This window comes from Pseudomarimonas arenosa, from assembly GCF_014841215.1.
Classification (GTDB): domain Bacteria; phylum Pseudomonadota; class Gammaproteobacteria; order Xanthomonadales; family Xanthomonadaceae; genus Pseudomarimonas; species Pseudomarimonas arenosa.
On the sequence record NZ_JACYTR010000005.1, the window covers coordinates 57,672 to 115,342 of the forward strand.

At 60.8% G+C, this 57,671-nt stretch carries 40 protein-coding genes (2 of these 40 cut by a window edge); 12 read left to right on the plus strand and 28 right to left on the minus strand.

Features of this window, described 5'->3' with window-relative positions; translation table 11 throughout:
- Together IFO71_RS03790 and galE are read left to right on the plus strand one after the other, a co-directional pair.
- On the plus strand, window positions 1–256 hold the end of the coding sequence (locus IFO71_RS03790; protein WP_192028207.1) for a non-ribosomal peptide synthetase/type I polyketide synthase. It extends 11,921 nt beyond the left edge of the window; only the last 256 of its 12,177 coding nucleotides appear in the window; the start codon falls outside the window, past its left edge; it ends in the stop codon at window positions 254–256.
- Window position 257: 1 nt separating this feature from the next.
- Window positions 258–1,262 carry a UDP-glucose 4-epimerase GalE gene (gene galE, locus IFO71_RS03795; RefSeq protein WP_192028208.1) on the plus strand — a complete coding sequence of 335 codons (1,005 nt, stop codon included), beginning with the start codon at window positions 258–260 and terminating at the stop codon, window positions 1,260–1,262.
- Window positions 1,263–1,574: 312 nt separating this feature from the next.
- Here galE and nagA read toward each other — a convergent pair whose 3' ends face one another.
- From nagA to IFO71_RS03810, 3 genes are read right to left on the minus strand one after another with little or no spacing between them, the layout of a single operon-like run.
- Complete coding sequence (nagA, locus tag IFO71_RS03800) at window positions 1,575–2,714, minus strand: N-acetylglucosamine-6-phosphate deacetylase (RefSeq protein ID WP_192028209.1); 1,140 nt, start codon at window positions 2,712–2,714, stop codon at window positions 1,575–1,577.
- Window positions 2,714–3,748, minus strand: a complete 1,035-nt coding sequence (locus IFO71_RS03805; RefSeq protein ID WP_192028210.1) for an SIS domain-containing protein — start codon at window positions 3,746–3,748, stop codon at window positions 2,714–2,716. Before IFO71_RS03805 ends, nagA begins: the two co-directional genes overlap by 1 nt.
- Window positions 3,741–4,487 carry a GntR family transcriptional regulator gene (locus IFO71_RS03810; protein WP_192028211.1) on the minus strand — a complete coding sequence of 249 codons (747 nt, stop codon included), beginning with the start codon at window positions 4,485–4,487 and terminating at the stop codon, window positions 3,741–3,743. The genes IFO71_RS03805 and IFO71_RS03810 overlap by 8 nt, the downstream gene beginning before the upstream one ends.
- 289 nt (window positions 4,488–4,776) lie before the next feature.
- Here IFO71_RS03810 and IFO71_RS03815 point away from each other — a divergent pair, with 289 nt between their 5' ends.
- The 4 genes from IFO71_RS03815 (at window position 4,777) to nagE (ending at window position 13,959) form a co-directional block, all read left to right on the plus strand.
- The gene (locus IFO71_RS03815; protein ID WP_192028212.1) at window positions 4,777–7,491 is read left to right on the plus strand and encodes a TonB-dependent receptor; all 2,715 of its coding nucleotides are present in this window, start codon (window positions 4,777–4,779) and stop codon (window positions 7,489–7,491) included.
- Between the two features lie 317 nt (window positions 7,492–7,808).
- The gene (locus tag IFO71_RS03820) at window positions 7,809–9,815 is read left to right on the plus strand and encodes a beta-N-acetylhexosaminidase (protein WP_192028213.1); all 2,007 of its coding nucleotides are present in this window, start codon (window positions 7,809–7,811) and stop codon (window positions 9,813–9,815) included.
- The gene (ptsP, locus tag IFO71_RS03825; RefSeq protein ID WP_192028214.1) at window positions 9,812–12,319 is read left to right on the plus strand and encodes a phosphoenolpyruvate--protein phosphotransferase; all 2,508 of its coding nucleotides are present in this window, start codon (window positions 9,812–9,814) and stop codon (window positions 12,317–12,319) included. Before IFO71_RS03820 ends, ptsP begins: the two co-directional genes overlap by 4 nt.
- Entirely contained in the window at window positions 12,316–13,959 is a 1,644-nt protein-coding gene (nagE, locus tag IFO71_RS03830) for an N-acetylglucosamine-specific PTS transporter subunit IIBC (protein WP_192028215.1), read from the plus strand. The genes ptsP and nagE overlap by 4 nt, the downstream gene beginning before the upstream one ends.
- 82 nt (window positions 13,960–14,041) lie before the next feature.
- Here the strand turns inward: nagE and IFO71_RS03835 are convergent, their stop codons facing one another.
- From IFO71_RS03835 to IFO71_RS03855, 5 genes are all read right to left on the minus strand, one after another.
- Window positions 14,042–14,503 (minus strand): OsmC family protein, encoded by a 462-nt coding sequence (locus IFO71_RS03835; RefSeq protein ID WP_192028216.1) that lies wholly within the window; start codon window positions 14,501–14,503, stop codon window positions 14,042–14,044.
- Window positions 14,504–14,681: 178 nt separating this feature from the next.
- Window positions 14,682–15,137 carry a thioredoxin TrxC gene (gene trxC, locus IFO71_RS03840; RefSeq protein ID WP_192028217.1) on the minus strand — a complete coding sequence of 152 codons (456 nt, stop codon included), beginning with the start codon at window positions 15,135–15,137 and terminating at the stop codon, window positions 14,682–14,684.
- Window positions 15,137–18,358 (minus strand): efflux RND transporter permease subunit, encoded by a 3,222-nt coding sequence (locus IFO71_RS03845; protein ID WP_192028218.1) that lies wholly within the window; start codon window positions 18,356–18,358, stop codon window positions 15,137–15,139. The genes trxC and IFO71_RS03845 overlap by 1 nt, the downstream gene beginning before the upstream one ends.
- Entirely contained in the window at window positions 18,351–19,427 is a 1,077-nt protein-coding gene (locus tag IFO71_RS03850; protein ID WP_192028219.1) for an efflux RND transporter periplasmic adaptor subunit, read from the minus strand. Before IFO71_RS03850 ends, IFO71_RS03845 begins: the two co-directional genes overlap by 8 nt.
- Window positions 19,428–19,441: 14 nt before the next feature.
- Window positions 19,442–19,654, minus strand: coding sequence for a YgaP family membrane protein (locus IFO71_RS03855; RefSeq protein ID WP_192028220.1), 213 nt, complete (start codon window positions 19,652–19,654; stop codon window positions 19,442–19,444).
- 165 nt (window positions 19,655–19,819) lie between these two features.
- Here IFO71_RS03855 and IFO71_RS03860 point away from each other — a divergent pair, with 165 nt between their 5' ends.
- On the plus strand, window positions 19,820–20,152 hold the full coding sequence (locus IFO71_RS03860) for an ArsR/SmtB family transcription factor (RefSeq protein ID WP_192028221.1): 333 nt from the start codon (window positions 19,820–19,822) through the stop codon (window positions 20,150–20,152).
- A 198-nt stretch (window positions 20,153–20,350) separates the two neighbouring features.
- Here IFO71_RS03860 and IFO71_RS03865 read toward each other — a convergent pair whose 3' ends face one another.
- The 4 genes from IFO71_RS03865 to IFO71_RS03880 form a co-directional block, all read right to left on the minus strand.
- Window positions 20,351–20,635: a GIY-YIG nuclease family protein gene (locus IFO71_RS03865; protein WP_232371292.1), complete on the minus strand. Its 285-nt coding sequence runs from the start codon at window positions 20,633–20,635 to the stop codon at window positions 20,351–20,353.
- A 747-nt stretch (window positions 20,636–21,382) separates the two neighbouring features.
- Window positions 21,383–22,009, minus strand: a complete 627-nt coding sequence (locus IFO71_RS03870; RefSeq protein ID WP_192028223.1) for a CoA transferase subunit B — start codon at window positions 22,007–22,009, stop codon at window positions 21,383–21,385.
- Between the two features lie 198 nt (window positions 22,010–22,207).
- Entirely contained in the window at window positions 22,208–22,936 is a 729-nt protein-coding gene (locus IFO71_RS03875; RefSeq protein ID WP_192028224.1) for a CoA transferase subunit A, read from the minus strand.
- Between the two features lie 464 nt (window positions 22,937–23,400).
- On the minus strand, window positions 23,401–28,674 hold the full coding sequence (locus IFO71_RS03880; RefSeq protein WP_192028225.1) for a beta strand repeat-containing protein: 5,274 nt from the start codon (window positions 28,672–28,674) through the stop codon (window positions 23,401–23,403).
- A 275-nt stretch (window positions 28,675–28,949) separates the two neighbouring features.
- Between IFO71_RS03880 and IFO71_RS03885 the strand changes: the two genes are divergently transcribed.
- The 4 genes from IFO71_RS03885 to IFO71_RS03900 all read left to right on the plus strand — a co-directional run bounded on the left by IFO71_RS03885 (window position 28,950) and on the right by IFO71_RS03900 (window position 35,346).
- Window positions 28,950–30,710, plus strand: coding sequence for a hypothetical protein (locus tag IFO71_RS03885; protein ID WP_192028226.1), 1,761 nt, complete (start codon window positions 28,950–28,952; stop codon window positions 30,708–30,710).
- 112 nt (window positions 30,711–30,822) lie between these two features.
- Window positions 30,823–32,469 (plus strand): sulfotransferase, encoded by a 1,647-nt coding sequence (locus IFO71_RS03890; RefSeq protein WP_192028227.1) that lies wholly within the window; start codon window positions 30,823–30,825, stop codon window positions 32,467–32,469.
- A 26-nt stretch (window positions 32,470–32,495) separates the two neighbouring features.
- On the plus strand, window positions 32,496–33,518 hold the full coding sequence (locus IFO71_RS03895) for a nucleotide disphospho-sugar-binding domain-containing protein (protein ID WP_192028228.1): 1,023 nt from the start codon (window positions 32,496–32,498) through the stop codon (window positions 33,516–33,518).
- Window positions 33,519–33,861: 343 nt separating this feature from the next.
- Entirely contained in the window at window positions 33,862–35,346 is a 1,485-nt protein-coding gene (locus IFO71_RS03900) for a sulfotransferase family protein (protein ID WP_225444371.1), read from the plus strand.
- Window positions 35,347–35,371: 25 nt separating this feature from the next.
- Here the strand turns inward: IFO71_RS03900 and IFO71_RS03905 are convergent, their stop codons facing one another.
- The 10 genes from IFO71_RS03905 to IFO71_RS03950 form a co-directional block, all read right to left on the minus strand.
- A complete protein-coding gene (locus IFO71_RS03905) occupies window positions 35,372–37,045 on the minus strand; it encodes a tetratricopeptide repeat protein (protein WP_192028230.1) in 1,674 nt (557 codons plus the stop codon).
- Window positions 37,035–38,024: a Gfo/Idh/MocA family protein gene (locus IFO71_RS03910; RefSeq protein ID WP_332309308.1), complete on the minus strand. Its 990-nt coding sequence runs from the start codon at window positions 38,022–38,024 to the stop codon at window positions 37,035–37,037. The genes IFO71_RS03905 and IFO71_RS03910 overlap by 11 nt, the downstream gene beginning before the upstream one ends.
- Window positions 37,982–38,536, minus strand: a complete 555-nt coding sequence (locus IFO71_RS03915) for a dTDP-4-dehydrorhamnose 3,5-epimerase family protein (protein ID WP_225444362.1) — start codon at window positions 38,534–38,536, stop codon at window positions 37,982–37,984. The genes IFO71_RS03910 and IFO71_RS03915 overlap by 43 nt, the downstream gene beginning before the upstream one ends.
- Window positions 38,512–39,057 (minus strand): dTDP-4-dehydrorhamnose 3,5-epimerase family protein, encoded by a 546-nt coding sequence (locus IFO71_RS03920; RefSeq protein WP_192028233.1) that lies wholly within the window; start codon window positions 39,055–39,057, stop codon window positions 38,512–38,514. The genes IFO71_RS03915 and IFO71_RS03920 overlap by 25 nt, the downstream gene beginning before the upstream one ends.
- Window positions 39,058–39,081: 24 nt before the next feature.
- Window positions 39,082–40,914, minus strand: coding sequence for a hypothetical protein (locus IFO71_RS03925; RefSeq protein ID WP_192028234.1), 1,833 nt, complete (start codon window positions 40,912–40,914; stop codon window positions 39,082–39,084).
- 95 nt (window positions 40,915–41,009) lie between these two features.
- Window positions 41,010–41,843, minus strand: coding sequence for a glycosyltransferase family 2 protein (locus tag IFO71_RS03930; RefSeq protein ID WP_332309309.1), 834 nt, complete (start codon window positions 41,841–41,843; stop codon window positions 41,010–41,012).
- Between the two features lie 64 nt (window positions 41,844–41,907).
- On the minus strand, window positions 41,908–42,720 hold the full coding sequence (locus IFO71_RS03935) for a sugar phosphate isomerase/epimerase family protein (protein WP_192028235.1): 813 nt from the start codon (window positions 42,718–42,720) through the stop codon (window positions 41,908–41,910).
- Window positions 42,721–43,488 carry an NAD-dependent epimerase/dehydratase family protein gene (locus IFO71_RS03940; RefSeq protein WP_192028236.1) on the minus strand — a complete coding sequence of 256 codons (768 nt, stop codon included), beginning with the start codon at window positions 43,486–43,488 and terminating at the stop codon, window positions 42,721–42,723.
- Window positions 43,476–44,621, minus strand: coding sequence for an FAD-dependent oxidoreductase (locus IFO71_RS03945; RefSeq protein WP_192028237.1), 1,146 nt, complete (start codon window positions 44,619–44,621; stop codon window positions 43,476–43,478). The genes IFO71_RS03940 and IFO71_RS03945 overlap by 13 nt, the downstream gene beginning before the upstream one ends.
- Before the next feature lie 10 nt (window positions 44,622–44,631).
- Window positions 44,632–45,630, minus strand: coding sequence for a glycosyltransferase (locus tag IFO71_RS03950; protein ID WP_192028238.1), 999 nt, complete (start codon window positions 45,628–45,630; stop codon window positions 44,632–44,634).
- A 112-nt stretch (window positions 45,631–45,742) separates the two neighbouring features.
- On the opposite strand from IFO71_RS03950, the gene IFO71_RS03955 reads away from it, so the two are divergent.
- Window positions 45,743–47,275 (plus strand): hypothetical protein, encoded by a 1,533-nt coding sequence (locus IFO71_RS03955; protein WP_192028239.1) that lies wholly within the window; start codon window positions 45,743–45,745, stop codon window positions 47,273–47,275.
- A 51-nt stretch (window positions 47,276–47,326) separates the two neighbouring features.
- Here the strand turns inward: IFO71_RS03955 and IFO71_RS03960 are convergent, their stop codons facing one another.
- The 6 genes from IFO71_RS03960 to IFO71_RS03985 all read right to left on the minus strand — a co-directional run.
- Window positions 47,327–48,127 (minus strand): class I SAM-dependent methyltransferase, encoded by an 801-nt coding sequence (locus tag IFO71_RS03960; RefSeq protein ID WP_192028240.1) that lies wholly within the window; start codon window positions 48,125–48,127, stop codon window positions 47,327–47,329.
- Window positions 48,124–48,816, minus strand: a complete 693-nt coding sequence (locus tag IFO71_RS03965) for a class I SAM-dependent methyltransferase (RefSeq protein WP_225444363.1) — start codon at window positions 48,814–48,816, stop codon at window positions 48,124–48,126. Before IFO71_RS03965 ends, IFO71_RS03960 begins: the two co-directional genes overlap by 4 nt.
- Window positions 48,817–48,946: 130 nt before the next feature.
- Window positions 48,947–53,821, minus strand: coding sequence for a glycosyltransferase (locus IFO71_RS03970; protein WP_332309310.1), 4,875 nt, complete (start codon window positions 53,819–53,821; stop codon window positions 48,947–48,949).
- A gap of 41 nt (window positions 53,822–53,862) precedes the next feature.
- Entirely contained in the window at window positions 53,863–54,855 is a 993-nt protein-coding gene (locus tag IFO71_RS03975; protein WP_192028243.1) for a glycosyltransferase family 2 protein, read from the minus strand.
- 29 nt (window positions 54,856–54,884) lie between these two features.
- Window positions 54,885–56,591, minus strand: a complete 1,707-nt coding sequence (locus tag IFO71_RS03980; protein ID WP_192028244.1) for a glycosyltransferase family 2 protein — start codon at window positions 56,589–56,591, stop codon at window positions 54,885–54,887.
- A 412-nt stretch (window positions 56,592–57,003) separates the two neighbouring features.
- Window positions 57,004–57,671: the 3' portion of an ABC transporter ATP-binding protein gene (locus tag IFO71_RS03985; RefSeq protein ID WP_192028245.1), read on the minus strand. It continues 76 nt past the right edge of the window; the window shows 668 of its 744 coding nt (coding positions 77–744); the start codon falls outside the window, past its right edge; it ends in the stop codon at window positions 57,004–57,006.

The window sequence follows — 57,671 nt, forward strand, 5'->3', positions numbered from 1 at the left end:
GTATCGTGCCGAGCCCTGTTCGGTCAGTGCCTGCCTGTTCCGCACCCTGCACAGCCATCGCCAAGACCGCCGCGACGACAGTCTGGGCTGGTCTGCACTGGCGACGGGCGGCGTGCAGGTCATACGTCTGCAGGGTGAGCATGCCAGCTTTGTCGAAGAGCCGGCCCTGGCGAGCACCTTCGCCGAATTCATCAGGTCGCGGCAACCGGCCGAGGTGATCGACCTCGCCGACGCACGACTGCGCAAGGAGATTTAGGATGTCAGCAATTTTGGTCACCGGCGGCGCCGGTTACATCGGCAGCCACGTAGTGATGCAACTGCGTGCTCAGAATGAACAGGTCGTCGTGTTGGATAACCTCAGCACCGGCTTTGCCGATGCCGTGCAGGATGCGGAGCTGGTGGTAGGTGAAGTCGGCGACCAAGCCCTGGTGGCTGAGCTTCTGGCCAAGCATCAGATCGACACGGTGATGCATTTCGCTGCCCGCACCATCGTGCCGGAATCGGTGGCCGATCCGCTGCGCTACTACGGCAACAACACCTGTGCAACGCGCAATCTACTGGCCTGCTGCCGCGACGCTGGAGTGAAGCACGTGGTGTTTTCGTCCACTGCGGCGGTCTATGGCATTCCCGCCGGAGGACGCTGCCGCGAAGACTCGCCCACGGCTCCGATCAATCCCTACGGCAGCTCCAAGTTGATGAGCGAATGGATGCTGCGTGATCTGGCCGCTTCCAGCGATCTGCGCTACGTCGCCCTGCGCTACTTCAATGTCGCCGGCTGTGATCGCCAGGGGCGAATCGGTCAGTCGACTGAGAAGGCCACCTTGCTGGTGAAAGTAGCGGCCGAGGCTGCTCTGGGTCGGCGATCGCAGTTGCTGGTATTCGGCTCGGACTATGACACCGTCGACGGCACTGGCGTGCGCGACTATATCCATGTCGAGGATCTCGCCCGCGCCCATCTCGATGCCCTGACCTACCTGCGCCGCGGCGGGTCCTCGGAAACCCTGAATGTCGGCTATGGCCATGGCTACAGCGTGCGTCAGGTGATCCAGGCCATGGAACGCGCCCTCGGCGCCAGCATTCCGGTTTCCGACCAACCGCGCCGCGCTGGCGACCCGCCGGAACTGGTCGCTGAGTGCGCGCGGATCAAGGACGTACTCGGCTGGCAGCCCGAGCTCGACGACCTCGACCTGATCTGCGCCACATCGCTGGCCTGGGAGCGCAAGCTGATGGAACGTGATGTTCTGCAACCCAGCATCGTCTGACTATCGGCACGCACGCTGGGCTTTGCAGCCCAGCCTACGAGGGCTCGATCGCAGGGCTTGGCACGCTTCGACAGGCTCAGCGTGCGTGGTCGAGTACCGCTACCTGTAGGTATGCGAGCCAACGCGCCTCGTTGACACAGCCCACGCTGGCTGAGCATGTCGAAGCCAGCCGAACGAGGCGTGACAAGTCTCGATCACATCGAGCCGGTTCAAGTGCCACTTGGCTCCGCCCACGGCGGCGATTCTGACTTGCTGAGCTGGGTCAACGGTTGACTGCCTGCATTGAGCTCAGCTTGCGCGTGCACTTCGACCCTACCCTTCCCTACCCCCGATCCAGGTCCGCAGCACCTGAACCTGCTGATCCACCAACACCAGGTCGGCGCGCAGACCGGGGCGGATGCTGCCGGTGGACTCTGACAGGCCGAGAAACTCGGCCGGTGCTGCGCTGGCCATATGCACCGCCTGCTGCAAGGGCAGATCCAGCCAGCGATGAGCGTTGCGCACCGCGCTGGCCATATCCAGCGATGAGCCGGACAACACGCCATCAGGGTCGAGCAGCCGACCGTTGGTCTGTTCGATCCTTCGCCCTTGCAGCAGAAAGTACGGTTGATCACTGCCGACATTGGGCATGGCATCGCTGATCAGGATGAAGCGCTGCTGCTGTCTGGCGGCCAGCGCGATGCGCAGCACCACCGGATCGACGTGCACGCCATCGACGATGATGCTGCACCAGCAGGTCGGATCATCCAGGGCAGCGCCAACCACGCCGGGTTCGCGACTGGTCAAGGGCGACATGGCATTGAACAGGTGGGTTACCGCGCTAACCCCATGATCCAGCGCACGACGCATGTCGGCGTAGCTGGCATTGCTGTGGCCAGCGCTGACGATCACCCCGGTCTCGCGCAAGCGGGCGATGGTCGACACCCGAGTCATTTCCGGCGCCAGGGTCAGCAGGATGCAGCCGCCGCGCAGGCTGCCCAGGACGGCGATGTCCTGATCGTCGAGGTCGCGGAACTTGGCCGCGTCATGGGTGCCCTTGCGCTGCCGATTGAGGCAGGGGCCTTCGATATGCACGCCAAGCACTCCCGGCACGCCCGCGGCAATCGCTGCGCTGACGGCGTCGACCGCGCGTTGGATGGTCTCGCGGTCATCACTGATCAGGGTCGGCAGAAATCCGGTGGTACCAAAGCGCCGGTGTGCTGCGCCGATCCTGCGGATGGTGTCGACGCTGGGCTCGTCATTGAACAAGGCGCCGCCGCCACCATTGACCTGGATATCGATAAAGCCAGGCAGCAGACGCTGCCGCCGGAGATCAATCAACTCGGCCTGCGCGCAACGCGGATCGTCCTCCACGACCAGCGCTTCGATCCGTTCGTCGTCGATCAATAGCACGCGGTCCTCAACCCAGCCGGTGGGCGTCAGGATCGACCCGTTGTGCAGTGCCAATCTCATCAATGCGTCTCGGTCACCTTGCGCAGATGCGGCGGTCGGTCCGGGTCATGACCACGCGCCAGTGATACCGAGTTGATCAGTCGGTAGTAGCTCTGGATCAGCAACAAGGGCTGCAACGCCGGATCCGCCGCCAGACTGGGCAAGTTGATCGCCCCCTCCAGCTGTACGCCGGCAAGTACCAGGGGAACCCCACGTTCAAGCAGTTCGCGTGCCAGCTGTTCGGAACCGGCGCGGGTAGAGTCATCCTGGGCCAATAGCAGAGCAGGAAAGTGCTGCCCCAGCAGAGCTTGCGGCCCATGGCGTACTTCGGCGGCGCTGAACGCCTCGGCATGCAGACCACTGGTTTCCTTGCCCTTGAGAGCGGCTTCCTGGGCAATCGCCAAGCCCAGTCCTCGGCCGATCACATACAGGTGACTGGCTTCGATCAACAACGCCTCGGCAGCGCCCCAGTCGAGCTCCCAGGCCTTGCTCAGCGCGTCCTCCGCACCGGCCACGGCATAACGCAGGGCTTCATCCTGATGCCATTCGCTGACCAGATGCAGGGTGGCAAACAGGGCGGCGATAAAAGACTTCGAGGCCGCCACGCTGCGCTCGGCGCCAGCGCACAGCGCCAGCACATGATCGGCAGCCGCGGCCAACGGCGAATCCTCGACATTGACCATCGCCAGCACCCGCGCGCCGGCTTGCCGTGCGGCGATCGCCGCGGCGATCAGGTCCGGGCTCTGACCGGATTGCGAAATGGCGATGAACAGGCAGTCGCGCAGATCCTGCGGCCGCCCGTAGACCGAACTCACCGAGGGAGCTGCCGAAGCCGTGATCAGACCGAGGCGAGTTTCGATCAGGTATTTGGCATAGGTCGCCGCGTGGTCCGAACTGCCGCGGGCACAGGTCACCACCGCGCGTGGCGGTCGGGCGCGCAACTCGGCAGCCAGATCGGCCACTGCCAGCCGGTTGTGCTGGAACTGTGTGCTAATGACGGAGGCAGCGCTGGCCGCCTCGCTGAACAGCAAGGTCGCGCGGGCGGCCTCAATCATTCGAAGCGCTGAGTTCGGCGACGAAATCATAGGTATCCCCTCGATAGTAAGACTGGCAGAACTCCACAGCCCGACCATCGGGCAGGAAGCCGACGCGCTCAACCAGCAGACCGGCATCGCCCTCGCGCGCTTCCAGCAGTCGCGCCTGTTCGGCACGCAGCAGCAGCGCCCGCAGACGCTGCAGGGCACGCACCGGCCGATTGCCGGCGCGCTCCAGGGCCTCGTACAAGCTGTTCTGTACCGCCTCCAGGGACGGCAGGCAGGCGGCGACGACGGTGGCAAATTCAACCGACATCGGCGCGTTGTCGGCATAGCGCAAACGGTGGAAGCGGAACACCGGTGTTCCCGGGCTGAGGCGCAGGGTCATCGCCTCTTCCGGCGTCACCGTGCCCTCCGATTTTCGGATCCATTCGCTGCTCGGCACACGACCGCGGGCGCGCATGTCTTCCGAGAACGAGGTCAGCTTGGCGAAATTCTTCTCGACCCGCGCCGAGACAAAATTGCCGGCGCCCTGCCGGCGCACCAGCAATCCTTCGTCGACCAGTCCTTCAATCGCCTTGCGCACCGTGATCCGCGATACCTGCAGCTCTTCGGCCAGATGGCGCTCGGCCGGCAAGGCCTCATCCACCGAGATCAAGCGCTTCTCGATCGCCTCGCGCAGGGCGCGCTGCAACTGTTGGTACAAGGGCTGCGGGCTGTCGGGGTCGAGGCGCCGCAGGGCGTCAGCAAGAGAGCTCATAGATGATTCCGGTGGGATACCAGTCGAATTTCAACACTGAACCAGCAGCGCGAGTGTGGTCAATAAATCATTGAGTTACAAAGCCAAGCCGCACTTATCTAAGACCACTTTGAGACCAATATAGCGAGTACGGCGAAAAATTGGTAGCTTTTTCTCGCCCACTGGTATTACAGTGGCATTGCATTGGTAGAGTAGCGTTCATCGTTCCGTACCGGCGCCAACCCTGGCGCGTCGTGTACGGGGTAAACAGCGTCGCCGCCTCAAAGCGGCTATAGCATCGGGGGCAACAATGATCTGCAAGCACAGCGCCATCGCGTCCGCCATCGCCATGGTTCTCTCTGGGGCCAGCTTCAACGTCAACGCGCAATCCAACCAGGAAGCTGAGGACGCCACACCAACCTTGGACTCTGTGGAAGTCCGGGGCATTCGCTCATCGCTGGAGAAGTCGATCGCCGGCAAGCGCGACAGCGACAACCTGGTCGAAGTGATTACCGCCGAAGACGTCGGCAAGATGCCGGACAAGAACGTTGCCGATTCGCTGCAGCGCGTACCGGGCGTGACCACGCAATCGCAATCCGGTGGATCGGGTGGTTTCGACGAGAACGATCGGGTCAGCCTGCGCGGCACCAATCCGAGCCTTACCCAGACCTTGATCAATGGACACTCGGTGGCTTCTGGCGACTGGTTCGTACTCGATCAGGTCGGCCTGGTCGGCCGCAGTGTCAGCTACGCCATGCTGCCGTCGGAAATCGTCGGCCAGGTGGTGGTACGCAAGTCGGCGACCGCCGATCTGACCGAAGGCGGCGTGGCCGGCTCGGTCGACATCATCACCCGCAAGCCGCTGGATTTCGGCGCTCAACTCACGGTTGAGGGCTCGGTGCAGGCGGTGTATGCCGACTTGCCGGACGAAATCGACCCGCAGATCAGTGCCCTGTTCAACTGGAAGAACGATAACAACACGTTTGGTGTGCTGTTGCAGGCCTTTTCGGAGAAGCGTCACCTGCGCCGCGACGGCCAGGAAATCCTCGGCTACGCGCAGATCTCCCCGACCAGCGCCCTGGCCCAGGCCGAACCGGCCCTGGCCAACGTCTATTATCCGACCTTGATCGGCTCGGCCCTGTTCGAGCAGGAACGTCACCGCAAGGGCGGTTTGCTGGAGCTGCAGCTGCGCCCGAACGACGATGTCGACATCAACCTCAGCCTGTTCAATTCCAAGCTCGACGCCACCAACTACAATCGCAACTGGATGTTTTGGGGCAGCCGGGTGATCGGCAGCGACAATCGCGTGCCGGACAGCTACACGGTACGCAATGGCACCCTGACCTCGGCCACCTGGGCCAATGTCGGCACGCCCGATGCGCCAGCGCAATACGCCATCGTCGACAACATCTACCGCCCCGGCGCCAATTCGCGCACCCGCTATGCCGACCTCGATGTCAGCTGGCGCGCCACCGACACCTTGGAACTGCATGCCAAGGCCGGCACCACCAAGGGCAACGGCGACACGCCAAAGCAGGCGGTGTTCGAGGGCGATGTGTTCAACACCGGTGCCAGCTATGCCTTCAACGGTATCTCCGGCCCCGCCGATGTGGCTTTCCCCAACGGCAACGTCGCGGACTTCACCGGCACGCGACTGGACTGGATCTTCGGCGCCAGTCCGGCACGCACCGTCGACAAGGAAGACTACGCCCAGTTCGATGGCGACCTGATGCTGAACAGCGATACCCTGCATAGCCTGGCGTTTGGTCTTCGCTGGGCCGAACACGAGCGCAGCACGCAACAGGTGGCGCAAGGCCCGCTGTTCTCGGCCGACCCGTTCAACCCGGATAATCTGCCCAACTGGAATGGCCAGACCTATCCTGGCGACTTCGGTGATCGACTGGGCGGCAACTTCCCACGCAATGTCTGGCAAATCCCCGCCTCTGAGTTGGAACGCTGGGGCGATATCTACAGCAATCGCGACCCGGTCACGCGCCAGTTCTGGCCCGGCGAATTCGCCCTGGAGGAAACCAGCAAGGCCGCCTATGCCATGCTCAACTTTGGCGGTGAACGCTGGAGCGGCAACGCCGGCCTGCGCTTCGTCCGCACTGAAGAGCGCGTAAGAGTCAATGTAGCGATTCCGGGTGATGTCTGCGCCGCCCTGGCGCCCTGCCCCGATGTACCGGGCGCCATCACCACCTCGGCCTTTGGTTCGTTCTATCAGTCGGTGATCGCCAACGACTACAACGACGTGTTGCCCAGCGCCAACTTCCGCTTCGATGTCAACGAGGACGTAGTGGCACGTCTGGCCGTCTCACGCACCTTGTCGCGCCCGGACTTCAGCGCCCTCGGCGGCGCCCTGACCGCCGACGACACCACCAACACCGGCAATGGCGGCAACCCGAACCTGAGCCCGATTACCTCCGACAACTTCGATGCCGCCATCGAGTGGTACTACTCACCACGCTCACTGGTCTCGGCGACGCTGTTCTATATGGATCTGCATGACTACGTCAGCTTCGGCACCTATCAGACCGACCTGCTGAATATCCGCACCGGGCAATTCGAAACCTACACCATCTCCGCTCCGGTGAATGCCGATGGCAAGGTGCAGGGCCTGGAGCTGAACTGGCAGACACCGATCGGTGAGTACTTCGGCCTGTGGGCCAACTACACCTACGCCGATGCCGAGGAAGACAGCGGCGATGATCTGGTCGGCGCCTCGAAGAACACCTACAACCTGGGTGCCTACTTCGAGAACGACCGCTTCAACGCCCGCGTCGCCTACACCTATCGTTCCGACTTCTTTGTCGGCCTGGATCGCAGCTCACCGCAGTATCAGGACGAAACCGACACTCTGTCGGCCTCGCTTAGCTATCGGATCAATGATCGCCTCAGCCTGCACCTGGAAGGTCTGAACCTCAATGACCCGATCCTGAAGTACTACGGCCAGAACGAAGACCAACCACGCGCCTTCTACAGCAATGGTCGACAGTACTACTTCGGTTTCCGCTTCAAGTTGTGAGCCGGGGCGGGCGGTGGCAAACGGAATTGCCCCGCCCGCGGCGGGTGATTTGGCCGGCTGAAGCTTGAGCGCAGGCCGGTTTGTCTCCCCTTGCAAGCATCGCTCGGAGGGGAAGGTTGAAGCAGCAGCCCCTCACCCCAATCCCTCTCCCTCCAGGGGAGAGGGGCTCTAGAGCAAGAGCTACACTCACGCACACCATGCAACGAATCCCTTCCCCCGCAGCAGTGCCCCCAGGTCGACGCGGACGTCGCGGTCTGGGATTTGCCCTGCTACTGGCGGCACATACAGCTCCTGCCGCCAGCCTCGAGCCGCCCCTGGTGCCGCGACCAGCGGCGCTCACCTGGTTGCAGGGAGAGCTGCCGGCAACCGCGGTCAATACGGTGGCCGCCGGCCAGCATGCCGAGGCCGCGCACGTGTTGATGCGCTTTGCCGACCGCTTGTGCGGCCAACGCCTGCAGCTCGCTGAAACTGGCAGTTCGGCGGACATCGCTCTGCTTCAAGCGGAGCTCGGCGCCGACGCCGGCGAAGCCTACCGCCTGCGCATCGATTCGCAGGGTATTCAGCTGCAAGCCGCCAACTCGGCGGGCATGCGCTACGCCGCGCTGACCGCAGCACAGCTGCTGTGCTGGAAGCAAAACGCATCGCTGCCGGCCATGCTGATCGAGGATGCACCGCAGTTCGCTTGGCGCGGCGCCATGCTGGATTCAGCCCGGCATTTTCAGAGCATCGGCTATATCAAGCGCTTTCTCGATGCCATGGCCCTGCACAAGCTCAACGTCTTCCACTGGCATCTGACCGATGACCAGGCCTGGCGGCTGGAGATCAAGCGCTACCCGAAACTGACCGAGGTCGGCGCCTGGCGCGTACCGGCCGGGGCCGGCCAACAGGATATCGACCCGGCCACCGGTGAAGCTCGACGTTATGGGGGTTTCTATACCCAGGCCGACGTGGCTGAGCTGATCGCTTACGCCGCCGACCTGGGCATCCAGGTGGTGCCGGAAATCGATATGCCCGGGCACGCCAGCGCAGCGATCGCCGCCTATCCCGAATTGGCGGCCGTGCCCGGCAGTGTGACCGAGGTGCCGGCCGACTGGGGCATTTACCAGAACCTGTTCACCTTGGAAGAGCACGGCTTCGTCTTCCTCCAGCAGGTACTGGACGAAGTCGCCGCCCTGTTTCCCTCGCCCTATCTGCATGTCGGCGGCGATGAAGTGCAGCCCGACCAATGGCTGGCCAGTGCCCGCGGCAAGCAGCTGCTAGAGACCTTGCCCGGCGATGATCCCCACCGTCTGCAGGCCTGGTTCACCGAGCGCATCGCCCGTCATGTCGAATCACGTGGCAAGCGACTGATCGGTTGGGATGAAATCCTCACACCCGGACTGGCGCCGAACGCGGTAGTGATGAGCTGGCGCGGGATCGAGGGTGGCATCGCCGCCGCCAAGCAAGGGCACGACGCCGTGTTGTCACCCTGGCCCACCCTGTACTTCGACAACCAGCAATCCAGCGCGATTGACGAGCCACCGGGTCGCTTGCGCAGCATCGATCTGGCCACGGTCTATGGCTTTCAAGCATTGCCGCCAGCCCTCAACGCAGAGCAACGCAAGCGACTGCTGGGCATTCAGGGCAACCTATGGACTGAACATATCCGCACTGAACGGCGCGTTTCCCATATGGGTTTTCCGCGCCTTGCGGCGGTCGCCGAACTGGGCTGGAGCGCGGCCGAGCGGCGCGACTTCGCGCAGTTCCGAAAGCGCCTCAAGGGCTTCTTTGCCCACTATGCCGCCGTGGGTATCGGTGCAGCCAATCCGTTCGCTGCCGCTGAGCCATCCGCCACACCGACCGCCGCGCCAGCACCGACACCAAGCCTGCAACGCCACAGTCGCGAGTTGACGCTTTGCACCGAGAACATCGCTCTGGGTCTGGAAGATGATGCGCCGATTCACGGCCCACGGGCGGTGTTTGCCGTCGATATCCAGAATCCCTGCTGGCGCTGGCCGGGAATCGATCTTAGCCAGCCGATGCGTTTGCGTGCGCGGGTTGGCCAGGTGCCATTCAATTTCCAGATCGGCGCGGCGAAGGACGCCATACGATTGGCTCAGCCGCACTACCAGGGCGGCGAACTGCTGGTCCTTGCCGAGCACTGCGAGGGCGAGCCCTTGGCCCGCCTGCCGCTGGGCAGCGCGGCGCGCAACGATGGCGTGAGCACCCTGGCCTCGATCAATCTGCCTGTTCTGGGGCGCGATGCCGATCTTTGTTTCCGCTTTGCCCAACCCACGCTCGATCCCTTGTGGGTGATCGAGCAGGTGCAACTGGAGCCTCGATGATCCGACTGCAAATCAAAGCACCGCTGGCCGGCTGGGCCATGGCCCTGAGCGACGTACCCGACCCGGTGTTCGCCGATGGCATGGCCGGCGATGGCGTGGCCATCGATCCGACCAGCGAACTGCTCTGTGCGCCCTGCGCGGGCGAAGTCCTGCCGCTCAGTGCCGCCGCCCAGCACGCGATCAGCCTGCGCATCGCCCCCGGAGCCGACCTGTTGATGCACGTTGGCATCGATACCGTGGCGCTGAACGGACAAGGCTTCGAGTGTCTGGTGCAGGTCGGGCAACGGGTAGAAGTCGGCCAGGCCCTGCTGCGCTTTGATCTGCAGGCCCTGGTCGAACGCGCACCGAGCGCGGTCACTCCGATCATCCTGGCCGCGGCCGGCAAGGTGGTCAGTCGCCAGATCAAGCGCGCCGTTGCCGTCGGCGATGAGCTGATGGAACTGCTGGTGGAGTCTTCGGCGACTACCCAGGATCAGGCCTGCGGCCCGCGCCTGACGCGGCAATTCAACGTGCCGTTCGAACACGGGCTGCACGCCCGCCCGGCGGCACAGATCGTAGCGGCGATGCGCGGCTTCCACGCCCAGCTCAGCCTACGGGCGCACGGGCGCACCGCCGCCCTCAACAGCACCGTCGCCCTGATGGCACTCGGACTGCGCTGCGGCGAGACGGTCGAGGTGGATGCCAGCGGCGAGCAAGCCAGCGCCGCGCTTGATGCGCTGGCCGGCCTGCTGGCGCCGGCGACGCTGCTGGCGCCGCCGAGCGCCAGGCCCGGCAAGCCCGCCACACTGCCAAGCAACGCTTCGATATCGGCGGTCACTGCCGTGCACGGCAAGGCACTGGGCGTGGCCATGCCGCTGCTGGCGGAAGAGCAGGACATCGTCGAACAGGCGAGCGCCGAGGAAGATTCCGCAACCCTGTTGCAGTCGGCGAAACGATCTGTATTGGATCACCTGCAACACATGCTGGCAGGCGCGCACGGTGAGCAGGCCGATATCCTCGCCGCTCACCTCGAACTGCTGCAGGATCCGCAACTGCAGGACGAGGCCGAGCGTCGCATCACTGAGGGCAAGTCCGCCGCCTTTGCCTGGCGTGCAGCCACCCGCGCGGTCTGTGCCGAGCTGAATGCCCTGGCCGATCCGCATCTGCGCGCCCGCGCCGCCGATCTGCGTGACCTCGAGCGACAGGTGCTGCGGGTGCTGGCCGGCGAGGCGGTGGATGCCAAGCGCGAGCTGCCGGCGCAATCGATCGTCATTGCCGATGAGCTGTTGCCGTCGGAATTCATGCGTCTGGAATTGAGTCAGCTCGCCGGCATCGTCATGGCCCGTGGCGGCTCGACCTCGCATGTCGCCATCATGGCCGCCTCACGCGGCATCCCGACCCTGGTCGCAGCCGGACGCGCCGTGCTGGCGATCGAAACCGGCACGCCCTTGATCCTCGATGGCGACACCTGCACCCTGCACATCGATCCACCCAGCGCCAAACGCGATGCCGTCAGCCGCAGTCTCAAGCAGCAGGCCGAACGCGAACGCGCCGAGCTGGCTGCTGCCCGCGCCCCCTGCCTGAGCCTGGACGGTGTCGCCATCCGCGTGCTGGCCAATATCAGCTCGCTGGAGGAAGCCGAGCGTGCCGCCGCGCGCGGCGCGGAAGGCTGTGGACTGCTGCGCAGCGAGTTCCTCTATCTGGACCGCCGTCAGGCACCGGACGAATCGACCCAGAAGCGCGAGTACCTGGCCTTTGCCAAGGCCCTCGGCGAGTTGCCGCTGACCATTCGCACCCTGGATGCCGGCGGCGACAAGCCGATCGCCTACCTGCCGCTGCCAGCCGAAGACAATCCGGCACTGGGCCTGCGCGGCGTGCGCACCGGGCTGCGCCATCCCGATATTCTGAACACGCAGTTACGCGCACTGCTGGAACTGAAGCGCGCCGAGCAGATTCGCATCCTGATTCCAATGGTCAATGACCCTGACGAGTTGAGCCAGATTCGCGATCGCCTCGATGCCCTGGCCGGTGAAATCGGCCTGGAGCAACAACCGGCCCTGGGCGTGATGATCGAAACCCCGGCCTCGGCCCTGCTGGCAGCAGAGCTTCTGCGCGAAGCTGATTTCCTCAGCATCGGCAGCAATGATCTGTCGCAGTATGTGCTGGCCATGGATCGCGGCCACGCCGAACTCGCCGCCCGACTCGACGGCCTGCACCCAGCGGTGCTGCGACTGATGGCCGAGGTGGCGCGGGCCGGCGCCGAGGCCGGCAAGAAGGTATCGCTGTGCGGCGGTCTGGCCGCTGATCCGCAGGCACTGCCGATTTTGCTGGGCCTTGGTCTGCGGGAACTATCGGTGGTGGTCAGCGCGGTGCCGCGACTGAAAGCACAGGTGCGGCGATTGGCCTTGGCCGACTGTGAAGCCCTGGCACGGCAGGCATTGGCTAAGTCCAGCGCCCATCAGGTGCGTGAGCTGCTCCGCCACTGGCAACCCAGCACACTCGCCACTCTGGAGAATGTCGGATGAAGAAGCTGATCGACGCCAGCCAGCAGCTGGGCCGGGCCCTGATGCTGCCGATCGCCGTACTACCGGTGGCCGGCCTGCTCTTGCGCTTCGGCCAACCCGACCTCCTTAACATGCCCTTTGTTGCAGCGGCCGGCGATGCCATCTTCGCCCACCTAGGTCTGCTGTTTGCCATCGGCGTGGCGGTGGGCCTGGCCAAGGAAAACCACGGCGCCAGCGGCCTGGCCGGCGTGGTCGGCTTCCTGGTCGCCAGCGAAGGCGCCCGAGCGATCCTGCAGGTGCCGGCCGCCGACATGGCCAAGCTTGGCGTGCCCCTGGGCATCGTCAGCGGCCTGATCGCCGGCCTGTTGTACAACCGCTACGGCGAGATTCGCCTGCCCAGCTATCTGGCCTTCTTCGGCGGTCGTCGCTTTGTGCCGATTGCCTCCGGCCTCTGCGCCCTGGGTGTCGCTGCGGTGGTCGGTTTCGCCTGGCCGGCCTTAACCAGCGGTATGGATGCCCTGAGCCAGGCCGTGGTGTCCTCCGGCGAAATCGGATTGTTTGCCTATGGCGTGCTGAACCGAGTCCTGATCGTCACCGGCCTGCACCATATCCTCAACAACCTGGCCTGGTTTGTGATCGGCGATTTCGGCGGCGCCAGTGGTGACCTGAAACGCTTCTTCGCTGGCGATCCGGCCGCCGGCGCGTTCATGTCAGGCTTTTTCCCGGTGATGATGTTCGGCCTACCCGCTGCCTGTCTGGCGATGTATCGCAGTGCCAAGCCCCAACGCCGCCCGGCGGTGGCCGGCCTGTTCGTGTCCATGGCACTGACCAGCTTTCTCACTGGCGTTACCGAGCCGATCGAGTTCAGCTTCATGTTTCTGGCACCGGCCCTGTATGCCGTGCATGCGGTGCTGACCGGCGCCTCGATGGTGACCATGGATCTGCTCGGCGCCAAGCTCGGTTTCAGCTTTTCCGCCGGCGCCTTCGACTACCTCCTCAACTTCAATCGCGCCACCCGGCCCTGGCTGCTGCTGCCGGTGGGAGCGGTGTATTTCGGCCTGTACTACGGCCTGTTCCGCTGGTGCATCGTCCGCTTCAATCTGCGTACACCGGGCCGCGAACCCGACAATCTCGACTCGACACCAATCACCACCCAAGCGGCAGGTTCAGCCGGCGACGACTTCGTGCGGGCACTGGGTGGCGCGGCGAACCTGCGCTCAGTGGATGCCTGCACCACCCGTTTGCGCCTGCTGCTGAATGATCGCGAGGCGGTCAGCGCCGAACAACTCAACGCGCTGGGCGCGCGCGGCATGATCAAGGTCGGCAGCGATGGTCTTCAAGTCGTGCTCGGCCCGATCGCCGATCAGGTCGCCACCGACATACGGCGCGCGATGGCTACGTCCGCTCAGCGCACACCGACGCCGGTGGCATCATCGAAGGCAGCGGACATCGCAGCGACCACGTCCGACAGCGCCGCGCGCTGTGCCTCAGGTCGCCTGATGGTGCGCGATGCCGAGTTCGCTCACGTCGACAGCGACAAGCTGAGCGACCTCGGCGTACGCGCCATCGCCCGCCTGCCGAACGGCTGGGTGCACCTTCTGCATCCCGAGCCCGAGCAGCTGCTTGCCAAACTTGGCGGATCCGCAGCGCGGAGCCATTGAGCACCTTCATTCCGCTACAGCCGCGACGCTCGGAATTGGTGGGCGACAGCCCACCCTTGTGGCTACAAGGCCGGCAACGGAATCAGGTGACGCCATGCAGCAGCTTACCGTCGGCATCTGCAACGCTAACATTCACTTCCACCCCATGCCGCACCGATTCGGTTACCACGCAGAACTGCTCAAACTGGGCCAGGATCCGATCTAGATTGGCATAGCTGTCGGCCGACTCCGGCAGACGAATCTCGGCATCGATCTTCTCCACTCGCAGTCGCCCGGCCTCGTTACGCCCCAGAGTGGCCTTGGCCCGGGTGTGCAGTTTTCCCGGCTGATTCTTGAACTTGCGCAACGCGAACAGCAGGCTGGCGCTCATGCAGTTGGCTACTGCGGCAGTAAGCAGACGCGAGGGATTGGGCCCCTGACCGCCGCCCAAGGGTTCAGGCTCGTCGCTGAACAGATCCGGCGCGGCGGTATCGTCGAACTGGATGCGAAATACGTAGTCCTGCTCCTGTTCAACGGTGATGGTGAATTCCTGGGTTTCCGACATGTGCTGATCGCCCTTTTCGCGCTGCGTTGAAAACGCACCAAACAGTTAATGAACGTCTGAACAAGTCCATCCTGGACCTTTCAGACGCGAGCTTCGCTCGAATCCGCTGATCAGCCACTTGTGATCGCAGCGGTGCATCCGTGCACCGCGGGAATCTCTGAACGTGTTCACAGATTCCTCAAGAAAAATGCTCGTGCAATGCGCGTTGAGCGAACTGTACGATCTGGCCCGCCGGCATCGCTCCGGACTGTCGTGCCAGTTCCTGACCTTGATGAAAAAGGATCATGGTGGGAATGCTGCGAATGCCGAACTGTGCGCCCAGCTGCGGCACCGCCTGGGTGTCGACCTTGGCCAGATGCACCCAGGGCTCAAGCGTTTGCGCGGCCTGGGCAAAGGCCGGCGCCATCGCCAGACAGGGCCCGCACCAGGGCGCCCAGAAATCGACCAGCAAGGGTAGATCCGAGCGCTGCGCATGGGCGTCGAAGTTGTCCGCATCAAGGGCAAAGGGCTCACCGGCAAACATCGCCTTGTGGCAGCGGCCGCAGCTCGGATGCTGCTCAAGCTTGGCCTGCGGAAAGCGGTTCAGGGTATGGCAGTGCGGACAGGCCAGCAGCAGCAGTTCGTCGTCGCTCATCAGTGCGCCTCGCGCCGTCGTAGATAAACGTAATACAGCAGGGGAATCACCACCAAGGTTAACAAGGTGGAGACCAGAATGCCGAAGATCAAGGCAATGGCCAGTCCGTTGAAGATCGGGTCGTCCAGGATGAACATCGCGCCGGCCATGGCCGCCACGGCGGTCAGTGCAATCGGCTGCGCCCGCACGATGCAGGCATCGATCACCGCCTGCTCCAGCTCCTGCCCACGCTGCAACGCCTGGTTAATGAAGTCGACCAGAAGAATGGAATTGCGCACGATGATGCCAGCCAGAGCGATCATGCCGATCATGCTGGTGGCGGTGAACTGCGCACCCAGCAAGGCGTGCCCCGGCATCACTCCGATCACAGTCAGCGGAATCGGCGCCATGATAATCAGCGGTACGGCATAGCTTCTGAACTGTGCCACCACCAGCAGATAGATCAGCAGCATGCCAGCGGCGTAGGCGATGCCCATGTCACGGAAGGTTTCATAGGTGATCTGCCATTCGCCATCCCACTTGATGGCGAAGCTGTCCTGACTGGGCTGGGCAAAGAAGTGCTGCTCGATGGACTGGCCGTCGATACCGCTATCGGCAATCTGCGCCACCAGATCGAACATGCCGTACAAGGGGCTGTCCAGATCGCCGGCCTCATCACCGGTGACATACACCACCGGCTGCAGATCCTTGTGGTGGATGGCCGGCTCCCACTGCAAGCGCTCTACCACCACCAGTTCCGACAAGGGCACCAGTCGGCCGCTGATCGAACTCACTCGCAAGGCCAACAATTGATCCAACGAAGCCTGGTCACCAGCCGGCACGCGCAGACGCACCGGCACCGGATACTTGGAGGCACCGTCACGCAGATAGGTGGCGTCGATGCCGCTGACTGCCGCGCGCAGGGTATCGGCGATCGCTGCCTGGGTTACACCGAGCCGGGCGGCGCGCTGGCGATCGACCACCAGGCGCTCACGCGCAGCGGCGCGCTCCACCGTGGTATCGACATCCACCACGCCTGCGGTGTCGGCGAACCTGGCCTGCAAGGCCAGCGCCAACTCGCGAGCCCGCGCGGTGTCAGGACCGTAGATCTCAGCCACCAGCGGCGCCATCACCGGCGGCCCCGGCGGCACCTCCACAACCTTCAGCGATGCACCATAGCCAGCAGCGATCTCGGCCAGGGCCGGACGCAGGGCGCGAGCGATTTCATGACTCTTGCGCGAGCGTTCCGACTTGTCGACCAGATTGACCTGAAGATCACCGACATTCGCCCCTTCGCGCAGATAGTACTGCCGCACCAAACCATTGAAATTGACCGGCGCCGAGGTGCCGGCATAGCCCTGGTAACTGGTCACTTCGGGCTCACGCTGAATCACCGTCAGCAGATCCAGCAGCAGAGCATTGGTCTGTTCCAGGGTGCTGCCTTCGGGCATATCCACCACCACCTGGAACTCCGACTTGTTGTCGAACGGCAGCATCTTCAACACTACCAGTTTGGCCGCCGCCAGTGCCACCGACAGCCCCAGCGCCAGCAGGATGGCAATCAGCAGGCCCCAGCGTCGGCGCGCGCCACGCTGAGGATGCAGGAATGGCCCCATCACCCGATGGAACAACACGTGCAATCTGCTATTAAGGCCCTCTCCCGCCAGGGGAGAGGGGTGCAAGACATGCGCACGCAACAACTTCAACGCCAGGTACGGAGTAATCGTCAACGCCACCCCCAAGGACAACAGCATTCCAGCCGAGGCATTGATCGGAATCGGTCGCATGTACGGCCCCATCAGCCCGCTGACAAAGGCCATGGGCAAGAGCGCGGCAATCACGGTGAAAGTAGCGAGGATGGTCGGGCTGCCGACCTCATCGACCGCCAGCGGAATCGCTTCGAGCAGCGGCTTGCCGCCGTCCTGCATGTGCCGATGAATGTTCTCGACGATCACGATGGCGTCGTCCACCAGGATGCCGATCGAAAAGATCAAGGCAAACAGGGACACCCGATTGATGGTGAAGCCCATCGCCCAACTGGCGAACAGGGTCAGGGCCAAGGTGATGATCACCGCGGCTCCAACCACCAGGGCCTCACGCCAGCCCAGCGCCAGCAGCACCAGCAGCACCACCGCAGCCGTGGCAAAGATCAGCTTCTCGATCAGCTTCAGGGCTTTGTCATTGGCGGTCTGACCATAGTCGCGAGTGACCTCGACCTGCACGCCGCTTGGAATCAAGGTGCCCTGCAACGCTTGCAGACGATGGCGAATCACCGAAGTGATATCGGCCGCGTTGGCACCCGGCTGCTTGGCGATCGCGATCGTTACGGCCGGCGCCAGACCGGTGGCCGGCGCAGCGCTGGATGACGCGCGCGGCACGCCGTGCCAGACATAGGCGACGGGCAGATCGGCGCCGGCGCGTACTTCAGCCACATCAGATAGCAGCAAGGGCCTGCCCTCCTGCAATCCCACCACCAGTTCCGCCACTTGCTGGGCATCAGCGAGATAGGTGCCGACGGTTAGTGGCCGTTGACCTTCGGCGCTGACCCGTTCTCCGGCTTGCTGCACCAGGTTTGCCGCCTGCAGTGCGGCGGCCAGATCGTGCAGGGCGATGCCGTAGCTGGCCAGCTTCGTAGCATCAAGTTCCACCACCACAGCGCGCTGTGGGTCGCCGATGGTGTAGACATCGCGAGTGCCGGCCACTCGCTTGAGCTCGGTTTCCAGGCTGTGTGCCACTTCGCCCAGCTCGGTGGCCCCGCGTGCAGGATCATCGGTCCACAGGGTCAGGCTCATCACCGGCACGTCATCAATGCCCATCGGTCGCACCAGGGGCTGCCCGACGCCCAGACCCGGCGCGGCCCAGTCGGCATTGGAGAACACCTGATTGTACAACCGCACAATGGCGTCGGCGCGCTTGATGCCGACGCTGAACTCCACAGTCAGCACGGCCATGCCCGGCCGCGACAGCGAGTACACGTGCTTGACGCCCTCGATTTCCGACAGCACCTGCTCCAGCGGATAGCTGACCAGATTTTCAACATCCTCCGCGGGTGCCCCGGGAAAGGGAACAAACACGTTGGCCATGGTGACGTCGATCTGCGGCTCTTCCTCGCGCGGCGTGATCAGCACCGCGATCAGACCAAGCAACAGGGCAGCCAGCGCCAGGATCGGCGTCAGTGGATTGGCCTGAAAGGCGCTGGCCAGGCGACCAGACACCCCCATTCTTGGCGTGATGTCAGTCATGATCGGCTCCGCGTCGTCGATCAGCCGCGAACTGCAAGGCGGCCAGCGGATCCAGGGCAATGCGCTCGCCTTCGCTCAGACCCGACAGCACTTCCACCTGATCCTCGAATCGATGACCGAGGCGCAGTTGCCGCAGCTTTACCGCGGCCTCGCCCACCACATACACCGCAGACACTTCACTGCGCTGCAGCAGGGCGCTGGCGGGAATCAGCATGCGCGACTCGGTGCCCAGTGCGAAGGCCACCTTGACCGTCATGCCCGGGGTAAGACCGGTCTCGGCCTCGGGCAATTCGACTCGTACGCTGAAACTGTGGGTGCTGGGATCGGCGTACGGAAACACCGTCACCTTGCTCGCCTCAACCCGACGACCCTGCGGCAGCAGCAACGCGGCCTTGCCATGCTGGCGAATCGCGGTTACGTCCGACTGCGGAATCTGCACGTTAAGCCGAAGCTGATTGAGCGACAGCCCAGAGATCAATGGTTGACCTGGCCGAACGGTTTCGCCCACCTCCACATGGCGGGCGGTGACGATGCCCGAGTACGGCGCCTTGACTACCGTGTAATCAAGCTGTTCCTCAGCGGCCTTGCGCGCCGCCTGCGTCGCTTGCAACTGCGCCTGCGCAGCGGCGCGACGTGCGGTGGCCTGATCGAACTGGGCGCGCGACACCAGCTTGCGGCCGTAGACTTCTTCGATGCGACGAAACTCAGCATCGGCCTCGGCAAAGCCGGCCTCCGCCGCACGCAGAGCCGCCTCGGCCTGGCGCTGTGCGGCGGCCTGCTCGACATCAGTAAAGCGCACCACTACCTCGCCGGCATTGACGTAGTCGTTGACGTCGAATGGCAGCTCCAGCACTCGTCCCGCTGTCTGCGCCGACAGCGTGGCCTGATTGACCGCCTCGACCACACCATCCCAGACCCGCTCGCGCTGTGCCGCGGTCGAGGACACGGTAGCGGTTGCAAACGGCACATCTGCCAATGGCGTGCTGGGTGGCACGGCCTGTTCGTGCGAGCAGGCACTCAGGGCCAACAGTGCCGGCAGCAGATAAAGGAAGACTCGCGGCAGGGACATGTCGATGCTCTCGCTCAGGTTTGCGGACAGAAGGCACAACCCGGCTTGATACCGAGTCGGGCGAATACGATGGCCGCCGGACAGAAGCCGCTGAAGGCCGATTGCAGCAGATTGAGACCGACGAAAGCGGTCAGCAACAGCCACCAGGGCGACCACCATTGCGCCAGCAAGAGACTGAGCAGCACCATGGCGCCGGCCAGGGCGAATACCGCGCGATCGATGTTCATGGCATACCCCGTTAGTTTAGACAATGCTAATGTAATGGATTCGAATATTAGATTCAACTAAACTAACGAAGCGGATTCAGGTGCGGTTGGCCCGACGCCAGGCGGGTGTCGTGCATACACCGGCGCGACACGCCTGACTCCCCGAACCCTCAGCAGTGAAATCTCATGACCAAGAAGCAGGCAGGCAACTCGATCCAATCCGCGGCGGCCGAGATGCGCGCCCATGCCGGCGACGCCGCACGGCTGCTGAAGGCCCTGGCCAATGATCGCCGCCTGCTGGTGTTGTGCATGCTGGCCGAAGGCGAACGCGCGGTGGGCGAGTTGAACGCCATGTTGGATCTGTCGCAATCAGCGCTATCGCAGCATCTTGCCGTGCTGCGCGAAGAGGGCCTGGTCAACACCCGACGAGAAGCGCAGACGATCTACTATTCGCTGACCGAAGGGCCAGTACGCGACATTATCGGCGTGCTGCACAAGACCTATTGTCAGGTGCCGTAGGTGTTCAGACATGTTCAGCTGGCTTCGACAAGCTCAGCCAGCGCATCCTCCAGCCTCAGCGCGTCAGACGCTTGCTCGTCGAAGCCAGCCGAACCACCGGCCCGGTGCACCAGACGCTGGCTGAGCTTGTCGAAGTCAGCTGAACGTAGCCAGCAAGGTAGAACCTCACAGGAATCACATCGATAGCATCGATTCGCCTCAATCGTGCCCTGGTGCGCTACGAAACTTCGCCAGTGTCGGCAATTGATCATGCTGCCCGTCGATCAATGCAAGTTTTTTCCTGCGGCTCCATCCTTGAATCTGCTTCTCTCGCAGAAACGCTTCTTCAATGCTGTCGGTCTCCTCGACGTAGACCAACTCAAACGGCCTTCGCTTGGCGACAAATCGCGCACCGCCCTCGTGTTCGTGACGCCACAGGCGCTGCTCGAGATTCCACGTGCTGCCGGTATAGAAGCTGCCGTCCGCGCAACGGAGGATGTACATGAATGGCATCAGCGCTTGCAGGCTGCAGGAGTCGCCAGAGCATAGCGAAACACGGCGTGCCGCGCTCGGGTACCCAAGGCATGCGCAAAGGTTCGGCTGGCTTCGACAAGCTCAGCCAGCGCAAGCACGAGCCTCAACGCGTCAGACGCTGGCTGAGCTCGTCGACGCCAGCCAAACCACCAGCCCGGTGCGTCAGACGCTGGCTGAGCGTGTCGAAGCCAGCTGAACGTAGCCAGCAAGGTTGAACCTCACAGGGAACACCCGCACAGCGTCGATTCCCCTTGATTCATCTCGCTGCACGATGACGCTTCGCTAACTAATAGCAGGCCAACGATGCTGCGTAGGCGAGTACCCGAGGTGGTCGCAGTGTTCGGCTGGCTTCGACAAGCTCAGCCAGCGCAAGCACGACCCTCAACGCGCCAGACGCTGGCTGAGCTCGTCGAAGCCAGCTGAACGTAGCCAGCAAGGTTGAACGTCACAGAAATCACATCGATAGCATCAATTCGTCCTGCTTCGTCTCGCTGGCCTTTGTCACCTTGCTGACTGACAGCGGCCCAATGGTACAGCGTTAGCGAAAACCCCAAAGTGTTCGCAATTGCTCGGCTGGCTTCGACAAGCTCAGCCAGCGCATCCTCCAGCCTCGGCGCGTCAGACGCTTGCTCGTCGAAGCCAGGCAAACCACCGGCCCGGTGCACCAGACGCTGGCTGAGCGTGTCGAAGCCAGCTGAGTCATGCCAAGCACTTCGATCAATGCACCTGGCAACCCGTCTTCTCGGCGATTTCTTCCTTGCTTACGCCCGGCGCCAGCTCCACCAGTTTCAGTCCGTTGTCGGTGACATCCAACACACCGAGTTCGGTGATGATCCGATCGACCACACCCACACCGGTCAACGGCAGGGTGCACTCCGGCAGGATCTTGTGGTCGCCAACCTTGGCGGTGTGCTCCATCAACACCACTACACGTTTCACCCCAGCTACCAGGTCCATCGCGCCGCCCATGCCCTTGACCATCTTGCCGGGGATCATCCAATTGGCCAGATCGCCTTTCTCGGTGACCTGCATGGCGCCCAAAATGGCGAGATCGATATGCCCGCCACGAATCATGGCAAAGCTGTCGTGCGAGCCAAAATAGCTGGCACCGGCGCGCGCGGTGACGGTTTGCTTGCCGGCATTGATCAGATCGGCATCGACTTCCGCGTCGGTGGGAAACGGCCCGATACCGAGCAAACCATTCTCCGACTGCAACCAAACGTCCATGCCCTCAGGGATAAAGTTGGCCACCAGGGTGGGTAGGCCAATACCGAGATTGACGTAAGCGCCGTCGGTGAGCTCCTTAGCGGCGCGCTGCGCCATTTCATCGCGATTCCAAGCCATGTTGTTCTCCGTAGGGCGGGCCCTGGCCCGCCGAATTGCGTCGTCGCTGGCGACCACGCTTATCAATGTGTTGGGTTCTCGTCAGCTTCATTGGCGGGCCTGGGCCCGCCCTACGACTACGTCGCTTATCAATGTGTTGAGTGACTTTCAGCTAGCGCGGCGAAACCGGCCCGCTCCATCGGCGGGTCAAGATCCGCCCTACGCCGCTCGCGTGGTGCGCTGTTCGATGCGCTTCTCTGGCGCAGCATTCAACACGATGCGATCGACGTAGATGCCGGGCAGGTGGACCTGATCTGGATCGATCTCGCCCACTTCAACGATCTGTTCAACCTCGGCGACGCAGATCCTGCCAGCCATCGCGCAGGCGGGGTTGAAATTGCGTGCAGTCTTGCGGAACAACAGGTTGCCGGCCTTGTCGGCCTTCCATGCCTTGACCAAAGAAACATCGGCCTGCAGCGCAGTTTCCATCACATACCAGTGCTCGCCGAACTGCCGCGTCTCCTTGCCTTCGGCTACCACGGTACCGTAGCCGGTACGGGTGAAGAAGGCCGGGATGCCAGCGCCGCCGGCGCGCAGACGCTCGGCCAAGGTGCCCTGCGGATTGAACTCCAGCTCCAGCTCACCGGCCAGGAACTGCCGCTCAAACTCCTTGTTCTCGCCGACGTAGGATGAAATCATCTTCTTGATCTGCCGCGTGCTCAGCAGCTGACCCAGACCAAAGCCGTCGACCCCAGCGTTGTTCGAAATCACCGTCAGCCCCTTGACCGCCGAATCACGCAGCGCGGCGATCAGCGCTTCGGGAATTCCGCACAGACCAAAGCCACCTACAGCCAAGGTCTGGCCATCGGCCACCAGGCCCTTCAAGGCTTCGTCGGCGCTCGGAAACACCTTGTTCTTGCCGCCCGCAGCGGCCGCTTGCTGAGTCATTCCATTCCCTCCAGGAAAAGCTGCGCCGATTCTAACCGCTTGTGCGCTGCAGCATAGTGTCCGAAAGGGCAGTCGCAGGTGGCCGGGCCGGGGTTGCTTGCGCCTGGTGTGTGTCTGTCCAGCCTCATACGTAGCTTCGCCCGACCCTCTCCCCCGCCCCCTCTCCCGGTGGGAGAGGGGAGCAGAGCGGCGGCGCCCCAATCGCTCTCTGTGGTGGGGGAGAGTTGGGGAGCGGGGATGGCAGCCCTTGATACAAGCAGACGGGAACTCCTTGCGAACAAGTGAGAAGCGCGACGCGAACCGTGGGAATCGACATAGATTCGTCGAGTCCCGTTGCCCCTCTCCCCAACCCCTCCCCCGCCAGGGGGGAGGGGCTTACCAGAGATTCCCTCGTTCAACTTGCACAACGCCCCGCGCTCAACTTGTATGCGCAGCCCACACTTTCCAGCCGAGGCGCTGCCCGGTTAGCCGCGCCGCATCACCGCCCATCCCAACAAACCAAAGCTCAGCATCAGCCCCAGCAGCCATAGCGGCTGCAGGGTGGGAATGAATTCCGGGCCGAGCACGCCAAAGGTGATGCCGGCACTGCTGCTGTTGCCACTGAGGGAGGTAGCACCGAACGAACCTTGCAGTGGGCTGGTGGTGTTGGTGTAGGTGCCGCCCACACCAACGATCGGAATCTGCACGTTGATACTGAAGCTGCAGCTCGCTCCCGGGGCCAGCGAACCGCCACTGAAGCTCACCACCGAGGTGCCGGTGAGGCTTGAGCCAAGGCCGCAGACATCCGATTGCGGCAGGCCCACAGCCACCGCACCCACCAGGAAGGCGTTCAGATCATCAGTGAAGTTGAGGCCGGTGACTGCTTGATTGCCGGCAGGGTTGCTGATGGTGAAGCCGACGCTGATCAAATCACCGGCCGTTGCGCTGGTCGGCATGGTCTTGCTCAGGGTTGGCACCGACACTACATCGAGATCCGCTGTGGCAGCGGTGCCGCTGGCCGGCAAACCGCTGGACATGCCACTCGGCGCCGATGTGGTGAAGGTGTAGGTACCCAGCGCGGCGCCGACCGGCACCTGCAGGGTGACGCTGAAACTGCAGGTTGCGGAAGCCGGCAACTGGCCACCACTGAGGCTGATCACACCGCCGCTGGCGCTCAGGGTGGATCCCGTGCCGCAGACATCGGCTTGCGGCAGCCCCTGGATCACCAGGCCAGGCAACACGGCAGCGACGTCATCGCTGAAGGCAATGCTGTCGAGACTGAGACTGGCGGAAATATTCTGCAGCGTGAACTCAAAGTCGGTGCTATCGCCGGGCTGCAGCAAATTGGGCGTGATGGACCGGCTGAGAATGATGCCGACATTGGCCACCGTGAGGGTGGCATCAGCCGTGGTGGCATTGCCCAGCGAAGTACTCAGCACACCCGGATTGTTGACGTAGCTGCCGGTGGCGGCGGCGAATACATTCACCTGCACCGTGCAACTCGACGATGCCGCCACGCTGCCGCCGCTGTAGCTGATCACGCCCGAGCCCACCGCAGCGGTGAGCGTACCGCCAGTGCAGGTGGTGCTTGCGTTGGCCGGGCTGGCGACCAGCAAGCCTGCCGGCAGATTGTCGGTAAACGCAAGGCCGGTGGCCGCCAGACTCGAACCGCTGTTGTCGATAGTGAAACTCAACGTTGAGGGGCTGCCCGGGGTGACCAGGGTCGGGGCAAAAGCCTGCACGAATGCCGGCACCGGCACTACGCTGAGGGTGGCGGTGGCGGTCGGGCCGTCGGCAAAGCCGGTGCTCAGCACGCTGCTGGTGTTGACATAGCTACCGGCCGCCGCCGCGCTGACGTCGACTTGCACCGTGCAGCTGCTCATCGCAGCGACGCTGCCACCGCTGTAGCTGATCACACCGGACCCGGCCGTTGCTGTCAGGGTGCCACCGGTGCAGGTGGTCGATGCGTTCGGGATAGCGGCCACCAGCAGTCCCGCTGGTAGATTGTCGGTAAACGCCAGTGCCGGCAAGGCCTGGGTCGACGCGCTGTTGTCGATGGTGAACGTCAGTGTTGAGGCGACATTGACCGGCACGGTGGCCGGGGCAAAGGCCTTACTGAACCCTGCCGTCGGCGAAACACCGAGCGTGGCGGTTGCCGACGGCCGATTGCCGATGCTGAGGCCCAGCTGGCTGGTCACGTTGACCTTGCTGCCCGGCGTGGTCGCCTGCACATCGACCGACACCGTACAGCTGCTGTTCGCCGCCAGCGCACCGCCGCTGTAGCTAAATGCGCTGGCCCCCGGCGTGGCGGTGAGCGTGCCACCGGTGCAGGTGGTGCTGGCATTGCTGGGGTTGGCCACCTGCAGGCCGGGCGGCAGCGCATCGCTCACCGCGATGCCGCTCAAGGCGACTGCAAAGGCGCTGTTGTCGATGCTCAGGGTGACCGTGCTGACACCGCCGACCACGGTGGCGATCGGCGCAAAGGCCTTGCTCAGGGTTGGCGCAATCACACTCAGGGTGCCGCTGGCAACGCCGCTCGCCGGCAAGCCCGACTGGCTGACTTGCGAACTTAACGGATAACTGCCGCTGAGGAAGCCACCAGGCAGGGTCATACTGACGCTGAAGCTACAGGACGCACCGCCGGCCAGACTGGCGGACTGCAGCAGAACCGTTCCCGAGCCGGACAATGTCGAGCCGACGCCGCAGACATCTGCCTGCGGCAGCCCGTTCAACACCACGCCAGGCAAGGCCGTCGAGATCGGCAAGGGCATGCTGAGATTGCTGAGCGCCGCAACGCCGTCGTTCTGCAATTGCACCTGCAGTACCGCTGCACCACCCGGCAGGGCCGCGTCGACAAACTGCAAGCTAAGGGTGACCGGCAGAACCTGCAGCACATCGCTGGCCGCTGGCGCCGTTTGCGCCACACCGTTGACGATGCCGCTGAGGCCCGAGCTGGTACTTGGATAGCTGCCACCTGACGCCGCCGGTACCGCCAGGGTCACATCGATGGTGCAGTTGGCGCCGGCCGCCAGTGAGCCGCCGCTGAAACTGAGGGTGGAGGTGCCGGACACCGTGCCGCCGCAAGCAGCAGCCGGCAAACCGGTGGCGACCAAGCCACTCAGAGCGGCATCGAGATCGTCGGTAAAGGCCAAGGCACTGGCAGCGTTCAGGCCATCGGCATTCTCCAGCGTATAGCGCAGATTGACGCTGCCGCCCGCCTGCGCCGGATCGTCGGTGAATGCCTTGCTGAAGTTGAAGGCGTCGATGACCTGCAGGTCATCGACCATCGGCGCGGCGGTGAACGGCGAGCCGTTCTGGGTGGCACTGATGGTGCCGGTGGCCGAGCCATACACGCCGGTCGGCGCAGCGGCCGGCACCTGCAGAATGACATCAAAGGTACAGGTAGCGAGCGCGGGGATAACCAGATTGGTCGCACTCAGGGTGGTGGTGCCGGTGAACACCGAGCCTCCACCACACACCGTTCCACTGGCCGGCAGGGATGTGGCCGACAGGCTGGGAAGCGCTGCGCTGTAGGGGTCGGTGAAGGAGCTGATGGTGATGGAATCCGTCGTGCTCTGATTGACCAGGGTGTAACGGAGGGTGACCGCGGTGTCGCGGAAAGCTGGGTCGTCGACGAATTCCTTGCTCGCCGCCAGGCCATGAATCGACAAGGTGTCGGTTGCCCCGAGGCTGGAGGCGGACACACCCAGCACGGTGGCGGACACGTTGGACGTGGTATTGGGGTAGCTGCCTGCCGTGGCCCCTGCCGGCACCTGCAAGGTAACGGTGAAGTCGCAGCTCTCTCCCGGCATCAGACTGCCGCCAGCCAGGGTCAGCAGGCTGGTTCCGCTCAGGGTGGAACCTGCGCCGCAGACATTGCTCAGCGGCAGGCCGGTGGCGACCAGGCCAGTTAGCGCAGCATCCAGGTCGTCAGTGAAACTGATAGCGGTGGCGGCACCGGGCGACAGCTCATCGAGGGAGAGACTGAACTGCAGGTCGACCGTCGCGCCGGCCAACACCGGATTGCTGAGGAATTCCTTGCCAAGGCGCGGCGCCTCGACCACCGCCAGCGTATCGCTGGCAGCCGGGCCAATCACCGGACCCGAGGCAGTGGCGGTGACATCGCTGGTGGTGCTGAGGTAGTTACCCGCCGCGGCGCCGGTGGCCACATTCAAGGTGAGCGAGAAGGTGCAGCTGGCGCCCGGAGCCAAGGTGATGCTGTTTACCGAGAACACCGCAGGAACCGAATCCAATCCCACCGGATTGGTCAGCGGTTGAAAGCCGGCGTTGCCCGTTCCGCTGCAGAAGTTCGCCGCAGGCGCGCCGCTGGGCGAGGTCGGCAGTATGGTCGGCAGGGTGTCGGAGAACGCCACACTAGTCAGCGTCTCGGTGCCCGAGGGGTTGCTCAGACTGTATTCCAGGGTGACCACGCCACCGGCGCCGACCGGGTCATCGGTGAAACTCTTGGATAAGAGAGGAATGGTCTGCACCACCAGGGTGTCGCTGGCCTGGGTGCCAGTCACCGGGCTGCCGCCGACATTGGCCGTCACTGCAGTACTGGTGCTGGGATAGCTCGCCGCTGTTGCGCCCGCGGGCACCGACAGGCTGACATTGATCTGGCACCCCGCTTCCGCCGCCAGCGATGCGCCGCTCAAACTCAAGGCGGTGGTGCCGACACCATTCACCGTACCGCCGCAGCTATTGCTGTTCAGCGTGGCAAAGGTCAGGCCGCTGAGCGCTGCGCCGAAGTTGTCGCTGAAGGCCAGGCTGCTGGCGGCGTTGTTGCGATCGAAATTGAACAGCTGATAGGTCAGGCTGACCGTGCCGCCGGGCGGAGTCGGGTCGTTATCAAAAGTTTTCGACAGGTTCAGTGGCTGCGCCGGCACATCGAGCAAGGCGTTGGCAAAGCCGACCGCGAAGTTCGAGAACCCGACCGTGGCATTCACCGTATTCGACTGGTTGATGAAGGCACCAAAACTCGAGGTAGTGACATTGAAGCCAATCGTGCACGAGGCCCCCGCCGCCACCGCCGGAAACATGGCGCTACCGTTGTAGAAATAGGTGAATGAGGTCGCACCCGGCGTGGCGGAGACAGTGATGGGCGTTACCGGCGCGGTGACGCAGTCAAAGCTCAAGTCAGCTGGCGATGCGATGCGCATACCGGCAGGCAGCGGATCGCTGAAATTCAGCACGTTCACCGGCGCGGCATTGGCCGTGTTATCGATGGTGAAGGTGAGCCGACTCGCTTGCCCCAGCCCGATGCTGCTGGGCGCGAACGCCTTGCTGACACCCGGCCGACCGGCGTCTACGGTCAGATCATCGGTGGCCGGCCCGGAGTTGCCCAGGTTGGAGGTGAGATCGCCGCTGACATTCGTGTGCGTACCAACGACAGCGCTGGTGACCGGCACGCGAATGGTGCAGCTGGCGCCCAGACCCAGCGTGCCATCGCTCAATTCGATGGTGCTGCCGCCTGCTGGCGCGCTCAACGTGCCGCCGCAATTGTTGGTTAAGGAGGCAGGTGTGGCAATGGTGACGCCGGCCGGCAGAATATCGACAAACGCCAGGCCGCTGGCCGACGCGATGCCGCCGCTATTGTCGATGGTGAACTGCAGCACCGTGGTGCTCCCCGGCCCGATGGTATCGGGGCTGAAGCTCTTGCTGAAGGTAGGCATCCCACCGCCTGCCAGGGCCGGCGTCGACGCGGTCGCCAACACCATCAAGGCGGCCCACTCGCCGCCACTCATCCTGCGCTTCTGCATGTCGCCCCCAACCTGGTCGCCTGCCCTTGGACGAAGGCGCTGCAGCGACACTCGTCGCCTCGCCATCGTCTACCTGAACTTCGAGCGCGAGCTGCTCGGGCCGGCCCGGCCAGCGATTCGCGACGCCCGACAGTGTGCGGGCAAAGTAACCCTTGGCGGCGGGCCTGTCCACACGCTGGGCGGGCGAGCGAAAATCACGACTGTCTTGATGCCACGCTGCGCCGCCATCGTCGCCGAGGTGGCCAGAGAACGGTGCGCGGGCGGGCAAGGGCCCAGTGCCGGCGTTTGACCGGGACAGTGGCCAAATCCCGCAACGCAGAGCGTGGTCACTCGCCGCTTCGTCAAGTCAAGGGCGCGGACAAAAACGGGCGTTGCTCAGGCCGGGCCTGCGACCTCAAAGGATTCGGCTCCAGGCCCGATCACGCCGCCTTCACCGAAGGTTGGCTTCAGCATCGATTAAGCGCAAAATCGAACGGTCAGGAACACGAAATACGGTTCGATGCGTCCGCTGCGCGGGGTCGAGACGTACTGTTCCTATCGCTTTCGACGGGAGACCTCTGATGACCCTGCTCAACACCTTGCGCCTCGCTCCGCTGGCCCTTGGACTCGCACTGGCCTCGACTGCGCACGCAGCGGCCCCGGAACTCGATGTTAAGGGCGGCAGCCCGGTGCTGCGGATTGGCGATCAGGCTCCCGCCTACACCGTGAAGGTGGGCTACCCCGACGGACGCATCTCGCAAACCGAGCTGCTGGCCGGAGAATCCCTGGCGATCGCACCGGATGCCGGCAAGGCCCTGGCCGACGGCTACTACCGCATCGAGATGACCCCCATCCTCGGCGTAACCCAGCGTGGCGACGCCGCCAACCTGCTCAGCGCCGACCAAGAGAAGTCGCGCCCGCAAGGCAACACCATCAGCACCGGGTTTCGCGTAGCCAACGGCCAGCTGATCAGCGCCGAAGCCAAGGAACCAATGCTGGCTCAGGCCGGCAAGTCAGATCAGGACAACGGGTTGATGAAAGATCAGGTGATCATCGATGACCTGATCGTCGACGGCAGCGCCTGCATCGGCACCGACTGCGCCAATGGCGAAAACTTCGGCTTCGACACCCTGCGCTTGAAAGAGAACAACACCCGCATCAAGTTCGACGACACCTCCAACTCCGGCAGCTTCCCCTTCGTCGACTGGCAACTCACCGCCAACGAATCAGATAACGGCGGCTTGAACAAGTTCTCCATCGACGACGTCACCAACGCCAAGATCCCGTTCACCATCGAAGCCAACGCCCGCAGCAACAGCCTCTACGTGAAAAACAGCGGCCGCATCGGCATCGGCACCAACCTGCCCGCGGTGCAGGTGCATCAGAAAGACGGCAACACCCCCACCTACCGCCTGGAACAAGACGGCAGCTCCGGCTTCAGCGCCCAAACCTGGGACGTGGCGGGTAATGAGACCAACTTCTTTATTCGCGATGTGACCAATGGGTCGAAGCTGCCGTTCAAGATCATTCCGAATGCGCCGAATAATGCGCTGTATGTGGCGGCTTCGGGGAATGTGGGGCTGTCGACGGCCAGTCCGGCCTCACTGCTACACCTTCGTGGCGCGGGCTCAGTGCTGCCACGAATTACCCTTGAGAACGCGGATGCCACTGGCGACAACTGGCTCTTTGATGTGTCAGACAACCACGATTTTCGGATCAGCGTGAACGGAACCGGCGTGCAAGAGTTCCTGCTAGATGACGCGGGAAACCTGACCATCACTGGCACCTTGACCACGGCGATGGGCAACACCTGCGCGGCGGGCTGTGACCGAGTTTTCTCCGAGGACTACGCGCTTGAGGGCATCGACGAGCACGCGTCAATGATGTGGCAGAACCGATACCTGCCAGCAGTTGGCCCAACCGACGAGAATGCTCGATCGATCAACATTACCGCGAAGATCGGCGGCATGTTGAACGAACTGGAGAAGGCTCATATTTACATCGAGCAGCTGCATCGTAGGCTGAATGAGCTTGAGGCTAAGTTGAACGACAAATAACGACCCTCAACGGCAACGCCATTGAACTCAGCGCGCTGCGGAAGTAGCGCGCTGGTGCATTCAGCATGGCGATTCGCCACCCTCGGATGACACTTTAGGTGAAAGCGAAAGGATGACTCAGCTCAACCGACTCACCTTGGTGGTGGTGACCGGCTGTCAGCGAAGCGGCACAACATTGCTGGGGCAAATGATTGGAGCCCACCCGAGCGCCTTTCTCGTTGACGAGCCTGATGTGTACCCGCTGCTGGACTCTATCTTGCAGCAGAGCGCTGATTCAGAACAGCTGCTTCGCGAAACAGTTCAGTCGGTTTGCAAGCAGTACCGCAACAAGGACAGATGCGACATAGACGGCGTGTTGCTGCCTACGGTGACCCACCTGGTCTTCAAGGCCCCCAACGCGGTTTTCGAGTACGCCACGTTTCGCGAATTGTCCGCGAGTCAATTCAAGTTCGTTTTTGCGGTGAGGGATGCGCGAGATGTGGTTGCATCGATGGCGCGCCTCTCGCACATCAAGATGGTGGAGAATCAAACTCGTTGGTTTGGCAAAAGTTCTGCGAAGACTCAGGCCCGGCACGAGCAACAATTTGCCCTGACGCAGGACTCCAGCTTGTCGTTGCCGGTAAGGCGAGCGCACATGTGGGCGGTCAAGACTGGCTTGTTCAAAGAGTTCTGCGCCCCGCCACTCAACGGGATTCGTGTTGACTACCACGCACTGGTCGCGTCGCCCTCAGTGATTCGCGCTGAAGTTCTGCAATACTGCGGGCTAGTCGCCGAAGACGCAAGGGATCACGAAACCGAGTTTCTGGGCTTAGGCCCCGGCTTTACCGCGCGTCAGCGACCGGTGGACAGCAGCTCAGTCGCCCGCTGGAAACACAGTCTATCGGCCGTTGACGAAGAGCAGGTGTGGAACATCGCTGCCCCACTCATGCAAGAGCTTGGATATTCCCGCGGACTCATGCCGAGCATCGAAATTCGCGAGAACGACAGCAAACTACTAGGGCCAGTGATAGTGCTCGGACGAGGTGGCAGCGGTACCAGGCTACTCTCCAAGCTGATCCAGGAACTAGGCGTCCATTTGGGCTCCGAACTCAATGGAGCGGAAGACTCCATGGAGTGGGTGGACATCGTTTACGAGCTGGCGCTTAGGAAGCTGCGCGGGGACTCTTATTCCAACTCCTACGCCAGGGAGACTTTGCTCAAGCGAGCCGAGGTTGTAGTGGCGAGGGCACCCAATGAAGGCGCGCCTTGGGGCATGAAGCTGCCAGAGGCCATGCTCGTAATACCGGAACTGCGCCTCGCATTTCCCAACGCCAAATTCATTCATCTTGTGCGAGACCCGGTCGACACGTGCATGCGCCGCACGCACAAGACCTCGCGACTGGACAACCCGGTTGGAGCGGCCGTGCTGAGATGCGCTTACGCTAAGCTAGGATTCAAACATCACCCAGCGTCGGACCCTGATCACGTCAAGAATGCAATCAGCTGGGAGTATCAGGTATCTCAAGCACTGGATCAGTGTGCAGACCTGTCGGATCAACAGCACATGCTCGTTCGCTACGAGGATCTCTGCGAACAGCCGCAGATACAGGCTGACCGGGTCGCGCGTTTTCTCGGCTGTGCGCCGCGCCACACCGGCATTGGAGCAATCATTGAAGAGTCCCGCCGACGCCAATGGCAGGACGGTGATGAGCGCGTATCGGACGTGAACCAGATATGCGGAGGCACGGCTGAGCGCTTGGGCTATCGGCCGGCGCGATGAAAGCAGCATTCGTAGTTGGACCTGCGATGGGCCACGCTGTTAGAGCGGTTTCGATAGCAACTCAGCTTTCGAGCCTGTTTCGGGAAATCAGGTTTTTCAGCGCGGATCTGTATGAACATGTGCGGAGGGCAACGCTCGGCCGTTTCCCATTGGAATGCATTCCGATTTCGGAATTGCGCACACCCTTTGAAGAATTTGGGCCCAAGCTAACAAGCTGTTTAGACGTTCTCGCTCCGGACCTGGTGCTGTTCGATATCGAACCTACTCGATGGCTTTCCACCTTCGGACCAGTCTCTGCTCCATCTGTCTACATCAGCAACATTTTTCTAACCCATCCCTTTGGGCCTTCAACGGCGCAAGATAAGTACTGGGCATCGCACGGCCCCCGCGCAAATAACATTCGAGAGAAATCGGGCCTACCATTGATCAACGACCCTCGAGAGATCTATCGCAGGGATCTTGTAATGCTCGCTGACCCACCTTGCATAACCAGCAGCTTAACGAAGGATGATCCAACATTTGCGATCATTGGTCCGCAGGCCGCCCCAGCGGAAGTGGCCTTGCCGCATGATTTCCCAAAGTCGGACCCGCTCGTCGTATTTTGCGGCGGTTCGACGGGCAGTCACGCTGCCTCCGAGGCAATCATTCACTACCTCCGCCGCCAATTCAGTGAATGTAAGTTCGTCTGCCTCGGAGAGTCTGCCCTTTGCGACTCAGTTCGTCCGTTCGCAGATCAAGAATTTGCTTATGCGCCGCTTCAAAAGGCCCTCCTCTCAAGCCGACTGCTGGTGTCTCACGGCGGATCGGGAACGAGCTACCTGGGCCTGAGCGGGGGCGTACCCAACCTGGTAATTCCCGGCCATGCAAACCACCGAATCCTCGGCGATATCATTGAGTCGATAGGCGCTGGAGTCTGCTTGAATAGTGAGGACTCGCCGCCAATTAACCGAGATTGGCCTGCACTTGCCCTCGGGGCGAAGAAGGCGTCGCTAGATTGCGTTGCTTCCGAGAGCCCACGTTGCCTGATCGAGAGCTTGCTGTCGAAGTAAGTCGTTGTTGTTTATTGTCGCAACGCTACGAACGTGCACGGCTTCCTGCGCAGTACTCAGGCTGAAATGGGGTGAGGCAGTCTTTTGAACTTTCGAGGAGCAAAGCTGCCTGGCAGTTCCACCACCGCCGATTCAGTCGGGTGAAGCGGCCAGATTGCGGAGGCCGACCAAATCGTTCAATGTTGCGCAATCATCGGGCGGCGGGTCCAGCTAACTCATGGAATCATGCGTTTCGAGCAAAACTAGGCGCAAACTGCCGCGAATTCCGGCACTGGAAGCACCTGCGACAACTCCGCTGAGCTTCATAGCAGTTCGTTACTCGGGCGAGTTTGAGCACAACTTGATGCGCTCTGCACCAATCACGAACCCCCTCAATGAGGTTGTAGTAGTCGACAACCGATGCAATCTGCATTTCGACACCCTGTCGGAAGCAATACTTCAAGGGGTCGGAAGAGCTCAATACGAGCTGCTCGTCATTGTGCACGAGGACGTCTTGCTACTACCTGGCTGGCAGGAACAGTTCGAACGATCGCTTGCAGTTCTCAATGCGTCGGATCCGACATGGGGACTTCTCGGCGTGGCCGGCTGGACATCATCGGGTGCCGCTAGAGGGCATTGGAGCGACCCACATGGCTATTCGAACTACTTTGCAGAAGGACAATGTTTTGATGAAGTCGCTCGCATTGACGAGCAGCTGATGGTCGTACGCAAGTCTGGACCGTTGCAGTTCGACAGGCGACTGCCCAGCATCCACAACATTGGCCGCGATCTTGCGAGGCAGGCGCGCACGGCCGGCGTTAAGACCTATGTCGTGGATGCACCGACCGTCCACAAGTATGCCGATGCAGAGGGCAAGCCGATCAGCCGCGCGATTGACAGCCCCAAGATTCAGGGCCGCAAGTCGAGGACCTACATTGCCGACAAAGCGCTGAGCGATGCGTACCTTGAGGCAAAATGGTCGGCCGAAGGCGCAAACAAAGCTCGCGTCGATGATTTCCAATTCGAGAGCCGTCCCCCACTTGTCCTTGTCTCCAGAGGCGGAAGCGGCAGTCGATTGCTGGCGACGCTGGCTCAGGACTGTGGCGTGTTTATCGGCAACGAATTGGGCGCATCCGGAGATGCCCTGGAGATGGTTCACAGCGTCTATCGGGGCGTGCTCCGCAAATTCCGGTATCGAAGCAAAGAGGGCTTTCAGCAGACAGTCGATGATCTTCGCGCCAGCGCTGCCGCCATGCTTGCAAAGCAGCCCGAGTCACTTATTCACTGGGGCTTTAAATTGCCCGAGAGCATTCTGATCTTGGACGAAATTGCTGTTGCATTTCCGTTCGCGCGATACATTCAGCTGCTGCGCGACCCATTGGAGACCTGCTTGCGTCGCACACACATGACAGCACGCTGGGACAACCAGATTGGACAAGCAACGCTTCGCGCCGCCTACGAGCATTGTCTTCTTGATATCGGGCAGGCGCTAGATGACCCGCCCGAGTTGCATATGGCGATCACGACGAAGCATCAACTCGATCTCGCGCTCGACTTCATGACACGGCTCGGTCCAGATCGAGCAATGGTTGTACGCTTCGAAGACCTTATCCAGCAGTCCAAACGCGTGCTAAGTCAAACCAGAGCGTGGATCGGGACGAGCGACCCGATACAGCCGAGCTCGACGCTGCTTTCAATGATCGACCCAGAGCGCGCCATGAGGGCGCGCGAGGCCTACTCCAAGGAAGCTGCGCAACCTCTCGAAGCTGTCTTCGGCGACCTTTCGCAAAGGCTGGAAGCACATCTGGCCAAGTTTGGGAATCTCTCCCAGGTCTGCAATGCGCTCTAGTGACGAAGTATCAATTGGGTGAACTTCATGCCGCCAGTTGCGCTTGGGCTGCCTGCAATCCGCGGTGCCGCGGGTGGAACTGTAAACCGGTACTCAGCACCGTCATTGCTTGATCAACTCGCCCCAACTCTTGAAGTGCCCTCGCGCGAATGAGGTAGTAGTTCGTCGGCAATCTGGGCGCCAACGATCCAGCTCTGTCGAGCAAGCTCAAGCAGCTCACAAAGTCGCGGCGCGCATCTGCGCACTTCGCCAACGCCAACCAAACAGCAGACTGATCGGGATTTCGCTCTGCCAACGTGAGTGCATAGGCCTCGGCCTGTTGAAACCGCTGAAGTTGCAGCAGCAGGTTGACCAACCCCGTCAGTGGCGCCCTGCCTACATTTCGGTCGGCAGACAGAGCCTCCTTATAGACTTCGATGGCCTCGTCCTCGCGCCCGCTGCGCAGCAGCAGTCGGGCCAGGCCGCCTCTCAGTACGGCGTTCTTTGGCGCCAGCTCAAGCTCGGCACGCAGTAGCTGCGCTGCTCTCTCATCTTTACCGCGCGCTGCCAGCGCTTGCGAATAGCTGACCATCAAGTCAGCATGCTGAGTGCCCGCCACAATCTCTGTCCCACCCAACACTGACTCTGCAACATCTACCGCCTGATCGAACTGGCCCATTGCATTCAAGGCGGCGCAAAGCCTGGCCGTGGCATAGGAACAGGCTGGCCTGCTCTCGAATCGAAGACGCCAGCGCGCGGCGAGATCTTGCCAATTCGAAACTCCACTGCTCTGCTGAAAGCCAAGGCTAAGCTCTTCGAGCTGTGCCTCCAGCATGGTGCATCGAGAACTCATCATCGATTCACCGCTATCGCATTCGCTGACGGCGTCAGCGCCGCGATCAATCTCAATTCGACTGTGGTCTAGCAATGCGTCGAGTGAATCAAAGTGTTTATCTCGCAGCGCATTGAGCAAAGGGCCAACTTGAAAGTGAAGCCGCGCTTGGATCATTGCCGGCCCCGCTTGCTCAAGCCTACGCACCCACTCTGAGAGTTCCTGACGGCGCCGCGCCTCTGGCCAGTTTCCCCGATACGGTGAGGGGAAGTGCAATGCGGTTGGCTGCAATACCGAAGCCAGGCGCTCGGACGGCAAGGCCATCCATTTGCTCCACATGTAGAGGTCAGTCCAGCACCCCACCGGCGTCGTCGTCCAACCCTGCTCGAGCGACAGGTAGGCAGTTCGCCTGTGCGCGGCGAACGGCAGGCCAAACAGATTGGCTCGCCGATTGCGCAGCATCGCGCGCATGTCGTCGCTCTTCAAGGAACCCAGCAGCGCCGTCAGCGTGCCGTCAACATCGACGGCCACATGCAGCGAGTGCACGAAATCAGCACGCTGTAGCGCCGAGCGCAAGGTGGTCACATGATGCTCAAGCCAAAGGTCGTCGTCCGACTGATAGAGGATGTAGGGCGAGGACGACTCTCGAATCACCTGGTCGCGATAGGGCTCGCCGGTGCGCGCAGACTTCGGAAACTCCCGAAACACGATACGCGAGTCCTGCGCACACAGATCAAGCGCAACACGCCTGGTCGCTTCGGTTACGCCATCACCGATGATGACGATTTCGAGATCGCTGAATGACTGTCGCCGTACGCTGCCAATCGACTCATGCAGGGTGTCGGCGTGATCGTACGTCGGTACGATAACGGTTACTTCAGCACTCATTGCTGCCACTGTTACGCAGGCGCTCGGCCGCAGCTCTCATGTCGGCGATCATCGCCACCACGGCAGCAGCCTCATTGGCATTGGAAAGCGGTGCGGGGCCGCCTTTCAAGTAGTCGCAGAACCAGCGTAGCTCACGCAGCAAGGGGAACTCCGTCGACACGCCGAGCTTCTCTGCCAGCGGCAGCTTGCTGGGCAGGCGTTCGCCATCCAGCCGATAGAGATTCACGTGATCGGCATACGGGTCGTCCAGCAGCAGCACCGCGCCTTCGCACACCACCCTCACTTCGCGCAGATGGACGGGGTAATTGTCCGACACCCGAGTGGTTGCACCAACGCTGTCGGAAAGAAGGGCCGATATCCCGCACAACTCCCCGTTTCGCCACTCGCCCAGCGCCGATCGCAGCGGCGGAATCCGGCCCAGCACATGGCGAATAATGGAAAGCTCGTGCGGCATCACCGTCCACACGACGTCCACATCTGAATGGCTACTGCCCCACTGCAGGCGATGCGAATCGATGGAAATAACCCGCCCAAACTCTGCCGCGGCAACACGCTCAGCCAGTAACTCAATAGCCGGGTGATAGCGCCACTTGTCCATGACAAACACGCGATCGGCGGCAAGATCGGCAATCTCCCAAGCGCCGTCGGCGTTGTCAGTCAGAGGCTTCTCGCAGAACACCGGAACATTCCGCGGCAGCGTCTGTTTCAGGATTTCGTAATGCAGGCTGGTCTTGACCGCAATGATGATTCCATCGACCTGATCGGTCAGCGCCTCAAGATCGCCCACTGCACTCAGCGCACCGTGCTCGCGGGCATAACGACGACTTTCATCGCTAACACTCACCACCGACACCCTACATCCGAGAGCGAGCAGATCGCGAAGAATATGCCGCCCCCAGCGGCCACATCCGATCAAACCTATATGTGGATCTGCAGTCACGGTGCATCCTCGGTCAATTCGGCAATTCGACATCTCCATTCGCCGACCAGCTGTTCATAGCTGCCCAGCGCCGCATCGCGTACCGACAGCGTGGGTGCGGCACACGGCCAGGGGATGCTCAGGCTCGGATCGTTCCAGATGCAGCCCAATTCATCACGCGGATCCCACTCCTTGCTCAGTCCATACAAGACCTTGCTGGGTCCAGGAGAATAGAAACCGTGCAGGACACCCGCAGGGATGATCAGCGTTTGCGGAGTCGAGGCAGCCAGCTCAAACAGCGACACCCGCTCGAAGCCGGGGCCATCCCTCACATCGGCCAGCGCGATCAATAGAGCGCCGCTCAGAACCGTGAAGGAATCCTCACGACAAGCATGGACATGCATTCCACGCAGGGTACCCGGCCTTGAGCACACCAGGTTGAACTGCGCGAACTCGAATCGAGAGCGGCCGAGGGCTATGGAATCAGCGGAATCAGACACTGAGCCCAGTGACTGCAATTGAACGCCGCGCGGCAAGGGCGCCAAGCCTAGCACTCTCCTTCCTCCCGGCATTGCGATGCATTGGCTGTCCCGCACTGCGCCGATTCGAGCTCTGGCCAGTTCAGGCCCAGCGCAGGGTCGTTCCAACGATAGCGGCGAGGCTCAGAATCGGGCGCGCAGCCGGGCAGCGTTGCAAGCCCCGTCATCACCAGAGCGTCTTCGAGACAGCAGTAGCCAAACACCACCCCAGGCGGCAACCAAAGGCCGGCGACCGGCCCGAGCGTTAGCATGGTGGAGCGTTCAGCAGCCGTGGAATCTTCTCGCGCGTCATGCAGGCCGACCGTGATTCGCCCGGCCATCAGGGCCAGCCAAACCGCGCTGTGCTCATAGCACCACAACCCACGCACAGCATTGGCCCCGAGCCGTTCAATATCCAGCTTTGCTATTTGGGCTGACGCCGACCAGGAACTGCGGAACACTTCGGTAAGACCGCCGCGAGCATCGGTGTGCGTGGTCAGATCGAACTGCACGATGTCGCGACCGTCCAATCGAACGCTGTTCTCCCGCGCCTTGTGCACCAGCTTGCCTGTCATTGACCTATGCAATCCTAGACCGCTTCAGTTTGGCAGCGGACACCCCGGGGTCAAGCGTTCGGAGCCATCCTCGAAGCTGAGCACGACACAGCTCAGGCGCTGGGTTGCCGAAACGACCTCCCAGCTACTCAGACTGACCGCGCGCCCGGACTCAAGTACCAGCTGGGCCGATTCGTCCAGCACAAAGTGTGGCAGCTCCACGCTGAAGTATTCGTTGTCGCGCACATGATCGAGCCGAATCGGTATTCGATCAACCGACTCCCCGCTGCGCGCCACCAACTCGACGACACCGTCCAGTTTTTCGGTATAGGTGGCCATGCGAATCTTGATACTCGAGACTCGGCGACCGTCCCGCCACGACGGCTCGAAGGCAAGCGCGAGCGGCGAATTCGGCGCCAGTCGACTGCTGGGCTCCAGCGTCACCGGTGTGTCGGCCGGTGTCAGGCCGATTTCATCCAGATCGATATCACGGCGCACAAAGAACGCGGGATTGTCGAGTTGCCGGTATTCGGCGCGCAGCACTTCATCAAGGCAGCCGGCGAACGATAGCCAAGGGTAGCGGCCCCAGAAGTCGCCTCGATCCGCCAACACAACTTTGGGCCGGTTGCGCTTGATGTCCTCGCAAGCGTCAATACTCACTCCCAACACCGGCTGCCGGTTGTACTCGGCTTGCCACGGGCTGAAGAAGAAATGGCCCGATGCTGGCAGGCGGTCGGCGTCGATGTAGTAGTACGGCACGAACGAATAGGCCAGGATCCTGTCAGCCGGCTCGGTGGCCCGTGCAACCAGTCGCGCAAACTCTGTGTTCTTTGGAATCAACGGGCCCAGCTTGGCACGATCGGACGGCAGCAGCAGGCTCAGCTTGACGATGAGCAGGGTCATTAGCCCCAACCACACTGGCGCATTCTTCCAGTCAAGCCTGCTCGCTGCCGGCACAAACAGCAGCGGCATGGCCAGGGCGGCGTAGTAAAAAGTCACGCCATGAAAGTTGTCGCCGCGCACCAGCAGACTGCCCAGCGCTGCGCCGATGGCGATTGCCCGCCAGCCTAGCGCCCACTTGGCTCGCGAGGCCATTACGGCCAGCGCCGCAACCAGGGCTATCAGGAGAACCACGCTACGACGATCGGCTAGCACTGCGTCATAGGCGGCCAGCAGGGGCTGCGGCATCGCCACATTGACGTAGTTCGGCAGGATCACCAGATTCATGTACAGGTGAAAGGCGACGAATCCTGACAGCGAACCAATCGCCGCAAGCCATAGCAGCTGCAGCGCGATGCCGAACGCCAACCATCCACTCGCCGCTCGCCAGTTCTCGCGTCGCAAGGCCGCAACAAACAGAAGCACGGCCGCCGGCGTGTAGGTGAAGGCGAGAAAAGGCAGCGCTGCCAGCGCGAGGCAGCCCACGGCCACACGCCAGCGCGGCAAGCCCGACGTACCGCAGGCAACCGGCAACACCCAGAGTGCAAGCGCAATGGCAAACAGGCAGCCGGCATAGTTCTGATACATGCCCATCTGCCCGAAGATGTCGGGCAGGAAGAGCACCATGAATGCCGCCACCAGCGCGATCACGATCGGCCGGTAATCAGACCTGCTCAGCAGCGGACTGCTGGCCAACGCGATCAAAACCAGCCATTGCAGCCCCGCTTGCGGCAAACGATGCACCGACACGCCGAAGCTTCCGAACTGTTCCAACAACCAACCCGGGAAAAAGGTCAGCGGCCCATGGTGATTGAATATCTCTGAGTACAGACGATGGCCAGCAGCCATCATCTTGGCGGTGACAATGGTCTCCGACTCGTCACCAAACTCCTGCACCTTGAGCAGCTCAACCTGATAGCGCGCAACCAGGGCCAGCATGAGCCCGCAAACGGCCCACATCCATGCGAGCGGCGATCTCAGCCATGCGCCGAGCCCGGGCCGCTGTTCAAATCGCTCAGATGCAATCAGTGAACTCACGGGTTATAGGCGCCCGCGCAGGCTTTGGCCAGAACCGACAGCAAGGACAGATTCCCACGCATGCCCGCAATCTTGGTCGGCACCTTGCCCGAGGCAGGGTAGCGACGCACGGTCGGCAGCTCCTTGCAGCGGTAGCCCAGACGGGGCGCCCGATAGCTGAGATACGCCAGCAGTTCGTAGGTATCGAATATGTCGCGGAACACGGCCACTCGATCATCCAGCAACAAGCGACCGCTGTAGGCGCGAAAACCCTGCGTGGTATCGGTCCAGGGGAAACCGGAGGCCAAGGCCAGGGCCGGCGCATGAATCAGGCGAATGGCGAACTCACGAGACCGTGGCGTGTTCTCTCCCACACCACCGGCGATAAAGCGCGAGCCCTGCACAAAATCAATGCCATCTTTCAGCGCCCGCAGAAAATCGGGGATGGCTGCGGGATCATCCTTGTTGTTGCCATCAATGGTGACCACGCCGAGGTAGCCGGCCTGCAACACAAAAGCGTACGCGCATCGCAGCTGCGCGCTAAGCCGACCGGGGCCGGTCTTGCGCAACAGTCCCGCCACCTGGGTCTGCTCCAACAATGCTTCAGGCAACGAGCCGTCGCTACTACCGCCATCGACGATAATGATGTCGGCGGCCTGGGGTATCTGCAATTCGTGCATCCGCTGCAGCAAGGCGGCGATGCGCTCTCCTTCGTTGATCACCGGAATCACGACGCAGTACTCATGCGCGCGACTTTGCCAGCGAAGCACCTCAAAGGCTGGCACCTGCCAGTGTTCTGGCACTGACTCCTCGGTGAGAATCTGGGTGGGCTGTGGTTGTGTCTTGGTCACCTGTCAACTCCAAGGGCCGCGCTGTCGAACCCGACTAGATGCATACGCTTTGCGATTGCAACGATCAGCGATAGTGAGCAATCGCTGCGGATAGCGCTGCCTCGATCGCCGCCTCAACCTGATTACCTTCCGGCACCAGCATCTCAATCGTCAAGTTAAGCTCTGGCCGGCGTGCCCTGAGCGCTGTAGCGAACTCGGCGTGATCGGTTGCGCCGGAGCCCAGCACTGCGAGCCTGGGCTCACTCAAATGCACATGCGCGATTTCCTGAGCAAACTGAGTAATCATGTCGGCCGCGCTCTCGCCCGCCATGGTCGCCGCTCCCGTATCCAGCTGCAGGCCAATGCCTGGGTGCGCCAGCTCACGAACGAATTCGCCTGCCTCGCGAGTGGAGGTGAGGAAATTGCAGCCATACTCGACCGGATTTGGCTCCAGGCAGACCACCACACCGTGTTGCACGGCGATGTCACCGAGGCGGGCGAAGAAGTCGAGCGCCACTTGCCGGGCCGCTTCGGCACTCAGGCCACTGCAATCTCGATTCCTGGGCGACCCGAACACGAGACACCTTGCGTCCAGCCCGTCCCCAATCGCACAGACGTGGCGCAGATGTTCAAGCATCGTCTGCTGCACTGCGCTGGCGCCAAAGACATTCAGACCACGGGTGCCAAACAGCAACGACTGCATGCCCGCAAAACCCACTCCGCGCTCAGACCACCAGGTGCGGACTCGCTTGATGTCAGCGTTCGTGGTGGCCGGGATATCGGCAAAGTACTTGGTCGGAGCGACGTCGATCAGATCAATCTGGTGTCGCGACAGCAGCTGCAACACCTGCTCGTCGAGCGCGGTATCCCAGGCGATATTCGAGATTGAGAGTCGCATTCAGGCCTTCCGCGGCTCTGACTGAGCGTAGCAACGTATCGCCGTGACGGATTCGCGTTCGCTGTACTGATAGACGCCCGCCCCCCCCATCTGCACGGCATGGCGCGAACGAAAATCATAGCTTGCGGGCGTCACCGGCAGTTCCACCCGATGCTGGATGCCAAAACAACTTTCAGCCACATCCGCCATCGCCAGCGGCGCTGCGGTCAGGTGCAGCAAGGACAAGCCAAGCGCCTGCGCGCGTTGCAGATCAGCATGAAGATTCACCATCGGATAGAACTGGAAGCGGGCTCTGCCGTCAATCTTCTCCAGCTGATTGTTGTTGTGCAGATCGAAGATGGCGTTCTTCTGCAACCCAGGGCCAACCAGACCTGGTAGCCGTACGATCAGATGATCGGGGAACCTGTCAGCAACAAACTGCTCGAGCATGCGCCGATGACGGCCGTACGGCTGCAGCTGCGATTGATCAATAGGTGATTCTTCGTCAACGGCAACGGGCTCGGGAAACACATCGACCGTACTTATCAGCACAAAGCGCTCGCAGCTCACCTGCTCAAGATGGGACATCAGCCCTTGGATGCTTGCTAAGTCCGAATCCGGATCCTGATTCGCCAGCCATTTCTTGGCCGGTGCGCCAGCACACACAATCTCGGCAAAGGATTGCCCTCTGATGCTGGCGATATTGGTCGATCGAAATCCGGCAGCGAAGCTGCGCTGCCTTTGAAGCGTTGAGCCAACAAAACCGGTGCAGCCGATCAGGGCATCCATTCATCAATCCTCATCTCTGTGCCGCTCGCCGAAACGCCCCCGCGCAAGGGCTCCTCGTCAAGCTTGTGCAGAACATCATAGATATTGTCGATCTTGCCACCAAGAATGGAATAGACACCCGGGATCAGCGATCGCTCAAGCAGGATAGGACGACCGTCATCCACCTCGTTGCGTGGCAGCAGGGCCTTGACCTCGAATATCGATTCGACGTGCTCGCACTGCTCCATGACCGGTAGCAATCGGCGCGCATCGCGCTGCATTCGGTCGAACCGTGAGTGCGACTGACCAGTCGTCTTCGTTGCCGAATCGGCACGAAGGGTTCGGTGCGGCGTGTAACGCACGTGGGTGAAGCTATGCAGCGATCGGGCCGGGAAGGGCATGATCGAAAAGAACGGGCCGTCCATGATGGTGATTCCAACACGCTGAAGCACAGCGGGAGGCTTGACCAGGGCAATCTCGGCGAACTCGCGCTTCAGTTCGGTATCGCTGGCGCCAAAAGAATTGAGCCCAGCATAGGTGCAATTGAACACATAGCTTGTCGACTCTGTCGACGCCTCAGCGCCCTGCTTTACGGTCAGCTCGACAGCCTCGCCGCGCCGGGCGACGGCTGTCGCCTTGCAGCCGTATCCAATTTCAACGGCATTCGCGCGAAGTGCGGCTTCGCACTGAGCGGCAAGCTTGGTGGCATCGAAGGCAAACTCCTCGACTTCGAATACCGCCTCGATCAAGCGTCGATCAAACAGGTCAACCCATCGCTTCTCAGCCGGACGCGCCGCCGCCCCGATCGCCCGACAAAAACGCTCAAACTGGTTTGCCGTGACTTTTGTGTCGTGACGGGCGATGGCGTATAGCTTGGTGAAATCAGACTGCACTGCACTCGGAAAGTCACGGACGAAGTGCGGAAGATTCGCTCTGCTTCTGAACGCGGTGGTATAGCTGCGTGGGTAGTGATAGCCATTGTGGACGCGAGCCTGATTTCCATAAGAGGCCCTGCTTAACAGGCTCGCCTCGCGCTCAATCAGCAATACTCGTGGCAAACGGCGCCGCACCTTCAAGTACAGTGCCAGCACAGCGCCGTAGAAGCCGCCGCCTACGACCACGGCATCCCACGCGCCGCCCCGCTGGGAGCTCACTCCCGCGCCCTCATCCGCGCGTGTCGCCCATCTCGGCGATCTGCTCTACATTCGCCCGCTCGTTTCTGGTCATTCTCGGGCTGTTGAACTCTTCGGCAACGACACTGCCCCAATCCGGAGCAGAACGAGACGATGGACTCAATGCGTACTCGGACAACACCAACAGCACCACCGAGATCAAAAAGAACATTCCAGACTGCTGCAGGGAAATCGTCACCCATCCCGGCGCAACGTCATCCTTCAGCAAGGCAACAGCCAATACGTAGATTGAGTAAATGACGTTGGCTGTTGCGCCAAAAACGCAAAGCGACGTCGCCACGCGGAGTGGCACGCGAGAAGTCGACACCAACATTCGTGCACCGCGATCCAGGCCGTCACGCAGCAAGCGCTTGCTCTCAAGGTGCGGCGCGTGACGGTAATCGAGCCGCGCGCTCTTGAAGCCCGTACGCACGCCGACATGACGCAACTGAACCGCAGGGTGCGGCGCCTGCAGCACATGGTTGATTGCCCGGCGACTCAGCACGCGATAGGACGCTGCATCGGTCTCGAATGCAGCCCCATGGGCCAATCGATAGACAAGATCAAACACCTTGCCCGCCAGACGATAGGGCACACTCGCTCTGCGGCGCTGCAGATTCCTGGCCACCACCAAATCAAAACCATCGCGAACCCGCTCAATCAGACTGGGCAGCTCAGCCACATGGTCGTTGCGCGCATCAAGAATGCAGGCGAAATCGCCAAGACATCGCTCCAAGCCAACGACGGCCGCAGAATCATGATCGGTCTCCACGGCGAGCGCGAATACCTGCACATTCGGCACCGCATCGTTGCTGAGATGCGTCTTCAGCAAGTCAACCGTCTGATCGGTGGAACAGTTATCGACGACAATCACTTCCCAGTCGCGCGCTATCTTCGCCGCCGCAGAAGCGACCTCGTCGACCAGCCTGCAGATACTGGCCTCCTGGCTTTGAACCGGCAAGACAATCGACAGGAAAAATTGGCCGCTCATTCGCTTTCGCTTGAACCCGAGGTCGGGCTAGGATAGCCGGTTGAGGGCATGACGACGAGCCTGAAAATGGCCGACTCAGGATTGCCCATCGAGAATCTAGTGAGGATTGCCAATGGGTGGTATCGAGTGGGCAGCTCGGTCGATAGAGCAGATGGCGGCCTGGGCCGATCGTGTGGCCAAGAGAGCAGACGCGTTTGCTTGGCTCAATCGCACTTCGCTCATGCTGGAACGACTTTCCTTCGCAACAGTGTGCTTGTGTGTAGTCGCCACCCTGGCGGTCGTCTTCGCAGCGATGAGCACTGCATCACTCTGGCAAGACGAGCTGGCCACAGTGATGTTCTTCAGCAGCCAAGGGCCGTGGCATACGGTGACCACCTATGCATCGGGCTCAAACAATCACATTTTCTTTAATCTGCTCAACGCGCTGACACCCAAGACCGATCCGTTTGACCCGTTACAGGCGAGATTTTGGTCCTTTGCATCAGTTGCCGCCTGCGCCACTTTCCTGGGCGTTTTCTTTGCTCGCCGCGGCTTTTACCTGGAAGGCGCAATCGGCCTTGCCTTGCTCTTCCTTAGCATCCCGCTAGTCGAGCTCTCTGGACAAGCCAGAGGTTATGGCCTGGCAGGCCTGGCAGCCACGGCAACCTGCATCGCCCTTGTTAAGTACAACGAAAGGCCTGCGCTCGCGCCGATACTGGTTGTCGGGGTTGCCACTGTCCTGGGCAGCTACTCCCTCTTGACCTACCTAGCGCTGGGGTTCTCTGCGCTGGGTGTAGCCTTCGTTTTCTCCAGGGATTATCGCTGGGTGGTGGTGGGAGCTGCTGCCTTCATCGTGCTGGTGGGACTGCATGCGGCCGTCATCGATGATATCTACAGAACCAGCATTGGCTGGGCGGCCAAGTGGGGCGCGCCCTATGCGACTATCAATGCAACAACGCAAACCGTAAGCCAGTACTTCCTGATTGGAGCATCCGATCAACTGCTGTTCTTTCTGTTCTCAGCGCTCGCGCTTGGAGCGATGATCGCAGAGGACACAGCGCATACGCGCGCCGCCCGAATGCTGCTTGCTACCTCATTGCTGTTCCTCGCCGGTTGCCTCGTCATGAAGACGACGACTGTCCGCGCCGCGTTCTTCGTCGCTTACCCCCTGACCGTTTGCATGTTGCTACTCGTCTCGCAACTCCGACGCTTTGCCGCCGTTCGCTTGTTGCTCCCGCTGATGGCCGTTCTTGTGGGCTTTGTCGCTTCGAATAAATCCTACGGACAGATCGATCGCTTTGAGTACTTACCGCGCGACAACTGGAAAGGTGCCGCGGAGTACATTGAGTCAAGTTTGCCGCCAGGAACGCCGGTTTATGTCAATCAGCGCGCGCACAATCTTCGCGCCTACTTATCTGAGGATTTTCCGATCGTCAATAGCTTCGATGCCGGCCAGTTTTCGAAAGGACTCATGGTTGTCGTGGACTTTGCGCTCAAGCCTGAAGACCGGTTCGATACGACGCAACTGGGATCCGCTTGGAAGGAAACGTCCATTCCGCAACTGCGCAATAGTCGAATCATCATTTACCTAACTGCTGGTTGCTGCGGAGTAGATGACCATTCGACACCTACTAAGCCCGGAGTCACCCCCCCCAATATTCCTTAGCTCAGGCAGATGGCTCGCCTGGTCGTCGATATAGCACCATTGCCGCGTCGACTAGATTAATGAAGAGGGTACGCCTTGCTTAAATATCGCCTCTTCAAATCTGCTCAGGAAAACGTGAAACTCATTTGTCCGAGACTTTGTCGGATGAACTTCAATGTCATTGAAAGCCAAGAAGCGAAATTCTCTCAGTAGCTGCAACAGCTCTCTGCAAGAGTCGCAGGTGAAGACGTGGCAGTGAACATCTGCATAGTCTCTTTTAGACAAGCGATCCGCCAGTTCTAGCACTTGGCCCGGTGTAAATCGGCGCTGTGCAATTGCCTCGAAATGACGGCCAGACTCAACATCCGCTACCCCCACGCTCTTGTGGTGCCAGAAATGATCGATAATGTTGAAGATATCCGGTGACTTTTGCTTTAAGAGATGTGCACGAAGTAAGTCAACAAAATTTGTGTCGCGCCTAACGATGTCAAATGTATAGCGCCGATCTGGGATTGATAGAAAAACCACGCCGCTCGAAGTCAGCATTCGCCCCAGGCCAAATAGCCAACTGATAGTGTCTGGCACATGTTCAATAACATGATTGGCGATGATCAAGTCAAACTGCTTGTTGATGCAGAGAGACGGATTGGCTTGGCTTATCACATAGTCGACATCCACAAGCCGACCAAATTCGTACCGTGGATTCTGCGGACTGCTCGCCGCCAGCTGAGATCTTGTCGCGTAATCGGCAAACTCGACCTTGAACCCATCCTCCTTCCTGAACATCGGGGAATCCAAAGCTCCAATTTCCAGAATGAGGGCATTGGTGGGGTCGAGACGGGATTCCACCGCAAGCCGACGATCGGCGCTCATTCACTCGCCTCCGAATAGAGCAGAGTCAATGGCCCTAGCCGACTAATCAACGCTTCGAGATTGCCAGAGTGAGCGGACATCTGAGCGGTAACAATCACCTCTCTGTACGTCTCGAATCCCAACGGGCGAACCGGCTTTTCCCCGTGCAACTCCTTGTCATAGGCATGCTGATCGATCGGCGCCGACAGCGGCAATATGCTTCCGTCCGCCGAACTTCTGACTACACATCGACCATAAATATCGAATCGAATGAGCCTCCCCTGAGACAGGATTCGACTCAAAATTGCGTAGAAATCCAGGCACTGCATCTTATTTCGGTGGCCGCGCCAATGGGACCAATAGTGCTTGAGCCCCAGGCGAAACAGCGGCCCGTCCGCGTCAAACCAAGGTTGCCGCACGAACACAAAATCATGCGCAATCTCCACAGCTTTATCAATGAAGGACTCGGCAGCAGCCACAGATGGAAGATGCTCCAGCACATGCGACATGGTCACGAATGAAACGAACTTGGTGCTCGGCACCCTAAAGATGTCGAGCACCATCGCGGTGTGGCCATTTTCTCGGGCCGATTCAACCTTTTTCGAATCGATATCTATGCCGACACCCTCGACGGCGGGGCAAGCACTGCGCACGAATTCGATCATTGCTCCATGACTGCAACCTAAGTCGAGGAAGTCGCAGTCGCTCAACAAAGCGACTTCCTGTGGAGACAAATCACTCCTCGCTGCACCGTCTAGAAGACTCGATGATTTGACCATTTCTTGGACATCCAAATTAAACGTCGAGTTGCACTTGGAAGACAGCTCCGTCAAGCCAAGTTTATGCATCAGAGCTTTCGCAACTCCAATCAATCAAGTGAAGGGTTCGCGCGACCGCAGACCACCAGTGCCGCCACCGAACTTGTAGCGTATGTCCACTCCGCAGCTTCTGAAACCCATTGCGCCCCATCTGAGCAGCGAAGCCTGGCTCTAAAAGCAACCTCTCGATATGTGTTGCCCACTGCCCGGAACTACTGGCCACAAATCCATCCACTCCATCTTGAATCATGGCTCTGTACTCCGCTATGTCGCTAGCTACCACCGGCAGACCGAGCGCCCAGAGGTCAAGAATCTTGATCCTGCTCTTGGAACCATTGAACGCACTGGGGGCCAGTGGCGCTATTCCTATGTGCCACCTATTCGTCTCACGAAGCCAGCTTACGAATGCAGGGTACTCTGAATCTTCACATTCACATACGTTTATCCATGGCCTGACAGGAGCGGAGGCCGTCATGCCCACTAGGTCGAGAACGAATCGTCCTTCATAACGATCCCATAGCTTGTCCAGTGCTGGCATCACCATCTCAAGATCTGCGCCATGAGTCTTGGTGCCCATGGCAAGAATTCGAAGAACTTCGCCATCACGAGGAGCAGCGGGCGAAGTGCCCAGCCGCCAAAGCGAAGCATCGAGTGCGTTCGGGATGACATGTACGTTTGAGTTGAGGCGCGCAAGGTCCATTCTAAGCGAGTCAGTTGATACAACAACAAGATCCGCCAGCCTGACAAGCTCTACAATGCGTTCCGACTCGCAGTCATAACTGCCAAACTCGCAGTGGCCGTTCTCCATTTGCCAAAGACGGTCGTCAATCTCAAAGATTACTCGAAACCTTCTACTCGACTGCAATGACCTGAGCGTCTCGATTCCCTCATCGTGCGAGATAGCAGTTCGTTGAACCCAAACTGCGTCGCAAGCATCAAGTTCGCTCAGGCAATTGATGTTGCGCACGTCGATCAACGATCTTGAGACAAGCTGCTGAAGCGGCAGGATAGATCTGATGTATGCAGATCCGGTCGGCCTGCCATCGCCCCTCGTGGGGTGAATTACCCCAATCCTTGGCGCGGAATCAGTCGCTTCAGTAGGACTTGCCTCATCGTAGGAGTCAAGTCTCGCGAATAGCTCCAGCTCAGACAGTGCGGCAGACTCCACACTGTAGCGTGCGGCAGTTGCAATACCGTTCTTCGCCATTCTTTGCAGCAACTCTTGATTCGATGCCGCAGATGCAACGATGTGAGCAATCTGAACCGGCGAATCCACCGTCGTGTCTATTACTAGGGCGTTTTCTCCGTCCACCGCATACTCATCGCCACCGCCCTCTTTCGGCACGGCGGGGACACAACCGCACGCCATCGCCTCCAACCCCGTTCGACCAAAGGCTTGGTAGTCGGACAAATCCAAGAAGATGTCCGATGATCTTAGAACCTCAGCAACGCCCTCTCGACGCAACTCGCCTAGGTTACACTCTGCGAACTCGGCACCTTCTTGCGCCCAGATACTGTCATCTTTCGACGCCCCAAAGAAGACGAATTGAATACTGTTGCCAAAGATCTGTTTTAGCTCCTTGGCAACCAAGAGTGTTCGGACAGGGGCTCTCCTCGGCGTTGAAGGACGAATCATCGCACTCACGACTAATCGATCATGCGGCTTGGGCTCAGCACGTGGAAAATACACGTCATGGTCGATCGAGGGTGAGATTCTATGCATCTTCGTCGGGTGCTTCGATGCCACCGTTCGGCAAATCCAGCTTGTCTTTGCCATGCCGACCATTTGGGGTACCAGGCCGTACGAATTGACCGCTTGCTGATAGTGCTCTGACCCTTCCTCAAAGAAGAGTGGCTCATAGTCTTGAATGTAGTAGACAAGAACCTTTTCTGAGTGCTGACCCACAATCTTCTTGGCCAGCGCGACAGAGTGAAACACTGTTGCGACGACCACTCGAAAGTCTGCAGCAACAGCTGCTAACTCAGCATCGTCGCGATAGAAGAACACGAATCCAGACAGCTCGCGCACGTCTGAATACACCCCCCGAAAATGCTCCTCTGACGACTTCTTAACCGCAACTGCGACTCGAATACCTCGCAGGTACATTGCTCGAGCCTCTTGCACCACTGAATGGCTCCCCCCCCCGCCACCCTTGACCGGCAAGAGAAACATTACGCTAAGTTCTCGGCTGCGATTTGCAATCCAAGCCGGCAACAAGGCTGCCCGAATCGCTTTCTTCGCGCTTGCGCGTGCATGCCCCAATTGCAGGTTTTCCCGCAGAGCCCGAACTGCCTCACTAATCGCTGACTCGCCGTGCTTTTCCCTCAATCGCTCTGATGCGTCAGCACTGAGTCGATCTCGCTCCTTAGCGCCGTAGCTCTTGGACTTAGAGTGATAGATGTACACGTCAGTGGCCACAGCCATCTCGAAGCCCGCATTGGCGGCCCGCAAACAATAGTCATTTTCCTCTCCATAGCCTCTTGGGAAGGACTCTTCGTCCAGGAAACCGATCTCAGCGATGACGGACCGCTTGATGCCCAGACAAAACCCGTTCAGCAGTGGAACACGTGGGAAGCCGGCTGCAGGGTGGAGGCGGGTCAACTGCGCCATCCTTGAAACCGAAACTCCAGGCGGAAGCGGGTTCACAACAAACTGGCCATCAAACCCCAAACAATCGGGTATCGATTGCCAACTTGCAGCATTGGACATCGTACCCACCAATCCAATGCGCTCGGAGCTGAACGCACAGTTCAGCATACCCTGCACCCATCCTCTAGGCACAATGGTGTCGCTATTTAACAGAACAACGAATTCAGCTGTTGAGTGACGTAGCCCGTGGTTTGCAGCCTTTGTGTAACCTCTACCAATCGGGTGCTCCAACAACACAACAAACGGCGAGTCGACGGAAAACTCCCTCAACATGCGAGTTGTCTCCAACTCTGACCCATCGTTAACCAGTATCAATCTTTGGTCAGCGGATAGATCAGGTTCCAGACTACGCAGAAGCCGCTCAACATCGGTGGGCGCGTTGTGTACGCACACAACTATCTCAGCGGCCCTCCTCTCGGGCTCTCGCGAGCCGCACCGAGGAGAAGGCTCTACTGTGCCGATAGTTTGCCACGGGAGCTGCCGGTGCTGTTCTGAAGAGGAGTGCTCAGTTGTATTCCTCGGCGCCTCGGCAACGATAGACCTTAGCATTTCCGTGGGCTCTATCAAGGACCTCAGAAGCCCGACTCCCTCAACCTGAAGCTCTGACTTCTGCACCAGCCAACTGTCTAACGCCGCGGACAGAGCCCGTTCCATGTTGCTGAGATGGCCAAGAAGGAAATCAAGCGCATTAGGATCTCTCCTTCTCGCCGCAATCAAACTCGGCACGGCAACAACCGCGGAACCTATTCGCCAACTCCAAGAACTATGAATTGCCTCGACAGCGCTTCGACAGTCGGATAGCCATCCAACAACACTTCGGATCAACTCGTGCAAGTCACCCAGGCTCGCGAGACTCTTGGAGCTGCAAATCGTCTCCTCAAGCCCAGCTACGACTCGCTGCAGCGCTTCCAAGCATTCAGCTTCACGCTGCTGCCTGAGTTGCAGAGAGGATCGCACGTATGCGCTTCGCAACTCAGCCTCCCGCCGATCTGTGCGCTCCCGCTCCACAGCAAGCAAAGCCGCAGATCGGTCCGCCGTCATCCTCTCAAGTTCACCACGTAAGGTCGAAACAATAATTTGGTTACCTGCAAGCTCCGTCTCAAGCTGTCTGGCTCGAAGAGAAATCTGCGCCCTGGTAGCCTCGGCGATTCCGATGCTTTCGTGAAGCTGCGCGACATGCTGTCGCTCCCGTCTCAACGATTCTTCGAGGAGCTGGCGATCGCGTTCGCTCTGAACCCGGCGAGCAGAATCTTTTGCGATTTCTCCACACGCCCACTCAAGTTTCTCACCAAATTTGGGAATCAATTCCGCTAGACGAACGACGCCACTCTCAAACGATTGAAGTTCACTGCGTTTCGTAGTCTCATTTGGTTCTGTCGCAGCTTCCGTGTCGCGACCGACGAGGTCGCGTGAAACTTGGGCAACAAGTTTTGCCCGCACTGTTTCGTGCCTAACAATTGTGGAAAACGAAGTCTCACTTAGCGATTCCCTCGCTATCTCTTCGAGCGCACATCCTGCGACGAGCGAGTCATACAGACGAATGGCGGAGTGGCTTGAATAGGACTCGACATGTTGATTCAGTGCCGATCGACGCAGCTTCGGGTCCACGAAGCGCGAGATCTCCTTATCAGATGGCATCTCAATTGACCGGACACCATGATCCCTCAGCGCGCTATAGATTGAGTGAACAGCCTGGATCGGATCATTCAGTAGGACATCAAAGGTCACTCGGATGCAGTCGGTAGATGCGAGAGCCGCAGCTGCTGACTTTGTGTATTTTTCCCACAACGCCAATCCGAGATCTAATGGGAACTCGTTGCGTTTGAGAAGCGACACAGCAACTTCAAGCGGATTTCTGACAACATGAATTGGGAGAGGCATCTCCAGGTTCTTGAGCCAGTAGCCAGCGGTAAGGCAAAGTCTTGGATCCTTAATTACCCAAGGCCTGTTCCCATCGAGCTTAAGTGCAACCAACTTGCTAGCCTTGTCGAAGGCTTTCACCGCATCTGCCGGAACATCTCTCTTGCCCCATGCTGCTACTCTGTCCCAATCGCAACCGACGGAAGCCAAGAGATGTTCGTTCGCGGAACGAACATCTCGCCTTTCCCAAAAGCCTTTTGGATTCTCGTCACCTACTCCAGAATCTGTTAGCTCCAAATCACTGCCTACATACGCCCCCATTAGGTTAATCAGGCGCGTCAACATAGACGTTCCAGATCGATGCATACCAACTACTAAGATTTGCACTCTTCCCCCTTGAACGGCCTCTCACATGCCGTGAATTTCACTTAAGCTTCCCGGTTAAACAGCCCTTTGACAGCCTGTCTCACGTATCCGCGATCATAGAACTTTGGATCGATACACCGCTGAAGCGCTTTGTGGCCGCGGTCTCCAATCTGCGCCAGCAGTACCCGTTCCCGCCAGAATGTGCGTGCACCGCTCAGCGCATCTCGGTAAAGCCTGACCACGACGCTGAACTTTCCTCGCAGTGTGTGGCGAACAACCACCCCGAGGTGGAGCAGTGCAATGTGCGCCAACGATAGGAGCAAGAGCCTGCCTGGCAGGCTCTTTAGCAGCAACCAGATGGAGTTTCGGATTCCGTGATAGAGAACGAAATCGGAGAAACCGCCACCGCTGCTCGCCTGCCCCTTGTGCAAAGCTACGGCACCGTCAAAGTAATCAGGCTCAAATCCCAGCAAGACGGCCCTGAGCGCAACATCGGTGTCCTCGGCATAGCAGAAGAACCTGTGGTCAAAGGTGTACCCATAAATGCGCTGCAGCTCGCAAAGCAGCCGTCTCGAATACACCGCGCAGCCACCGGTAGGACCAAGCAAGGGTTCTTCCACTGACAATCGGTTGGAGGCCAGCATCGAGCGATACATCACGATGCCCAGAGAGTCGACTCGTTGCGGGTCGGCATACTTCATCACCCGAGCAGCACAGAGATCGCCGGCGGCGTGATCCTGCAGCCAATGGGCAAGCGCTGGAAGTGCCACTGCATCGTTGTTGAACAAGAAGATCCGCATAACCTCCGAGTTCGCCAGCAAGCGTCGAATCTGAACATCGACTGCAGCAGCGAAGCCCAGGTTTGAGCCATTCTCAATCAGTTCGGAGGGCAAATCGAGCTTGGAAATGCCATCCCGCAAGATTCGTCGCTGTTCTTCAGTCGACGCGTTGTCCACGACCGCCACAGTGAGAAACCCCAGCCCTTGCTGTTGCAGCGAAGCGAGACACTCCAGGGTGTCGGCGCTGGTATTGAAGTTGACCACGATCACGGCCATGTCGGCGCAGCTCCGCCCTGCCGAGTGCTCTATGCCCATGGCAGCGCCACTCGAGGCGCACGATCAATCAGGTAGGCGCCATGCATGAGGGTGAGGTTTGGATTGTAGTGCCTGTCCTCGGGCCAGTCCGTGCCTGGCACACTGATTGAGGAGTCGGTCAGCGCAACTAGAGTTGGTTGCGTTGCAACGAAATCTGCGTGCGGGGTGATGACAGTGTCCATGCCCGCGCTTTCGACTCGACGGCTGAAGTCGAGCTCAAGAATTCCAATCGCTAGATCAGAGAACCCGCCCAACTGCTGGAACACATTTCGGCGCACAGCCATCGCCGCTGCGCTCACCGCGCTGGCGCGGCGCAGAAGCTCGAGCTGGCCAAAGTAGCCGGGCGTGGCGACCGGGAATCCTCGATGCGGAGAATCCAGGCCACCGAACATGCCAAGCACATAGCCAGCATGCAGCACTCGCCGGCTGGCTTCTATGATTCGTGCACCTGCAACACCGACGCTTGATATGGAGGCCAAGGCCACCAGTTCGGATACCGAAGCAGGGCCTGCCGGCTCAACACCCGCGGACGCGAACAGCAACACGTCGCCCTTGGCGATTTTCGCCAATTGATTGAGTCGTGCCGCCCGCGTTGCAGACTCAGGTCGCGGCGCGACAGAATTCACCGCCCGATCGGGGTCTGGGAACAAGCATTCCACCGCCAGATTGGCATCCAGTCCCGACAGCGCGCGTTGCCACGCGGCAAGATCGCTGGGTGGAGCGTCGAACAGAACGGAAACGGTGATTGTGTCTGACGGCGGCGTTGGCCTGAATCGATACATTCCCGGAAACGCGCCTGGCTCAATCCTGCCCGGCCGCTTGGTATTGGTAAGGTAGTCGGCCAACGCACGCAAGGCTGCGTCGGCGGCGTATGATTTCTGGCCCATGGCCTGCGCTGTAGAGCCGGGAACGGCGCGCCAGTGATACAGCACATGTGGAATGTGGAACACGCTGCCCGAGCCGGCCTTGGCCAGGCAACGCAGCAGGAGGTCATAATCCTGACTGCCCTCATAGCCTTGACGAAACCCACCTACCTCGCGCATGAGCTTCGTTTCAAAAACGCCGAGATGGGAGAACAGGTTTTGTCCAAGAATCAGATAGGAGTCCCAGTCTGGCTTGAAGTATGGGTCGTAGTGAACACCCTTAACATCGATCTTGTCCTCGTCGCTGTAGATTAGCCGTGCCCCTGGATTGCGATTGATGCAGTCGACCACGCAGTGCAAAGCGTGTGCGGGCAGCAGGTCGTCCTGATCGAGCAGGGCGGTAAACTCGCCTGCGCAAAGATCGAGGGCCGAGTTGCTTGCGGCGGAGATGTGCCCGTTCTTGTCTCTGAACACGACCTTGATGCGTGAATCTCGCGACATCAGTGTCTTCAGGTAGTCACGGCAGCTCGGGTCATCGGAGGCATCGTCGGCAATGCACAGCTGCCAATGTTGATAGGTCTGCTCAAAGACGCTATCGACGGCCTCCCGGAGCAAGTCGAGGTCAGGCTTGTACACCGGCATCAGCACTGAGATCAGCGGCTGCTGCGTGAACGCCCTGCTTCGCTCGCGAAGCAGGCGACGAGCCTCCAGACTGGCCACGCCGTGCTGCGCCACCCACTTGGCATAGCCAAAGCCAAAGTGAGGCGTTCCAGGCGCCGCCAGCAGCAGATCCAGAATGCCGCGCAGGCGGCCGGCCCGCCATCCCAGCAACAACAGCCTTGCCGCCTCGGCAGCCGTGGCCCTGGATCGGCTGGCTGCCGCCACCATCGACCAGCTGCGATGCCAAAACGCCCTGAAGCGAGAGACCGGCGCCAACGCTATCGTCGATGCCGGCGGATTTGATTGCCGGCTGGACAGCTGCACCCGAATCCGTGTGGCTGGTGCACTCACATGCAGGGTGACGGAATGAGATCTGCAGTGCGCTGGCAACTGCAATGCGTGACTGGCGCCTAGCCCCGATTCTGACACCACTTCGATGCCTAGCTCGGCATCACGCAGGCTGCCCCGGCAGCGCAACGTGAGGCATACCCAACCGGGTCGTTCAGCAATGAATTCTTGATCGACGACGAGCTTGAACGGCACTGCTAGTCACCGCAGACGAGACAGCGAACCAGGATGACCGAGCTCACAGCTCATCGTCCTCGGACGGCAGGGGTAGATCACGTGAAGGCGGCTGTTCGTCCGCGTTGCTCCTACGGTAGCTCTCAAGCACTTCGTCGGCCGGCCCCAACATGATGCTGCGCCCGTGTTCAACCCAGAGAAGCCGATCACACAACCGGCTCAGCGTCGAGTCGTTGTGCGATACCAGCACCACGGTCTGATCGCTGTCGAACTTCTCCCTTAGCGCCTTGCTCGATTTCTCGCGAAACTCCGCGTCACCCACGCTCAAGGTTTCATCGATCAGCAACACATCGGGTTCGAGTTGCATGGCGAGGGAAAAACCCAGTCGCGACACCATGCCGGAGGAGTAAGTATTGATAGGCTGGTCGAAGAATCGTCCCAGCCCGGAGAACTCGGCAATTCGCTCAAGCTTTGATTCGATGGTGCGCCGGTCAAACCCTTGCAACAGGCCGCTCAAGATCGCATTGTCGCGCCCGGTCAAGTAGTGCACAAAACCGAGGTTGATGGCTAACAACTGAATGCTGCCATGGCAGCGAATGATCTCTCCGCGGTCGGGCTCAATTGCGCCCGCCAGCACTCTGAGCAAGGTGCTCTTGCCGGCGCCGTTGCGGCCGATGACGCCCAACTTGTTGCCATGCTTGAGGTCAAGATCGATATGATCCAAGGCCCAGA

Coding starts and splice junctions, on each gene's coding strand:
- galE (WP_192028208.1), top strand. CDS start 258: ATGTCAGCAATTTTGGTCACCGGCGGCGCCGGTTACATCGGCAGCCAC.
- nagA (WP_192028209.1), bottom strand. CDS start 2,714: ATGAGATTGGCACTGCACAACGGGTCGATCCTGACGCCCACCGGCTGG.
- IFO71_RS03805 (WP_192028210.1), bottom strand. CDS start 3,748: ATGATTGAGGCCGCCCGCGCGACCTTGCTGTTCAGCGAGGCGGCCAGC.
- IFO71_RS03810 (WP_192028211.1), bottom strand. CDS start 4,487: ATGAGCTCTCTTGCTGACGCCCTGCGGCGCCTCGACCCCGACAGCCCG.
- IFO71_RS03815 (WP_192028212.1), top strand. CDS start 4,777: ATGATCTGCAAGCACAGCGCCATCGCGTCCGCCATCGCCATGGTTCTC.
- ptsP (WP_192028214.1), top strand. CDS start 9,812: ATGATCCGACTGCAAATCAAAGCACCGCTGGCCGGCTGGGCCATGGCC.
- nagE (WP_192028215.1), top strand. CDS start 12,316: ATGAAGAAGCTGATCGACGCCAGCCAGCAGCTGGGCCGGGCCCTGATG.
- IFO71_RS03835 (WP_192028216.1), bottom strand. CDS start 14,503: ATGTCGGAAACCCAGGAATTCACCATCACCGTTGAACAGGAGCAGGAC.
- trxC (WP_192028217.1), bottom strand. CDS start 15,137: ATGAGCGACGACGAACTGCTGCTGCTGGCCTGTCCGCACTGCCATACC.
- IFO71_RS03845 (WP_192028218.1), bottom strand. CDS start 18,358: ATGACTGACATCACGCCAAGAATGGGGGTGTCTGGTCGCCTGGCCAGC.
- IFO71_RS03850 (WP_192028219.1), bottom strand. CDS start 19,427: ATGTCCCTGCCGCGAGTCTTCCTTTATCTGCTGCCGGCACTGTTGGCC.
- IFO71_RS03855 (WP_192028220.1), bottom strand. CDS start 19,654: ATGAACATCGATCGCGCGGTATTCGCCCTGGCCGGCGCCATGGTGCTG.
- IFO71_RS03860 (WP_192028221.1), top strand. CDS start 19,820: ATGACCAAGAAGCAGGCAGGCAACTCGATCCAATCCGCGGCGGCCGAG.
- IFO71_RS03865 (WP_232371292.1), bottom strand. CDS start 20,635: ATGTACATCCTCCGTTGCGCGGACGGCAGCTTCTATACCGGCAGCACG.
- IFO71_RS03870 (WP_192028223.1), bottom strand. CDS start 22,009: ATGGCTTGGAATCGCGATGAAATGGCGCAGCGCGCCGCTAAGGAGCTC.
- IFO71_RS03875 (WP_192028224.1), bottom strand. CDS start 22,936: ATGACTCAGCAAGCGGCCGCTGCGGGCGGCAAGAACAAGGTGTTTCCG.
- IFO71_RS03880 (WP_192028225.1), bottom strand. CDS start 28,674: ATGCAGAAGCGCAGGATGAGTGGCGGCGAGTGGGCCGCCTTGATGGTG.
- IFO71_RS03890 (WP_192028227.1), top strand. CDS start 30,823: ATGACTCAGCTCAACCGACTCACCTTGGTGGTGGTGACCGGCTGTCAG.
- IFO71_RS03895 (WP_192028228.1), top strand. CDS start 32,496: ATGGGCCACGCTGTTAGAGCGGTTTCGATAGCAACTCAGCTTTCGAGC.
- IFO71_RS03900 (WP_225444371.1), top strand. CDS start 33,862: ATGCGCTCTGCACCAATCACGAACCCCCTCAATGAGGTTGTAGTAGTC.
- IFO71_RS03905 (WP_192028230.1), bottom strand. CDS start 37,045: ATGAGTGCTGAAGTAACCGTTATCGTACCGACGTACGATCACGCCGAC.
- IFO71_RS03910 (WP_332309308.1), bottom strand. CDS start 38,024: ATGGAGATGTCGAATTGCCGAATTGACCGAGGATGCACCGTGACTGCA.
- IFO71_RS03915 (WP_225444362.1), bottom strand. CDS start 38,536: ATGCCGGGAGGAAGGAGAGTGCTAGGCTTGGCGCCCTTGCCGCGCGGC.
- IFO71_RS03920 (WP_192028233.1), bottom strand. CDS start 39,057: ATGACAGGCAAGCTGGTGCACAAGGCGCGGGAGAACAGCGTTCGATTG.
- IFO71_RS03925 (WP_192028234.1), bottom strand. CDS start 40,914: ATGCTGGCCCTGGTTGCGCGCTATCAGGTTGAGCTGCTCAAGGTGCAG.
- IFO71_RS03935 (WP_192028235.1), bottom strand. CDS start 42,720: ATGCGACTCTCAATCTCGAATATCGCCTGGGATACCGCGCTCGACGAG.
- IFO71_RS03940 (WP_192028236.1), bottom strand. CDS start 43,488: ATGGATGCCCTGATCGGCTGCACCGGTTTTGTTGGCTCAACGCTTCAA.
- IFO71_RS03950 (WP_192028238.1), bottom strand. CDS start 45,630: ATGAGCGGCCAATTTTTCCTGTCGATTGTCTTGCCGGTTCAAAGCCAG.
- IFO71_RS03955 (WP_192028239.1), top strand. CDS start 45,743: ATGGGTGGTATCGAGTGGGCAGCTCGGTCGATAGAGCAGATGGCGGCC.
- IFO71_RS03960 (WP_192028240.1), bottom strand. CDS start 48,127: ATGAGCGCCGATCGTCGGCTTGCGGTGGAATCCCGTCTCGACCCCACC.
- IFO71_RS03975 (WP_192028243.1), bottom strand. CDS start 54,855: ATGGCCGTGATCGTGGTCAACTTCAATACCAGCGCCGACACCCTGGAG.